52 protein-coding genes, 1 tRNA gene, 1 other RNA gene and 1 riboswitch are annotated in these 56,636 nt (G+C 62.8%); of the genes, 31 read left to right on the top strand and 23 right to left on the bottom strand.

The features are described 5' to 3' along the window. Window positions 1-109: 109 nt before the first annotated feature. From HV670_RS00785 to HV670_RS00770, 4 genes are read left to right on the top strand one after another with little or no spacing between them, the layout of a single operon-like run. Window positions 110-1,060: a branched-chain amino acid ABC transporter permease gene (locus HV670_RS00785; protein WP_175102721.1), complete on the top strand. Its 951-nt coding sequence runs from the start codon at window positions 110-112 to the stop codon at window positions 1,058-1,060. A 25-nt stretch (window positions 1,061-1,085) separates the two neighbouring features. After that, window positions 1,086-2,249: an ABC transporter permease subunit gene (locus HV670_RS00780; RefSeq protein WP_175102720.1), complete on the top strand. Its 1,164-nt coding sequence runs from the start codon at window positions 1,086-1,088 to the stop codon at window positions 2,247-2,249. A 21-nt stretch (window positions 2,250-2,270) separates the two neighbouring features. Continuing rightward, window positions 2,271-3,044 carry an ABC transporter ATP-binding protein gene (locus HV670_RS00775; RefSeq protein WP_175102719.1) on the top strand — a complete coding sequence of 258 codons (774 nt, stop codon included), beginning with the start codon at window positions 2,271-2,273 and terminating at the stop codon, window positions 3,042-3,044. 20 nt (window positions 3,045-3,064) lie between these two features. After that, entirely contained in the window at window positions 3,065-3,769 is a 705-nt protein-coding gene (locus tag HV670_RS00770; RefSeq protein ID WP_175102980.1) for an ABC transporter ATP-binding protein, read from the top strand. A gap of 72 nt (window positions 3,770-3,841) precedes the next feature. Here HV670_RS00770 and HV670_RS00765 read toward each other — a convergent pair whose 3' ends face one another. Then, window positions 3,842-5,029, bottom strand: a complete 1,188-nt coding sequence (locus tag HV670_RS00765) for an acetylornithine transaminase (protein ID WP_175102718.1) — start codon at window positions 5,027-5,029, stop codon at window positions 3,842-3,844. Window positions 5,030-5,044: 15 nt separating this feature from the next. Continuing rightward, entirely contained in the window at window positions 5,045-6,076 is a 1,032-nt protein-coding gene (locus tag HV670_RS00760) for a CDP-6-deoxy-delta-3,4-glucoseen reductase (RefSeq protein ID WP_175102717.1), read from the bottom strand. A gap of 82 nt (window positions 6,077-6,158) precedes the next feature. Here HV670_RS00760 and HV670_RS00755 point away from each other — a divergent pair, with 82 nt between their 5' ends. Continuing rightward, the gene (locus tag HV670_RS00755) at window positions 6,159-7,079 is read left to right on the top strand and encodes an NAD-dependent epimerase/dehydratase family protein (protein WP_175102716.1); all 921 of its coding nucleotides are present in this window, start codon (window positions 6,159-6,161) and stop codon (window positions 7,077-7,079) included. A gap of 6 nt (window positions 7,080-7,085) precedes the next feature. Here the strand turns inward: HV670_RS00755 and HV670_RS00750 are convergent, their stop codons facing one another. Next, window positions 7,086-7,814, bottom strand: coding sequence for a 16S rRNA pseudouridine(516) synthase (locus tag HV670_RS00750; RefSeq protein WP_175102979.1), 729 nt, complete (start codon window positions 7,812-7,814; stop codon window positions 7,086-7,088). A 275-nt stretch (window positions 7,815-8,089) separates the two neighbouring features. Between HV670_RS00750 and HV670_RS00745 the strand changes: the two genes are divergently transcribed. Continuing rightward, on the top strand, window positions 8,090-9,301 hold the full coding sequence (locus HV670_RS00745; RefSeq protein WP_175102715.1) for an arabinose transporter: 1,212 nt from the start codon (window positions 8,090-8,092) through the stop codon (window positions 9,299-9,301). A 27-nt stretch (window positions 9,302-9,328) separates the two neighbouring features. Here HV670_RS00745 and HV670_RS00740 read toward each other — a convergent pair whose 3' ends face one another. The 4 genes from HV670_RS00740 to HV670_RS00725 all read right to left on the bottom strand — a co-directional run bounded on the left by HV670_RS00740 (window position 9,329) and on the right by HV670_RS00725 (window position 13,859). Then, entirely contained in the window at window positions 9,329-9,766 is a 438-nt protein-coding gene (locus HV670_RS00740; RefSeq protein ID WP_217478347.1) for a DUF3331 domain-containing protein, read from the bottom strand. 233 nt (window positions 9,767-9,999) lie between these two features. Then, window positions 10,000-11,304, bottom strand: coding sequence for an ABC transporter permease (locus tag HV670_RS00735; protein ID WP_175102713.1), 1,305 nt, complete (start codon window positions 11,302-11,304; stop codon window positions 10,000-10,002). Between the two features lie 44 nt (window positions 11,305-11,348). Then, window positions 11,349-12,893 (bottom strand): sugar ABC transporter ATP-binding protein, encoded by a 1,545-nt coding sequence (locus HV670_RS00730; protein ID WP_175102712.1) that lies wholly within the window; start codon window positions 12,891-12,893, stop codon window positions 11,349-11,351. 3 nt (window positions 12,894-12,896) lie between these two features. Further along, window positions 12,897-13,859 carry a substrate-binding domain-containing protein gene (locus HV670_RS00725; protein WP_175102711.1) on the bottom strand — a complete coding sequence of 321 codons (963 nt, stop codon included), beginning with the start codon at window positions 13,857-13,859 and terminating at the stop codon, window positions 12,897-12,899. Window positions 13,860-14,293: 434 nt separating this feature from the next. Here HV670_RS00725 and HV670_RS00720 point away from each other — a divergent pair, with 434 nt between their 5' ends. After that, on the top strand, window positions 14,294-15,337 hold the full coding sequence (locus tag HV670_RS00720) for a PDDEXK nuclease domain-containing protein (RefSeq protein WP_175102710.1): 1,044 nt from the start codon (window positions 14,294-14,296) through the stop codon (window positions 15,335-15,337). Between the two features lie 136 nt (window positions 15,338-15,473). Here the strand turns inward: HV670_RS00720 and HV670_RS00715 are convergent, their stop codons facing one another. The 5 genes from HV670_RS00715 to HV670_RS00695 all read right to left on the bottom strand — a co-directional run bounded on the left by HV670_RS00715 (window position 15,474) and on the right by HV670_RS00695 (window position 22,261). After that, window positions 15,474-16,928, bottom strand: coding sequence for a cytochrome-c peroxidase (locus HV670_RS00715; RefSeq protein WP_175102709.1), 1,455 nt, complete (start codon window positions 16,926-16,928; stop codon window positions 15,474-15,476). A gap of 170 nt (window positions 16,929-17,098) precedes the next feature. Continuing rightward, on the bottom strand, window positions 17,099-18,955 hold the full coding sequence (locus HV670_RS00710) for a phospholipase C (RefSeq protein ID WP_175102708.1): 1,857 nt from the start codon (window positions 18,953-18,955) through the stop codon (window positions 17,099-17,101). 667 nt (window positions 18,956-19,622) lie between these two features. After that, window positions 19,623-19,707, bottom strand: a tRNA-Leu gene (locus HV670_RS00705). 289 nt (window positions 19,708-19,996) lie between these two features. After that, on the bottom strand, window positions 19,997-21,112 hold the full coding sequence (locus HV670_RS00700; protein WP_175102978.1) for an ABC transporter substrate-binding protein: 1,116 nt from the start codon (window positions 21,110-21,112) through the stop codon (window positions 19,997-19,999). A gap of 207 nt (window positions 21,113-21,319) precedes the next feature. Then, window positions 21,320-22,261 carry a CysB family HTH-type transcriptional regulator gene (locus tag HV670_RS00695; protein WP_175102707.1) on the bottom strand — a complete coding sequence of 314 codons (942 nt, stop codon included), beginning with the start codon at window positions 22,259-22,261 and terminating at the stop codon, window positions 21,320-21,322. Between the two features lie 241 nt (window positions 22,262-22,502). Here HV670_RS00695 and HV670_RS00690 point away from each other — a divergent pair, with 241 nt between their 5' ends. From HV670_RS00690 to cobA, 6 genes are all read left to right on the top strand, one after another. Beyond that, complete coding sequence (locus HV670_RS00690) at window positions 22,503-24,170, top strand: nitrite/sulfite reductase (protein ID WP_175102706.1); 1,668 nt, start codon at window positions 22,503-22,505, stop codon at window positions 24,168-24,170. A 159-nt stretch (window positions 24,171-24,329) separates the two neighbouring features. Then, entirely contained in the window at window positions 24,330-24,863 is a 534-nt protein-coding gene (locus HV670_RS00685) for a DUF934 domain-containing protein (protein ID WP_175102705.1), read from the top strand. Further along, on the top strand, window positions 24,860-25,702 hold the full coding sequence (locus HV670_RS00680) for a phosphoadenylyl-sulfate reductase (protein ID WP_175102704.1): 843 nt from the start codon (window positions 24,860-24,862) through the stop codon (window positions 25,700-25,702). Before HV670_RS00685 ends, HV670_RS00680 begins: the two co-directional genes overlap by 4 nt. Before the next feature lie 184 nt (window positions 25,703-25,886). Next, on the top strand, window positions 25,887-26,849 hold the full coding sequence (gene cysD, locus HV670_RS00675; protein ID WP_175102703.1) for a sulfate adenylyltransferase subunit CysD: 963 nt from the start codon (window positions 25,887-25,889) through the stop codon (window positions 26,847-26,849). Between the two features lie 20 nt (window positions 26,850-26,869). Continuing rightward, window positions 26,870-28,183, top strand: coding sequence for a sulfate adenylyltransferase subunit 1 (locus HV670_RS00670; protein WP_175102702.1), 1,314 nt, complete (start codon window positions 26,870-26,872; stop codon window positions 28,181-28,183). A 45-nt stretch (window positions 28,184-28,228) separates the two neighbouring features. Further along, window positions 28,229-29,041: a uroporphyrinogen-III C-methyltransferase gene (cobA, locus tag HV670_RS00665; RefSeq protein WP_175102701.1), complete on the top strand. Its 813-nt coding sequence runs from the start codon at window positions 28,229-28,231 to the stop codon at window positions 29,039-29,041. Window positions 29,042-29,129: 88 nt separating this feature from the next. On the opposite strand, the gene HV670_RS00660 is transcribed toward cobA, so the two are convergent. The 3 genes from HV670_RS00660 to lptF all read right to left on the bottom strand — a co-directional run bounded on the left by HV670_RS00660 (window position 29,130) and on the right by lptF (window position 31,865). Then, window positions 29,130-29,498: a sirohydrochlorin chelatase gene (locus HV670_RS00660; RefSeq protein ID WP_175102700.1), complete on the bottom strand. Its 369-nt coding sequence runs from the start codon at window positions 29,496-29,498 to the stop codon at window positions 29,130-29,132. Window positions 29,499-29,616: 118 nt separating this feature from the next. Then, window positions 29,617-30,765 carry an LPS export ABC transporter permease LptG gene (gene lptG / locus HV670_RS00655; RefSeq protein WP_175102699.1) on the bottom strand — a complete coding sequence of 383 codons (1,149 nt, stop codon included), beginning with the start codon at window positions 30,763-30,765 and terminating at the stop codon, window positions 29,617-29,619. Further along, window positions 30,762-31,865 (bottom strand): LPS export ABC transporter permease LptF, encoded by a 1,104-nt coding sequence (lptF, locus tag HV670_RS00650; protein ID WP_175102698.1) that lies wholly within the window; start codon window positions 31,863-31,865, stop codon window positions 30,762-30,764. The genes lptG and lptF overlap by 4 nt, the downstream gene beginning before the upstream one ends. A gap of 112 nt (window positions 31,866-31,977) precedes the next feature. Between lptF and HV670_RS00645 the strand changes: the two genes are divergently transcribed. From HV670_RS00645 to HV670_RS00635, 3 genes are all read left to right on the top strand, one after another. Continuing rightward, window positions 31,978-33,486 carry a leucyl aminopeptidase gene (locus HV670_RS00645; RefSeq protein ID WP_175102697.1) on the top strand — a complete coding sequence of 503 codons (1,509 nt, stop codon included), beginning with the start codon at window positions 31,978-31,980 and terminating at the stop codon, window positions 33,484-33,486. Window positions 33,487-33,493: 7 nt separating this feature from the next. After that, window positions 33,494-33,910 carry a DNA polymerase III subunit chi gene (locus HV670_RS00640; RefSeq protein WP_175102696.1) on the top strand — a complete coding sequence of 139 codons (417 nt, stop codon included), beginning with the start codon at window positions 33,494-33,496 and terminating at the stop codon, window positions 33,908-33,910. 128 nt (window positions 33,911-34,038) lie between these two features. Further along, entirely contained in the window at window positions 34,039-35,427 is a 1,389-nt protein-coding gene (locus tag HV670_RS00635) for a DUF2486 family protein (RefSeq protein WP_175102695.1), read from the top strand. Between the two features lie 7 nt (window positions 35,428-35,434). Here the strand turns inward: HV670_RS00635 and HV670_RS00630 are convergent, their stop codons facing one another. After that, window positions 35,435-35,797: a c-type cytochrome gene (locus HV670_RS00630; RefSeq protein WP_246256854.1), complete on the bottom strand. Its 363-nt coding sequence runs from the start codon at window positions 35,795-35,797 to the stop codon at window positions 35,435-35,437. Between the two features lie 329 nt (window positions 35,798-36,126). Then, a complete protein-coding gene (gene ilvD / locus HV670_RS00625; protein WP_175102694.1) occupies window positions 36,127-37,800 on the bottom strand; it encodes a dihydroxy-acid dehydratase in 1,674 nt (557 codons plus the stop codon). A gap of 174 nt (window positions 37,801-37,974) precedes the next feature. On the opposite strand from ilvD, the gene HV670_RS00620 reads away from it, so the two are divergent. Continuing rightward, window positions 37,975-38,904 (top strand): LysR family transcriptional regulator, encoded by a 930-nt coding sequence (locus HV670_RS00620; RefSeq protein ID WP_175102693.1) that lies wholly within the window; start codon window positions 37,975-37,977, stop codon window positions 38,902-38,904. Between the two features lie 29 nt (window positions 38,905-38,933). Further along, the gene (lgt, locus tag HV670_RS00615) at window positions 38,934-39,851 is read left to right on the top strand and encodes a prolipoprotein diacylglyceryl transferase (RefSeq protein ID WP_175102692.1); all 918 of its coding nucleotides are present in this window, start codon (window positions 38,934-38,936) and stop codon (window positions 39,849-39,851) included. Window positions 39,852-39,888: 37 nt separating this feature from the next. Here lgt and HV670_RS00610 read toward each other — a convergent pair whose 3' ends face one another. The 6 genes from HV670_RS00610 to HV670_RS00585 form a co-directional block, all read right to left on the bottom strand. Beyond that, a complete protein-coding gene (locus tag HV670_RS00610; RefSeq protein WP_175102691.1) occupies window positions 39,889-40,599 on the bottom strand; it encodes an SIMPL domain-containing protein in 711 nt (236 codons plus the stop codon). A gap of 49 nt (window positions 40,600-40,648) precedes the next feature. Then, entirely contained in the window at window positions 40,649-41,113 is a 465-nt protein-coding gene (locus HV670_RS00605) for an EVE domain-containing protein (protein ID WP_175102690.1), read from the bottom strand. A 52-nt stretch (window positions 41,114-41,165) separates the two neighbouring features. Further along, window positions 41,166-41,345: non-coding RNA, 6S RNA (gene ssrS / locus HV670_RS00600), on the bottom strand. Between the two features lie 60 nt (window positions 41,346-41,405). Then, complete coding sequence (locus tag HV670_RS00595) at window positions 41,406-41,723, bottom strand: cell division protein ZapA (RefSeq protein WP_175102689.1); 318 nt, start codon at window positions 41,721-41,723, stop codon at window positions 41,406-41,408. Next, entirely contained in the window at window positions 41,720-42,049 is a 330-nt protein-coding gene (locus HV670_RS00590; protein WP_175102688.1) for an ATPase, read from the bottom strand. Before HV670_RS00590 ends, HV670_RS00595 begins: the two co-directional genes overlap by 4 nt. A gap of 182 nt (window positions 42,050-42,231) precedes the next feature. Beyond that, entirely contained in the window at window positions 42,232-42,396 is a 165-nt protein-coding gene (locus HV670_RS00585) for a hypothetical protein (RefSeq protein WP_175102687.1), read from the bottom strand. Here HV670_RS00585 and HV670_RS30775 point away from each other — a divergent pair. From HV670_RS30775 to HV670_RS00520, 13 genes are all read left to right on the top strand, one after another. Next, a complete protein-coding gene (locus tag HV670_RS30775) occupies window positions 42,395-44,860 on the top strand; it encodes a glycoside hydrolase family 18 protein (protein ID WP_246256852.1) in 2,466 nt (821 codons plus the stop codon). The two genes, HV670_RS00585 and HV670_RS30775, sit on opposite strands and share 2 nt — an antisense overlap. Window positions 44,861-45,001: 141 nt before the next feature. After that, on the top strand, window positions 45,002-45,442 hold the full coding sequence (gspG, locus tag HV670_RS00575) for a type II secretion system major pseudopilin GspG (RefSeq protein WP_175102686.1): 441 nt from the start codon (window positions 45,002-45,004) through the stop codon (window positions 45,440-45,442). An 11-nt stretch (window positions 45,443-45,453) separates the two neighbouring features. After that, window positions 45,454-46,626 carry a type II secretion system F family protein gene (locus tag HV670_RS00570; RefSeq protein ID WP_175102685.1) on the top strand — a complete coding sequence of 391 codons (1,173 nt, stop codon included), beginning with the start codon at window positions 45,454-45,456 and terminating at the stop codon, window positions 46,624-46,626. Next, window positions 46,623-48,299 (top strand): GspE/PulE family protein, encoded by a 1,677-nt coding sequence (locus tag HV670_RS00565; RefSeq protein ID WP_175102684.1) that lies wholly within the window; start codon window positions 46,623-46,625, stop codon window positions 48,297-48,299. Before HV670_RS00570 ends, HV670_RS00565 begins: the two co-directional genes overlap by 4 nt. Further along, a complete protein-coding gene (locus tag HV670_RS00560; protein WP_175102683.1) occupies window positions 48,280-49,035 on the top strand; it encodes a hypothetical protein in 756 nt (251 codons plus the stop codon). Before HV670_RS00565 ends, HV670_RS00560 begins: the two co-directional genes overlap by 20 nt. After that, window positions 49,032-49,535, top strand: a complete 504-nt coding sequence (locus HV670_RS00555) for a hypothetical protein (protein ID WP_175102682.1) — start codon at window positions 49,032-49,034, stop codon at window positions 49,533-49,535. The genes HV670_RS00560 and HV670_RS00555 overlap by 4 nt, the downstream gene beginning before the upstream one ends. Beyond that, complete coding sequence (locus tag HV670_RS00550) at window positions 49,532-50,068, top strand: hypothetical protein (RefSeq protein WP_175102681.1); 537 nt, start codon at window positions 49,532-49,534, stop codon at window positions 50,066-50,068. Before HV670_RS00555 ends, HV670_RS00550 begins: the two co-directional genes overlap by 4 nt. Beyond that, a complete protein-coding gene (locus HV670_RS00545) occupies window positions 50,065-50,673 on the top strand; it encodes a hypothetical protein (RefSeq protein ID WP_175102680.1) in 609 nt (202 codons plus the stop codon). The genes HV670_RS00550 and HV670_RS00545 overlap by 4 nt, the downstream gene beginning before the upstream one ends. 100 nt (window positions 50,674-50,773) lie before the next feature. Further along, complete coding sequence (locus tag HV670_RS00540) at window positions 50,774-52,765, top strand: secretin N-terminal domain-containing protein (protein WP_175102679.1); 1,992 nt, start codon at window positions 50,774-50,776, stop codon at window positions 52,763-52,765. A gap of 9 nt (window positions 52,766-52,774) precedes the next feature. Next, the gene (locus tag HV670_RS00535; protein WP_175102678.1) at window positions 52,775-53,257 is read left to right on the top strand and encodes a type II secretion system protein; all 483 of its coding nucleotides are present in this window, start codon (window positions 52,775-52,777) and stop codon (window positions 53,255-53,257) included. Between the two features lie 10 nt (window positions 53,258-53,267). Beyond that, entirely contained in the window at window positions 53,268-53,705 is a 438-nt protein-coding gene (locus HV670_RS00530) for a type II secretion system protein (RefSeq protein ID WP_425511363.1), read from the top strand. Further along, entirely contained in the window at window positions 53,677-54,165 is a 489-nt protein-coding gene (locus tag HV670_RS00525) for a type II secretion system protein (protein WP_175102677.1), read from the top strand. The genes HV670_RS00530 and HV670_RS00525 overlap by 29 nt, the downstream gene beginning before the upstream one ends. A 109-nt stretch (window positions 54,166-54,274) precedes the next feature. Continuing rightward, window positions 54,275-54,537, top strand: a riboswitch (cobalamin riboswitch). 107 nt (window positions 54,538-54,644) lie between these two features. Next, window positions 54,645-56,528: a TonB-dependent receptor plug domain-containing protein gene (locus HV670_RS00520; protein WP_175102974.1), complete on the top strand. Its 1,884-nt coding sequence runs from the start codon at window positions 54,645-54,647 to the stop codon at window positions 56,526-56,528. The last annotated feature ends 108 nt before the right edge of the window (window positions 56,529-56,636 follow it).

Below are 56,636 nucleotides of genomic sequence, written 5' to 3'. Positions count from 1 at the left end.
CCCTACCGGTTATTTTTTTCTACCAGCAGTTCCGTCGCACACTGTCGAAGTCCGGGTGCATCCGCCCGGTTCTCCAGACAAACCGGATGCACGGGCAAAGGAGTATCAAATGGATATTTTTATCCAGCAGCTCATCAATGGGCTGGTCCTCGGAAGCGTGTACGCGATCATCGCGCTCGGCTATACGATGGTTTACGGGATCTTGGGGATCATCAACTTCGCCCACGGCGATATCCTCATGATCGGTGCGATGGTCGCCCTCTCGGCCATCAATGTATTGCAGGCGCATTTCCCCGGCCTCGGCATGGTGCCCACGCTGGTCATCGCCCTGATCGTCGCCGCGATCATCTGTTCCCTGGTCGGCTATACGATCGAGCGGGTTGCCTACCGGCCCTTGCGCAATGCGCCGCGCCTCGCACCGCTGATCACCGCGATCGGCATATCGATTCTGCTGCAGACCGTCGCGATGATGATCTGGGGCCGCAGCCCGCTGAGTTTCCCGCAGTTGCTGCCAACCGCGCCGCTCGAAGTGATCGTGCCGAGGGGCCACCACCCCGGTGCGGTGATCTCGGTCACTGAACTGATCATCATCGTCGTCGCATTCCTGACGATGGGCGGCCTCCTGTTGCTCGTGCACAAGACCCGGCTGGGCCGCGCAATGCGCGCGACTGCCGAGAACCGTGCGGTCGCGGGTCTCATGGGCGTGAACCCGAACTTCGTGATCTCGGCGACATTCATGATTGGCTCGGCGCTCGCCGCGCTTGCCGGCGTGATGATCGCGTCCGAATACGGCAACGCCCACTTCTACATGGGCTTTATCCCCGGCCTGAAGGCCTTTACCGCAGCCGTGCTCGGGGGGATCGGCAATCTCGGCGGCGCGATGGTCGGCGGCGTGCTGCTCGGCATCATCGAACAGCTGGGTGCGGGCTACATCGGAGACTTCACGGGCGGGGTGTTCGGCTCGAACTACCAGGATGTGTTCGCCTTCATCGTGCTGATCACCGTGCTGGTGTTCCGCCCGTCCGGGCTGCTCGGCGAACGTGTGGCCGATCGCGCCTAACGCCCAACATAGCGGGGATATCGATATGACTTCCATTCAACCGATCGAGCCGTCCACGTCGATCATCGAACAGAAAAAGACCCCGAAGCAGTATGCGGGCATGATCCTGCTCGCTGCGGGTGTGATCCTCGCGCCGATGGTCATCGGCGCGGCCGGCGGCAACTACTGGGTCCGCGTGCTCGACTTCGCGATGCTTTATGTGATGCTCGCGCTCGGGCTCAACGTCGTGGTCGGTTTCGCCGGGCTGCTCGATCTCGGCTATATCGCGTTCTACGCGGTCGGCGCCTATATCGCGGCCTTGCTGTCCTCACCGCACCTGACCAATCAGTTCGCGTGGATCGCCGCGATGTTCCCCAACGGACTGCACTTGACGATCTGGCTGATCGCGCCGCTCGCCATGGCGGTCGCCGCGCTGTTCGGGGTCCTCCTCGGCGCGCCGACGCTGCGGCTGCGCGGCGACTATCTCGCGATCGTCACGCTCGGTTTTGGGGAAATCGTGCGCCTGTTCATGAACAACCTCGACCGGCCGGTGAACATCACCAATGGCCCGAAGGGGATCACGGGCGTCGATCCAGTCACGATCGGTGGTTACAACTTCGCGCAGACCCACAGCATCTTCGGTATGTCGCTGCCTTCGGTCTACATGTATTACTACCTGTTCGTGCTCTGCGCGCTGTTCGTGATCTTCGTCACGGTGCGCCTGCAGCACTCGCGGATCGGCCGCGCCTGGGCCGCGATTCGCGAAGACGAAATCGCCGCGAAGGCGATGGGCATCAACACCCGCAACGTCAAGCTGCTCGCGTTCGCGATGGGCGCGTCGTTCGGCGGCCTGTCGGGTGCGATGTTCGGCGCGTTCCAGGGCTTCGTGTCGCCTGAGTCGTTCACGTTCTGGGAATCGGTCGTGGTGCTCGCGTGCGTGGTGCTCGGCGGCATGGGCCATATCCCCGGTGTGATCCTCGGTGCGGTCATGCTGTCGGTGTTTCCTGAATTCCTGCGCTCGACGATGGGTCCGCTGCAGAACATGCTGTTCGGGCACCAGATCCTCGACACCGAAGTGATCCGCCAGTTGCTCTACGGCCTCGCCATGGTCGTCATCATGCTGTATCGCCCCGCGGGCCTGTGGCCGACGCCCAGTCACGAGGACAAGACCTTGAAGGCCAGTCGCCGCAACAAGACGGTTCGCGCCTGAACGTACGGGGAACGAGAAAACATGAGCAAGAACATCCGACTGTCCGTCAAAGGCGTCAACAAGCGGTTCGGCGGCCTGCAGGCCCTGAGCGACGTGGGGCTGGAGATCGAGGAAGGACAGATCTACGGCCTGATCGGCCCCAATGGTGCGGGCAAGACCACCTTTTTCAACGTGATTACGGGGCTCTACGAACCCGACTCGGGCGAGTTCATCCTCGACGGCGCAGCCTACAAGCCGACGGCCGTGCATGAGGTGGCCAAGACGGGCATCGCGCGCACGTTCCAGAACATTCGCCTGTTCGGCGGCATGACCGCGCTCGAGAACGTGATGGTCGGGCGCTATGTGCGCACGAAGCACGGCCTGATCGGCGCGGTACTACGCACGCCGGCCGAGCGTCGCGAGGAGCGCGAGATCAAGGAACGCTCGCTCGACCTGCTCGAATATGTGGGTGTCACGAAGTACGCCGACTACACGGCGCGCAATCTGTCGTACGGCCATCAGCGACGGCTCGAGATCGCACGTGCGCTGGCGACCGATCCGAAGCTGCTCGCGCTCGACGAACCGGCCGCGGGCATGAACGCGACGGAGAAGGTCGAGCTCACGCATCTGCTCGACAAGATCCGCTCGGATGGCAAGACGATCCTGCTCATCGAGCACGATGTGAAACTGGTGATGGGCTTGTGCAACCGGATGACGGTGCTCGACTACGGCAAGGTGATCGCCGAAGGTCTGCCGCAGGACGTGCAGAAAGACAAGAAGGTGATTGAAGCCTACCTTGGCGCTGGAGGCCACTGATGACGACGAACGGTTCAGCAATGCTGACAATCTCCGGACTGAAGGTCGCATACGGCGGCATTCAAGCGGTCAAGGGTGTGGACCTCGAGGTTCGCGAGGGCGAACTGGTCACGCTGATCGGCGCGAACGGCGCGGGCAAGACGACCACGATGAAGGCGATCACCGGTCTGAAGGCGATCAGCGCCGGCGATATCCTCTATCGAGGCGTATCGATCAAGGGTGTGCCGCCGCACGAGCTGCTCAAGCGGGGTCTTGCAATGGTGCCGGAAGGTCGCGGCATTTTCGCGCGCATGACGATCCTCGAGAATATGCAGATGGGTGCCTATCTGCGTAACGATACGGACGGCATTCAGAAGGACGTCGAGCGGATGTTCGGCTTCTTCCCGCGGCTCAAGGAACGTGCGTCGCAACTCGCCGGCACCTTGTCGGGCGGTGAGCAGCAGATGCTCGCGATGGCGCGTGCGATCATCAGCCGGCCCAAGCTGTTGTTGCTCGACGAGCCGTCGATGGGGCTCTCGCCGATCATGGTCGAGAAGATCTTCGAAGTGGTCCGTGAGATTTCGAAAGAGGGCCTCACGGTGCTGCTGGTCGAGCAGAACGCGCGGCTCGCGCTGCAGGCTGCGACACGCGGCTATGTGATGGACTCGGGCCTCGTGACGATGTCGGGTGACGCGAAGCAGATGCTCGACGACCCGAAGGTGCGCGCAGCGTATTTGGGCGAGTGAGTTTGGGGAGTAGGCCGGGGCAGCGCAGGTGAAGAAGAGAAGGGAGTGCGCAGTCAGCCCCGGCCGTACGGGTCAGGCAAGCTCGTCCAGGATCGTGCGTAGCGCAGTCAACGCGTGGTCGATCTCGCCGTGCGAGACGTTGAGCGCCGGCATGAAGCGCAGCAGGTTCGGACGCGCCGCATTGAGCAGCACGCCGTCGGGCTGGAGTTCACGGGCCCGCTCGACGATCTCGTTGCCGTTGTCCTTGTCGAGTAGCAGAGCGCGCAGCAGCCCTTCACCGCGTTCGCCCTTCATCCCATAGTCGGCCGAAATTTGTAGCAACCCCGTCTTCAGATAGTCGCCGCGTTCGCGCACGCCTTCGAGAAAGCCGGGCGCGGTCAGCTGCTCGATCACCGAAAGGCCGACTGCCGTCATCAAGGGATTGCCGTTGTACGTGCCGCCCTGATCGCCCGCTTCGAATACCGCGATGTTTTCACGCGCAAGCAGGGCGGCGAGCGGCACGCCGCCGCCGATGCCCTTGCCGAGCGTCATGATATCGGGCTCGACACCCGAGAGTTCGTAGGCGAACAGGGTGCCGGCGCGGCCGCAGCCGGTCTGCACTTCATCGACGATCAGCAGCAGGTTGTGCTTGCGGGTCAGTTCGCGCAGTGCCTTCATGAACTCGCGCGTCGCGGGGATCACCCCCCCTTCGCCCTGGATCGGTTCGAGCATGACCGCGACGGTATTCGCGTTGATCAACGCCTCGACCGACGCGATGTCGTTGAGATCGGCCTTCGGAAAACCCGGCACCTGCGGCGCGTAGATCGTGTCCCAGCCCGGCTTGCCGCTTGCCGACATCGTCGCGAGCGTACGGCCGTGGAAGCTGTGATCGAAGGTGATGATCTCGTAGGCGCCGCCCTTGTTCTTGCGGCCCCATTTGCGCGCGAGTTTGATCGCGCCTTCATTGGCTTCGGCGCCGCTGTTCGCGAAGAACACCTTCTGGAAGCAGCTGTTCGCGGTCAGCAGGTTGGCGAGCCGCGCCATCGGCTCGTTATAGAACGCCGGGCTCGGATTGATCAGCTTGCGCGCCTGTTGCTCGAGCGCGGCGATCATGCCCGGGTTGCAGTGGCCAAGACAGTTGACCGCCCAGCCCTGGATGAAATCCAGATAGCGTTTGCCGGTATTGTCGAAGAGCCACGACCCTTCCCCCTGCGTGAAAACGATATCGGGACGGTTCGTGATGTACATCAGCGAATCGATCGGGTAGTCGTTGAACTTCATGTTCGGCACACTCCTTCAAACTGCGTTGACCAGATCCGCCGCGCTGGTGAACGAATCCGCAAAAAATTCCTCGGCCGGCAGGCCGTGATGCGCGCTGAAATCCCGGTGCGCCGACTCGACCATGACGGGCGCGCCGCACGCGTACACCTGATGGTTCGACAAGTCTGGCAGGTCCTCGATGACGGCGCGATGAACAAAGCCGGTTCGGCCGGACCAGGCATCCGCTTCAGTCGGTTCGGACAGAACCGGAACGAAGCGGAAGTTTGGCAGATCGGCGACCCATTTTTCTGCCAACGAGGCCAAGTAAATATCTTTCTTGCTGCGTGCGCCCCAGTAGAGCGTCATCGGCCGCGTGATGCCCGTGTGGATCGCATGTTCGATGATCGCCTTGATCGGCGCGAAGCCGGTGCCCGAGGCGAGCAGCACGATCGGCTTGTCCGAATCCTCGCGCAGGAAAAAGGTGCCGAGCGGCCCTTCAAAGCGCAGGATGTCGCGCTCCTTCATCGCACCGAACACATGGTCGGTAAACACGCCGCCCGGCATATGGCGGATATGCAGCTCGAGCGGTCCTTCGTGATGCGGCGGGCTCGCCATCGAATAGCTGCGACGCTTGCCGTCCTTGAGCAGGAATTCGATGTACTGGCCCGCGAGGTACTGGAGACGTTCGCTCGCCGGCAACTGGAGCTTCAGGACCACGACGTCGTCGGCCACGCGCTCGAGGGCGTTGACCCGGCACGGCAGCTTCCTGACCGCCATGTCGCCCACTCCCGAGACTTCGCGGACGTCGATCTCGAGGTCCGATTTCGCTGTCGCGCAGCAGAACAGCGCCATGCCGCGCGTTTTTTCATCGTTCGCGAGGGCGGACGACGAGTGCGTGCGCTGCTCGATTTCGCCCGATATCACCGAGCCCTTGCATGAGCCGCAGGCGCCGTTCTTGCAGCCGTACGGCAGGCCGATGCCCTGGCGGATCGCCGCGGTCAGCACGGGCTCGTCGGCCTCGACCTGGAATTGCCGGCCGCTCTGCCGGATCGTCACATTGAATGCCATAACGCGTCAGTCGGATACGTCGTAAAGGTGGAAAGTCATTCGAAACCGGCTTCGCGAAACGCCGCAGCTACAATATCGGACCATGATTCGAACTCGAAAACTGCGCCGTCCGCGCATCCTCGTCGTCGGCGCCGGCAATGTCGGCCTGCGCTGCATCGCTTTGTTGCGCGCACGCTATCGCGTGTTCGCATTGACCCGCGACACCGATCCCGCCCGGCTCGATGAACTGCGCCGCGCGGGCGCGGTGCCGGTTCGCGGCGACCTCGATGCGCGCGCGAGCCTGCATCGTATCGGCGCGCTCGCTCCCGCGGTGCTGGACCTCGCACCGCCCCCTTCGGGCGGGGACGAAGACCCGCGTTCGCGCGCGCTGATTGCGGCGTTGACGCGGTCCCGCGGACGGGGGCTCATTGTACCCGAGCGCGCGCGGCCGACCGTTGTCTATGCGAGCACCACCGGGGTCTATGGCGATTGCGGCGGCGCATTGGTCGACGAGACACGGCCGGTGCGTCCGGCCAATCCGCGCGCGGTGCGCCGGGTCGCCGCCGAGCGCGCGTGGCGGGCGGCGGGTGCCCGCGCCTCGCTGAACGTGCGGATCGTGCGGATTCCGGGCATCTATGCGGGCGACCGGCTACCCGTCGAACGGCTGCGCAAGGGTACGCCCGCGCTCGCGGCCGGCGACGACGTATTTACGAGCCATATCCATGCCGACGATCTGGCGGCCGTCATGATCCGCGCACTCGCCGCGGGTCGCCCGCAACGGCTGTACCTCGCGGCCGACGAGACGCGCCTGAAAATGGCCGACTATTTCGATCTCGTCGCCGATCGCAAGGGCTTGCCACGGCCGGTCCGCATTGCGCGGGACGAGGCTGAACGCACGCTCGATCCGAACTTGCTGAGCTTCATGCGTGAATCGAGGCAGATCGATAACCGCAGACTGAAGACCGAGCTCGGATATCGGCTGCGCTATCCGAGCGTCGTGGATTTCCTCGATCGGCAGGAATGAAGAAGATTACGGGCGGTGATCAGGGTGGCTCATGGGTGTCCGAAGCGCAGCGAAGTCGGCCTCGTCGAGCCACTGCCACTGCCCGGGCCCGAGCGAGGCGGGTAGCGTCAGGTTCCCGATCGCGTCGCGATGCAGCGCCTCGACGTGATTGCCCGCGGCCGCCACCATGCGCTTGACCTGGTGATACTTGCCTTCCTGAATAGTCAACAGCAGCGTCGTCGCGTTTTCCCGTTCGGCGGCCCAGGCGGCCAGTGGCTGCGATTCGTCGCGCAGCAGCACGCCCGCGCGAAGCGCGTCGAGTTGCGCATCCTCGATGGGCCGTGCCGTGCTCACGCGGTAGCGCTTGGGGACCTTGCGTTTGGGCGAGGTGTTCTGGTGAACAAAGGCGCCGTCGTCGGACAAGAGCAGCAAGCCTGTGGTGTCCTGGTCGAGCCGCCCGACGCACTGGACATTGCGCTCGACGAGCGGGCGCGGCAGTAGTGCGAACACGCTCGCATGATGCTGGGGATCGCGCGAGCATTCGAAGCCGGCAGGCTTGTGCAGCATCAGATAGGCATGTTCGCGATAGTCCCAGCGCACGCTGTCGACGGTGAACGAGAGGCCGCGCGGATCGAGTTCCGCGTCGGGGTCGTCGAGCACCGCTTCGCCGACCGCGACCGCGCCGCTTTCGATCAGCGCGCGGCATTGGCGGCGGCTGCCGAAACCCTGGGAGTGGAGAAGGCGTTCGAAGATCATCGGCGGCGACTTTAGCATGCGAGCGGCGCTTCGGATGCGTTGACAGGGCGTCGCGCGCGCCGCTATAGTCCTGCTGCAAATCACCGTTCGAAAGCAGGTATTCCGGGCTGTAGGGCGGTCGTAAGCGTTTACGTTAACCAACGCATCTATGATTCGCCACGGCCCAATCGACCGGAGCCTGGTGAGACAGGTGCGTTCGGCCATCGATCGAAAAGCACGCACTTGTCTTGCCGCGAGTCCCGATTGCGTCCGCAATCCCCGACTTTGGAGCGTGCATGGCCCAACCTACTGTTTCTCCTACCTCGCCCGCGACAAGCGGCGCGGCGCAGGATCGCATTCTCGCGCGCCTGGCGCTCGTGATGTTCATTGGCTTTCTGTGTATCGGCTTGCCTCTGCCGGTAATCCCTCTGTTTGTCAAACATTCGCTCGGCTTCAGCGATGTCGCAGTGGGCGTCTCAGTGGGCATCCAGTTCCTCGCGACCGTGCTCACGCGCGGCTATGCCGGGCGGCTAGCCGACCACCGCGGCGGCAAGCGCTCGATGATGCAGGGGGCGATGACCTGCGCGTGCGCGGGCGTCGTCTATGTGCTCGCCGCCTTGCTTCCCCTTTCGGATGGACCGAAGCTCGCGGTGCTGATCGCCGGTCGCCTCGTGCTCGGCCTGGGTGAGAGCCAGTTCGTTACCGGCATCATCACCTGGGGCATCGCGTCGGTCGGTCAGCAGCGCGCGGGGAAGGCCATTTCATGGAGCGGCATGGCCATGTACGGTTCACTCGCGGCAGGGGCCCCGATCGGCATGGCGTTGTATCAGGCGGGCGGCTTCCTGCTGGTCGCCGTTGCCGCGTTGGTGGCGCCGCTTTTGGCGGCGCTCGTCGCCTTCGGCGCACCGGCCGCGGAAGCGCTGCACGGCGATCGCGTACCGCTGTTTCGAGTGCTCAAGCTGATCTGGCGTAGCGGCCTGAGTCTTGCGTTGCAGGGCGTCGGCTTTGCGACGATCGGCGCGTTTGCCTCGCTGTATTTCGCATCGCGCGGCTGGGTTCATGTGGGGCTTGGCATGACCTGCTTCGGCGGCGCGTTTGCACTCGTGCGGCTGTTGTTCGGCCATCTGCCCGATCGGGTCGGCGGCTTCAAGATCGCGATGGGCGCCATGGCGATCGAATGCGTGGGTCAGGCGCTGCTCTGGCTCGCGCCCAATGAGGCGACAGCGCTGGCGGGTGCACTCGTCACCGGCCTCGGCTGTTCGCTCGTGTTTCCCGGTCTTGGCATCGAAGCGCTCAAAATGGTACCCCCCCATAGCCGGGGTACGGCGATGGGGGGCTTCGTTGCGTTCCAGGATGTCGCGTATGGCGTAACGGGGCCGATCACCGGCGTGCTTGCGGCCGGATACGGCTATCCCGCGGTGTTTCTGGTCGGCGCGATCGCGGCGGTATTCGGCGTCGTGATGGCGATCCTCGCGCGTGCACAGGCGAGAAGAGTACTCGTGGCGTAGCCGCTTCTCAAACGACGGATCGTAGATTCAAACTTCGGCCTGTACCCGGGATATCGCGCTTGCCAGAATCATCGCCTGCGCGTTCACCGGTGCGGGCAAGGTCGGGATCGGCCGGTAGATCGCTTCGCCGGGCTGGATCCGTACGCCTGTCACCGCGCAGCGGCCGGGTTGGCGTGCGATGCCGACGCGCCAGATCTGATCGTTGTAGTGACACGAAGTCGAGTCTCGCCACGAGACCGCGACCGTGCGTTCACTCAGACGGTCGAGCACATTGACCACACATGCCGAACGGCGCGTGCCGTCGTGCACGTCGCGCGAATGGCGCTGGCGGTCGTTGGCTGCCTCGCGCACGGTCAGACGGTGTGAAGCGTTCAGCGACGCGCTGCATTCCGACGCGGATGTGCTTGTCAACAAGCGCTTCAAAATGCATGGCCACGGGTCGCTGGCGGATACCTTGCCGTTCATCGGTGACGCTCCTTGAAGTGCGCTCAGCATCCCTGAGCCGGAAGAGCCGTGCTGCCCGATCCTGTCCGAGGCACAATCATTTTCGCCTCCCGCTGCAAAAGTGTGACCGGCATGCCGACAAAGGGCAGGCAGCATTCCAAGTATGAAGACAGCGACTTTCGAGGTCTTTCCAGTTCGCACGACGCTTTCGAAATTGCGCGGGGGCAGGGGACGGGTACAGCGGCGGGGAGCCCTCAGTGCGCGCGCCCGCGCCTTAGCCATTCAAGCATCGCGCGCGGACGCACTCGCGTTTGCTGGACGAACACCGCGACGACGATGATCAAGCCCTTGAGCACGAGTTGTGTATTGCTGTCGATATTGTTGAGCAGCAGGATATTGCCGAGAAAGCCAAAGATCAGCACACCGGCGACCGTTCCCGCGATACGGCCGACTCCGCCCATCAGACTGGTCCCGCCGATCACGACGGCTGCGATCGCGTCGAGTTCCCAGCCCATGCCCGCGTCGGCTTTCCCCTGCCGATACTGCGCGGCGTAAAGCACGCCGACGAGCGCCGACAACATGCCCGAGACCGCATAGGCGGCGATCTTGTTGCGGTCGACCTTGAGCCCCGAGACCCGCGCGCATTTCTCGTTGCCGCCGATCGCATAGAGATACTTGCCGAACACGGTCCGGTTGAGCACGAAGTCCGCGATCAGTGCGATTACGAGGAAAAACAGCGCCGGCACCGGTAGCACGCCCCATAGCAGCGCGCGCAGCGATTCGATGTCGGTCGTCGCGTTGGTGCCGCTATAGATCGAGTAGACCGCGGTGTCCTGCCCTGCGATCAGCCGCGCGACTCCCATCACGCCGACCATCGAGGCAAGCGTGACGATAAACGGCTGCATGCGGCCACGCGTGATGATCACACCGTTCAGCGCGCCGATCGCGAGACCCGCGAGCGGCACCATCCAGAGCACGTTCAGCAGCGAGACCTTGGTCGGCAACTGGTGCGCCGCATAGGCACACGCAAGCACCGCGACCAATACCGCGAGCGTGACCCGCAAGGGGCGGCCCGTCGAAGTCACGAGCCGGAGGTGGCTGGCGCCGGCAATGCCTGAGGTGGGCACGCCATGGCCCGAACGTGCTCGCCCCCAGAGCCCGAGCCCCGCGAAAACGAGCACGAACACGCTGATCGCATCGAGTCCGAGCGTCGCATAAGCGGCTGGACTGGTTCCGGCCGTCGTCAACAGGATCGCCGTCAGTACGCTGCCGAATCCCATGATCGAGCCGACCGACAGGTCGATACCCGCCGTGATGATGACGAGCGTCATGCCGATCGACATCACGCCGACATTGGCGACCTGCCGGAGCACGTCGGAGAAGTTCGCACTCGACAGGAAGATATTGCTGCCGTCGCCCGCATGCGGAGAGGTGAGTGCCCCGACCACGATCAGGGCGAGCAGGCCCAGGTAGTATTTGAGGTTCGTGAGCCATGTGCGCATCCGCCGCTTGCGGCTGTCGGTCGCTTCGTCGTATGAGGAATTGCTTGCGTGCAGCATGGGAATTCTCCGGTTCAGGACAGATGCCGTCGCGCCGAAACCGCTCAGGGCGCCGCGAGTTCGACGAGCTTCTCGACGCTGAATGCGTCACGCGCGACCAGCCCCGTCATGCGGCCTTCGCAAAGTACAAGGATGCGGTCGCACAACAACATGAGTTCCTCGATTTCGGAACTTGCGACCACGACCGTCAAGCCTTCGCGCGCGGCATCGAGTATCTGCTTGTAGATCTCGGCCTTCGCTGCGATATCGACGCCGCGTGTCGGCTCGTCCAGAAGCAGCACGTCGGGATGCGTGAGCAGCCATTTGGCGATGATCAACTTCTGCTGGTTGCCGCCCGACAGGGTACTCACGATCTGTTCGCCGTCATGGTGTTTGACGTTCGACGCCTGCGCCTGCGCGCGTGCGCGTGCCTGCATGCGGCGCAGGCGGATGAACGGAAACCCCTCGGCGCGCCGCAGGCTCGGCAATAGCAGATTGGCCTCGACGGACTGCTCGAGCAGCAGGCCGTCTTTCTTGCGGTCTTCGGTCACGAGTGCGACGCCCGCCGCGACGGCCTCGGCGGGCGAGGCGAACCCGCGCGGGCGGCCGTTGACGTGGGCCCGTCCTTCGAGCTGAAATGGCGAGACGCCGAACAGGGCCTCGAGAATCTCGGTCTTGCCTGCTCCGAGCAATCCCGACAGGCCGAACACTTCACCGCGGCGTACGCTGAACGATACGCCCTCGACGACCGGCCGCTGTTCGCCGCGCAAGGTCAGGCCCGCGACGTCGACGGCGATTTCCGCTTGGTTCAGCACGGTCGACCCGGTGCGCCGCTCGGTGACAAACTCGCGGCCGATCATCATCGAGACCAGCACCTCCGGCGAGCCGACACGGTCGATCGGCAAGGTCGCAATATGGCGGCCGTCGCGCAGCACCGTGACACGGTCGGCCACCGCGAAGATCTCCGACAGGCGGTGACTGATCAGGACCAGCCCCATGCCTTGCGTGCGCAACGAGCGCGCGAGCGCGAGCAGCGTCTGCGTCTCCGTATCGGAGAGCGCCGAGGTTGGCTCGTCCATGATCAGCACGCGCGCGTTCGCGAGCAGTGCCTTGGCGATTTCGATCAGTTGTTTCTCGCCGACCCTGAGCGTGCCGACGAGCACATCCGGCGCAGGCTTGAAGCCGAGTTCGCGCAGCACGCCGCGCGCCTTCACATACATTGCGCGCTGATCGGGAAAGCCCCAGCGCGTCGTGATCTCCTTGCCCAGGAAGAGGTTGTCGACCACGCTCAGGCTGTCGACCAGGTTCAATTCCTGGTGGATCACGGCGACACCCGCCGCGATCGCGTCGGCCGCGCCGTGGAGATGCACGATTTCGCCGGCAATCGAAATCGATCCGGAGTCGGGGGGGTAGAGACCCCCGAGCATTTTCATGAGGCTCGATTTGCCCGCCCCGTTTTCGCCGACGAGGGCGTGAATCTCGCCAGCCACGACGTCGAAATCGACTTCGCTCAGCGCAGGGCTGCCGCTGAACGAGATCGACAGTTTCGAAGCGGCGATCAGCGGGACCTTGCCGACCGCCTCGTCGACCTGGTGTGCCACGCCTTGCATCGCTCAGCTCGCCACAAACTGCTTGGCATTGCTGGCGAAGATGCCTTGCGTCGGCAGCAGGATCTTCTTCTCGATCTTTTCACCGCCGAGCAGCTTGAGCGCCTGCCGGATCCCTTCGGCACCTGGCGTCGGATAGACGAACGTCGCGGTCAGCGCACCCTGTTGGACCCAGACCGCGCCTTCATTGGGCAAGCCGTCGGCTCCGACGAACTTGATCTTCTTTTCCAGGCCCGCGTCCTTGGCAGCGAGATAGGAGCCATAGGCCATCGGATCGTTGTGCGCGAACACGAAGTCGATCTGCGGGTTCACGCGCAGCACGGTCTTCATGTAGTCATAGGCCTTGTCCTGCTTCCAGTCGCAGTCGACACGCTGACCGAGCACCTTGATGCCTGGTTCCTTGCCGATCGACTCGAACGCGCCATCATGCCGGTCGTGCGACGCCTGCGTGCCGAAGCCGCCCCAGACCTCGACGAAATTGCCCTTTGCGTTGCCCGTGCCGCCGAGTTCCTTGACGATGAACTTGCCGGCTTCGCGCCCGATCACGACATTGTCGCCGCCGATGAATTGCGTGTAGGCATCGCCGTTGACGGGGCGGTCGAGCACGAACACGGGAATGCCCGCCTTGAACGCCTTTTCGGTCACGCCCGTGAGGCCGGCCGACTCCTTCGGCGAGATGAAGATCGCGTCCATCTTCTGCGTAATGAAGTTCTCCATGTCGGCGTTTTGCTTGTCCGTGCGGTCGCCGCCGTCGGCGATCACGAGGTCGACATTCGGATGCTTGGCGGCTTCGGCCTTCATGTCCTTGTTGAACTGGACGCGCCACGGTTCGAGCGTGGTGACCTGCGAGAAGCCGAACCGGTATTTTTTCGCAGCGCCTTGCGCCCATGCCTTGTTGAGATCGAGTGCGAGGCCCGCGAACGGGGTAGCCAGCAGGGCGCTGGTGATCAGACGTCGATTGCGGTTCATCCGTCTCTCCTTTTATGCGCACCGGCGATGCGCTCGAGTGAACAACCGTTCGTTCGGCGTGCATTGCGCCACGCCTGGCGAAGCGACATTGCAATGTCGCTGCCGCGTTGGGGGGAATGAAGTGGGACTTACCCGCACGGGGGGCGAGTGCGCGGCCGCAGGCTGAGGGACGATCCAACTGAAAGAGGCTGCGCGGTGACGCCGAACACCCTTTTGATTGCCGTCGGGCACCCCGGTGTACTTCCGACTGATCTCGGCACGTTGTCCGATGCGGTTGGGTATTCGAGTGCAATCCTTTTCCGGCAAAAATATAAGTTGCATCGAACTACGCATGCGCTGCGGTACGCGACGCCGCCCATCTCGCCGCGGTCGGGCTGTTCCGCCGAGGACGGCCCGCTCGTTGGTCTCGGCGGTAGAACAAAGGATGTCATGTCATGAGCGGGCGAAAAATATCGGGGGTCTCGACGCTGTTAGGCGATATCCGAGAATTGATCGAAGCCTCACGTCAGCGCGTCACGGCGGTGGTCAACAGCGAATTGACGATGCTGTTCTGGCGTGTCGGCCAGCGCATCCATACACGGATTCTGTCAGGCCAACGCGCGGGGTATGGTGACGAAGTTCTGCCGATGCTGGCAGCGCAACTGGTAAAAGAGTATGGCAAGGGTTTCGCGGAAAAGAACCTGCGTCGAATGGTGCAGTTCGCCAGCACCTTTTCGGACGAAGCAATTGTCGCGACACTGTCACGACAATTGAGTTGGTCCCATTTCGTCGCACTGCTGCCACTGGAGGGGCCCTTCCAACGGGAATATTACGCCCAGATGTCCAGCCTAGAGGGCTGGAGCGTACGTACCCTGCGTGAGCGGATTGGTTCGATGCTCTACGAACGGACCTCGTTTTCTCAGCAGCCCGAGGCTCTGATTTCCGAAGAACTAGCGTCTTTGCGCGATGCTCAGCGCGTGTCGCCCGGTTTGGTTATGCGCGACCCTTACATTCTCGACTTCCTGGGCCTGCGAGACACATGGCAGGAGGACGATCTCGAGGCCGCCATTATCTGGGAAATGGAAGGCTTCCTCCTGGAGTTGGGAACTGGCTTCACTTTTGTCGCCCGGCAAAAGCGCATCCAACTAGACGGGGAAGATTTCCATCTCGATTTGCTGTTCTACAACCGCAAGCTCCAGCGACTGGTTGCCATCGAGCTAAAAATGGGCGAATTCAAGGCGGCTTACAAGGGGCAAATGGAACTCTATCTGCGCTGGCTCGACAAGTTCGAACGTGAACCTGATGAAGCGTCGCCGTTAGGCATCATTCTCTGCACTGGCAAGAAATCCGAGCAGATTGAGTTGCTGGAGTTAGACAAGTCTGGCATCCATGTCGCGGAATACCTGACGACCTTGCCTCCGCGTGAGTTGCTTGCTGAAAGGCTGAAGCAGGCCGCTGCTCGCGCCCAGCTACAAATTGAACGACGTACCAGGGACTGACTCGTTGGCGTCCGACTTATGCGTGTGCGACCTTGCGACATCCTTGACACTAAAATAGAGCACACTCAACGATCCAACAAAAAGGGCTGCGCTGTTCCATCGCGCAGCCCTTCGTGCTTCCAGCCGGACAGACTCCTCAGGACCCGCTGACGCGATACCCGTCGTCGAGCGTCTTCATGAACGCGATGATGTCGTTGATTTCATCCTCGGTCATCGCGGGCTTGTCACCGAACTTGCGGTCGAATGGCGCATCTGCGACATCGATGTTCGCGTGATACTGGGCCGGCAGATCGTCATACTTCTCAACCTTGCCCGACGCATCCCTCGGATAGATTTTTTCCGGGTTCGTGTTGCGCAGATTGTAGAAATCCATGACCTGTTTGAGGTCATGGTAGACACCGTTGTGGAAGAACACGTGCCGGGTCGCCGCGTTACGCAGTGTCGGTGTCAGGAACATGCCGCAAAATTGCGTCTGGTCCTTGATGTCGTCCCGGAATGGGCCGCATACCCCCATGTCGTAGAACTTCGGGTCCTTGTTTTGCGGGAGATTCATGTTGCGCGGCACGCCGAGCGCTTCGTACTGCGTGTCGGTGAACAGGGGGGGCAGATGGTCGGAAGACGGTTTGCTCAGATGGCAACCTGCGCAGTTCGCTTTGTCGGGGTCGTTGAACAACTGCAGGCCATGGAGTTCGGCCCGTGTCAGATGAGCCTTGCCCTCGAGCCAGTAGTCGTATTTGCTCGTGAACTGATGGAACGAGGGGTCTTCAATCTGGTAGCGGCCGACCGCGAACATCGCCTCGGCGAGCAGGAGAGCGGGCTCGTTCAGGATGGACTGGCCGAACAATTTCACGAACTGGCCCAGATATTTCGTTTGCAGCAATTTGCGCGCGACATCTTCATTTGTCGCGTTCGCCATTTCGACGGGATTGGTCAGGGGACTGATGGCCTGGTCCTGAAGCGTGCTCGCGCGACCGTCCCAGAACAGGCCGCCCTGCGGCACGATCGCGGGCGCGGCCGGCACAACACCCGCCGTCTTCACGGCGCGCTGCACCCCTTTCGCCGCCGAGGCGAGCTGATCGAGTGAGACGGGTGCCGCGCCATCCGCGTCGCCGGCGTCCGGGCCTATGCTGAACGGTGCCTGGCGATACAGGTAGGTGAGAGAGGGCACGGGCCGATAGCCCACGGACGCCATATGCGGGCCGCCGATCTGGACCGACAGGTCGTTGGGTGGTCCGTACGCGTGCGCCGCACTGTGGCACGAGGCGCAAGACTGCTTGCCCGACGCCGACAGCGACGGGTCATTGAAAATCTGCTGGCCGAGCAATGCCATCGCGCTGAGCGGTCGAACCGGCGGCCGTCGCAGTTCGACCGGCGCCGGATTGGCGCCCGTGATGTTCTCGACGACGTTACCGATCACCTCGGGTGTGCGCTCCGGGTGGACAAGCGCAAATGCGGCATACGCGATCAGCGCAAGCACAGCAAAGGATGCGACCCATTTGAGCGGGCGAAGCGACGAGCTTTTGGCCGCGCCGGGACCGGATTTGCCACCGGATGGCAGGGGGGGCGTGGCAGCGTTCGAGCGAAGGTTCATGGCGGCGATGGCAGTGATGCAATGAAGATCGATAAATGCAAATCGAGCCGGTACGTTTGGCGTACCGGCTCGAAACCCACACTACAGCGTGCTTGCTCGGTGTTCCGGGTCACATGAACGCGAGTTCATGCGATCCGGAACTACGTCGAAGCGAGGATCTACAGCGTCGATCAGTTCGCCGGGGCAGCCGACAGGACCGTGCCTTGCGCCTCGTCGAGGAACAGCGTCGGGTTCGAGCCAGCCTTGGTGAAGTCGAACAGGCCGCTGATGTCGCCGGCCGTCTTATCGAACGAGCCGTTACCGATCCGTGTGCCACCAAGCCAGTTGTCCTCGATGAACTTCACGACAGATGCTTGCGTGACCTGCGTGTGGTCAACGTAGTTGGCCTTCGCATACGGCGAGATGACGATGAACGGCGTACGCGTACCCGGACCGCAGCGACCGTTGACCTGCGCGCCGGCAAGACCGACGGGTCGTGTCGCGACAGACATACCGCACGAACCGGCGCTGTCGTACTGGTCAGCGCCCGCGAAGGTCACACCGCCGGCGCTGATGGCCGTGGAGTTGTCGTTCGAAGCGCTCGTGAGCGTCGGTGCCTGATGGTCGTACCAGCCATCCGAATCGTCGTAGGCGATGATCACGGCCGTGTTCTTCCAGTCAGGCTGTTGCATCAGGAAGTTGACCACTTTCGTGACAAACCCTTGTTCGTCGATCGGGTCCGAGTTGCCGGGGTGACCATCGCCAACAGACGGTGCCTTGAGAAAGCTGACGGACGGGTAGTTCCCTGCCGACACGGCCGTGAAGAAGTCGTTGCTGTCGTACTGATGGTGAACCGGCGACGTGCCGGTGGTGTCCTTCGGATCCGTATAGCCGATCAACGCGGTCGACGTCGGACGTTCGTGGTGCGGGTTCGCCGTCGAGTTGTAGTACTGGAACCACGCATGGTGCTGAACGTAGTCGCTCGAGTTCGCGTTGAGGATGTCGGAGAACGTCGAACGCTTGCAGCCTGTGGTGTTATTGGGGTTCGTGATCGTCAGGTCGAAGCCGCCCATGAAGCCGCCCCAGGTCAGGCCCTTCGTGTTCAGCAGGTCGCCGATGTTCTTGCCCTTCATCATCGCGGTCGGGTTGGTGGTATTGCCACCTCCGGCTACCTGGGCTTGGATCGAGCAGTCGTCGGTCGTCGGATCCAGATCGCCGGTCATGCTGTTGTCACCGTTGCCATCGCTGATCGCGTTGGTCGACGTCGTAATGGCCGGATTAAAGAGGTTGGCGGCGAGGGTCAGGCCATTGTTCTGACCTGACACCACTTCAATCGCACCGGGAGTCGACGGGCCGAACGTATCCGTCCACGCGTTGTCGCTCATGGCGAAATGCTGCGCGTAGTTCCAGTAAGCCGTCACGGTGTTGCCGTCGAAGTAGCCGAGCACCTGACCTTGGGAACCGAAGGCACCCGTGGAGCCCACCATGGTGGTGCTAGCAGCCGTGAACATCGGGAACGCGTCCATCAAGCCGTTGTGGTCACCGAGCTGTTCAGGCGTGTAGCTGTGGTTCTGGCTCTTCGTATTGGCTTGCGAGCGGTCGAGACGGAACGGGGTCGCGTCGGCCACCGTCAGCGGAGCGGCGGGTGTGCCGGTCAGGAGCGCAGGGACTTGAACGCCGTTGATCGTCACAGCAGCCGTTGCGAGGTTCGGCGAGCCAGGCAGTGCGTTCGGGTTCGTCGCACCGAGAATGCCCTTGGACGCCAGGGTGTTGATGTCCGTCTGCGTGTTCGCCAGAGGCGTGAACGTCGGATCACCCGAGAAGTTCTTGGCGTTCGGGTAGCTCGCGAAGTAGTGATCGAACGAAATGTTTTCGCCAAAGATCACGACCAGATGCTTGATCGGCGTCGCCGTAGCCACGGAGTCCTGTGGCGATACGGTGGCGCTCGGGGTCGTCGCGGCCGGCGGGTTGTTATTGCTGCTTCCGCATGCTGCGAGCACGAGCAGTGCGGCAGCAAACGGGATGGGCAAAAGGGCTTTACGGGACATGTAACGGGCTCCAGATTCGCTTCTCAGCGTTTCCAAATGTGGTGGAGGGTGCTGGGATGTTGTTAGAGATGGTTCTGGCACGACATTGAAACTGGGGGCATTGAGCCATCGCGATATTACGATTTAGGGGCGGATATCTTTCGGCAATATTATTTATCCATTCATTTGCATTTCAAACGATCGAGGCGACGTAGAACAAAAGCGTAAGCAATTGATATGGAAGGGAAAGGCTGGGGGGCAAAAAAATGAAAGCAGGTGGGGAAAAAAGCGTGTCTTTAGCTGAACTTATTTCAAGGTGTCCGTCGTATCAGCGATATCGTGAATCGGCCATACAGCGCGCTTTTTTCGGACGAAGCTATGTCGCGACATGGTCACGACAATTGAGCGTGACCCATTTCGTCGCGCTGCTGCCCCTTCAGGGCCCCTGCAGCGACATTACGCTCAGATGTACATCCTGGAGCGCTGGAGCGTACGTACCCTGAGTGAGTGGATGGGTTCGGTGCCCTATGAACGGACCTCCTTGACCTGCTGAGGGAAGTCCGGATGGCGTGACCGCGCTTTGAGGGAGGTACCGTTTTGCTGCTGCTCGGATCGGCATGCTACTGCAAGGCTCTAGCATCTTCGCAGACAAAAAAATAGGCCCTTCCATCACTGGAAGGGCCTGCACTGGTGCCCGGGGCCGGAATCGAACCGGCACGCCTCGCGGCGGGGGATTTTGAGTCCCCTGCGTCTACCAATTTCACCACCCGGGCTATGAACCCCTCGGCTTGCGCCCAAGGGTTCCGTTCAAACTGGTTTGGAGCATTCTTCAAATGCGCCGAACGATCTATAACCTGGTCACTGCACCCACCGGCCCGACACGCTGATGTGCCAGCGGCGGCGCGGGAAGAGCGAGATTATGGCGGAAAGGCATCCGCCCGGCAAGCGCCCTGCAGGGTGCGCTCACCGACCCACATCTTTTTTCTCATCAACCCTAGCTGGACGAAGCCGCCAATTTGGACCCGCGGTGCGCGCAACGGATCCGATCAGCAAGCAAACGCACTAGTTGCTCAAATAGACAAACCGCCCGTCCTTGACCTCACCCATCACGCTCGCGCGCTGGTCGAGGCCGACGTGATCCTGCGGGCTCATATTGACGATCCCGTTGGGCACCACAAGCTCATGCGTCTGCTCGAGCTCATTGCGCAGCGCGGCCCGGAAGGCCCCGGTGCCCGGTGAGGTGATCTTCGCCGCGCGCCCGACCGCGTTGTTCAGCAAAGGCCACACCCCAGCCGCGTCCCCCGCGAACTGGGTCACGCTGCCAGCGCCAAAGGTGGTCTCGTATTGCGAAACGAAGGTGCTCGCAACTTTCTTGACGGGATGATCCGCAGGCAATGACTTCGCCACGACGACCGGCTGTGTCGGAAACAACGTGCCTTCGACGTCTTTCCCGCCGAGTTTCAGGAATTCCGGGGTCGCGATGCCGTGGGTCTGGTAGATCGGCCCCTGATAACCCCGCTGCTTGAGTTCAAGCTGGGGCAGCACGGATGGCGTGCCCGCGCCAGCGACCAGCACCGCGTCGGGATGGGTGGACATCACCTTCAGGACCTGGCCGGTCACGCTCGTATCGGTCCGATTGAAGCGCTCTGCATCGACGATCTTGATCTTGCGCAGCTCGGCGAACTTGCTGAATTCCTTGAACCAGCTGTCCCCATAGCCATCCGCAAAGCCGATGAAACCGACGGTCTTTACGCCATGGCTGCTCATATAGCGGGTCATCACGTCGGCCATCGCGCCGTCGTTCTGGGCCATCTTGAATACCCAGGTCCGCGAGCCGGCCTGAGGCTCGACGACCGAGGCCGAGCCGACGAGCGTGATCATCGGCGTTCCCGCGGTCGCGACGGGATCGAGCACCGCGAGCGCCGCCGAGGTCACATTCGGGCCGACGATCACGTCGACCTTGTCCTCGCTCAGGAAGCGATGGATATTGCGCACCGCCTGACCCGGATCGCTCGCATCGTCGAGCACGATGTACTTGACGCCCCAGCCGCCAAGCTTCTTCGGCCACATCTGGATCGCCTTCTGGCTCGAAAGGCCAATCGAAGCGGCCGGCCCGGTCGTCGACAGATCGATGCCGACGGTCACCACTTGCGCATGGACGGCCCCGGATCCACACATCGCCCCAACCAGTGCGGCCGTGCCGGCGAGCGTGCGGAGCCTTCCCGCCGTCGCTTTCGCCCCGAGCCTGGACCCCGACGGGGAGGGCGCCGCATGCCCCCTCTCAGACCCGCATTCTTTGTCCTGCCTCTTTCCCGCCATCCCGCCCCATCGCTTCCCGATACTCATCCAACACTCCAGAAAAGACCTCGACGCCCTGTCTCTGTATCAGAGCTCATAGTTTTCATGGTCCCCTTTCAGCGCCTGCTCGACGAGCTTGCGCGTGAGGGTCGGAGACAACAACTCGACCAGCGTATACACATAGGAGCGCAGATACGCCCCCTGCTTGAGCGCGATGCGCGTCACATTGCTGCCGAACAGATGCCCGACCGGGATCGACCGCAAATGCCGGTCCCGTTCGGGATTGAACGCGACGTCGGCCATCAGCCCGACCCCCAGGCCCAGTTCGACATAGGTCTTGATCACATCCGCATCGATCGCCTCGAGCACGATATCCGGCGTCAGGTTGCGCAGCGCGAACGCATGATTGATCTTCGAACGCCCCGCAAACGCGGGGTCATAGGTGATCAGGGGATAGTGCGCGAGATCATCGAGCGTCACATTGACCCGTTCGAGCAGCGGGTGATCAGGCTGGACAACCGCGACGTGATACCACTGGAAGCACGGCAGTGACACGAGATCCTTGTAGCCCGACAGGGCCTCGGTCGCAATGCCGACATCGGCCTGATCGTGCAGCACCATCTCGGCGACCTGGGTCGGACTGCCCTGCAGAATGGACAGCCGCACCTTCGGAAATCGTCGTTTGAACTCGGCGATCGCGAGGGGCAGAGAGTAGCGCGCCTGGGTATGCGTGGCCGCGATGGTCAGGTTCCCCTGATCCTGGGCCGCGAAATCTTTTCCAACACGCTTTAAACTCTCAACTTCCTGAAGGATCTTCTCTACCGAGACCAGAATGATCCTGCCGGGCTCGGTCAGCGACCGGACCCGTTTGCCGTGCCGGGTGAAGATTTCGACGCCAAGCTCGTCCTCGAGCTCGATGATCGCCTTCGATACCCCAGGCTGCGAGGTGTACAGCGCCTTGGCAGCCTCCGTCAGGTTGTAGTTCTGCCGGACGGCTTCGCGAACGAAGCGGAACTGGTGCAGATTCATAATAACCTCGCGGCATATCAACAGAAAAATTCAGTCGTTTGAAATATAAAGCGAGTTTATTACGATCAACGCACTTTTTCCAATATCGATAGCTGCAATCGTCATTTGCAAATGAGCATTTCGTCCGAACGCGGGCAGCAGACGCAGGTCTCTCCTTGCTCCCGGACTGAATTGAGATGATCCCAGCCGTTGTGCGATACGGGTTGCACGCGGCGGACGAACAAAAACTGAGGTTGCCCACATGTATCAATACGATCGGTTCGACCAGACCATCGTCGACGAACGGGTCGAGCAGTACCGCGACCAAGTGCGCCGGCGCTTGTCGGGCGAGCTGTCGGAGGAAGAGTTCCGGCCGCTGCGTCTGCAAAACGGCTTGTATTTGCAACGCCACGCCTACATGTTGCGCGTGGCGATTCCCTACGGGCATCTGCGCAGCGACCAGATGCGCACGCTTGCCGAGATCGCGCGCGACTACGACCGCGATTACGGCCACTTCTCGACGCGGACGAACATCCAGTACAACTGGATCGAGCTCGAAAAGACACCGGACATCCTGCGCAAGCTCGCGGATGTCCAGATGCACGCCATCCAGACGTCGGGCAACTGCATCCGCAATATCACTTCCGACCAGTTCGCGGGCGTGGCGCCCGACGAGATCGTCGATCCGCGGCCTTACGCGGAGATCATGCGGCAATGGTCGACATTCCACCCTGAATTCGCCTGGCTGCCGCGCAAGTTCAAGATCGCGGTCTCGGGCACGGCACAGGATCGTGCCGCCGTGCTGATCCACGATCTGGGCGTCTATCTGAGCCGCGACGCGAACGGCCAGGTCGTCGCGCGGGTGCTCGCGGGCGGCGGCCTCGGCCGCACCCCGATCATCGGTTCGGTGATCAAGGAAAACCTGCCCTGGCAACACCTGCTGACGTATGCCGAGGCGGTGCTGCGCGTCTACAACCGCTACGGCCGGCGCGACAATATCTACAAGGCGCGGATCAAGATCCTCGTGAAGGCGCTCGGTCCGGAGAAGTTCGCCGAACAAGTCGAAGCCGAATGGGCGCACCTGAAGGATGGCCCTGCGACGATCACCCAGGAAGAGCTCGAACGTGTGTCAGCGGGTTTTGCGCCGCCGGCCTACGAAAAGCTCACCGACACCGATCCGGTCTACGAAAAGCATCTGCTCGAGAATCGCCAGTTCGCCCGCTGGGTCGAGCGCAATGTGCGCCCGCACCGTGTGCGTGGCTATGCGAGCGTGACGCTTTCGCTCAAGCCGGGCATCGCCCCACCGGGCGATGCGACCTCCGCGCAGATGTTCGCGGTGGCCGACTGGGCGGATCAGTACAGCTTTGGCGAGATTCGCGTAACGCATGAACAGAACCTCGTGCTCGCCGACGTCAGGAAGCGCGATCTGTATGCGGTCTGGGAACTCGCGAAGTCGCAGAATTTCGCGACCGCGAATATCGGCCTGCTGACCGACATCATCGCGTGCCCGGGTGGCGACTTCTGCTCGCTCGCGAATGCGAAGTCGATTCCGATCGCACTGGCGATCCAGGAGCGTTTCTCCGATCTCGACTATGTCTACGACCTCGGTGAACTGTCGCTGAATATCTCGGGCTGCATGAATTCGTGCGGTCACCACCACGTCGGCAATATCGGCGTGCTCGGCGTCGACAAGGATGGCGCCGAGTGGTACCAGGTGTCGCTTGGCGGCGAGCAAGGCGAGGGTGCCAAGCTCGCACGTGTGATCGGCCCGTCGTTCAAGGCCGAGCAGATGCCGGATGTGGTGTCGAAGGTGATCGAGACGTTTGTCGCGCATCGCAACGGCGACGAGCTGTTCATCGATACCTATCAGCGCATCGGGATCGCGCCGTTCAAGGAACGGGTCTACGCACGGGATACTGAAAACGCCTGAGCGAAAACGCCTGAGAGAGGCCGCTTGCGGCAGGGTGCCCGAGTCAAGGCGTCTGGCCAAGCACTTGACTCGAAGCACCTGAAGCAAGGCGTCCGAGCGGGAATGCAAGACTTTGGCGGGCAGCCCGACGGGCGCCCGCCGCATTGGAAAAGAATAGCTATGCCCCAGATCATCAAGAACCAGGCGATTGTCGACGACGACTGGCTTGTCGTGCGCGCTGCCGAAGACGGCAGCTTGCCGCCCCCGCACGCGCTGCCGGCCGGCAAGGTACTGGTGCCATTCAGTTACTGGAAGGCCTCGCGCGACACGCTGCCCGGCGTTCGCACAAAGCAGCAGATCGGCGTCTGGCTCGCCCCGGATGACGAACCGGCCGACCTCGTCGTCGACTTCGACGAGATCGCGCTGATCGCGATCGACTTTCCCGTGTTTCGCGACGGCCGTGGCTACAGCATCGCGCGCCTGCTGCGCGAACGGTACGGCTACAAGGGCGAGATCCGTGCGATCGGCGACGTGCTGCACGACCAGCTCGCGTATCTGAGCCGTTGCGGTTTCGATGCATTTGCCTTGCGTGCGGACAAGGACATTCAATACGCGCTGCGCGCGTTCGGCGAGCTGACGGTCCACTATCAGACCGCGAACGACGAGAAGCTGCCGCTGTTCCGCCGTCGCGGAGCAGCCGGGGCGGCCGCATGAGCACGCGCGCCGGCAGCGAGCTCAGCGAACTGTCCGCACCGAGTTCGGCGCTGCGTGCGCCGACAGCGAGTACGGCTGCCGGTCAGTCGGCCAAGGTCGACGCAGGCGCGCCGCTGAGCGCTGAACTGCTCGCAAAGATCGAACGCCTCGACGCACGCCTCGATGCGATCGCGGGCCGTCACAAGCGTGTGAAGCTCGCGAGCAGCCTCGCCGCGGAAGACATGTTGCTGACTCACGCGATCCTCTCCCGCAAGCTCGGCATCGGCATCTTTTCGCTGAACACGGGCCGCCTGCACGCCGAGACGCTCGGCATGCTCGACCGGGTCCGCGAGCGCTATGGCTACGAAATCGAGCAGTGGCTGCCTGACCCCGCGGCGGTCGAGGCCTATGTGAAGAATCACGGCCTCAATGCGTTTTACGACAGTGTCGAGTTGCGCAAATCATGCTGCGGTATTCGCAAGGTCGAGCCGCTCAATCGCGCGCTCTCAGGTCTCGAAGCCTGGGTCACGGGGCAGCGCCGCGAGCAGTCGGTCACGCGCACCGAGCTGCATGAGCAAGAGCACGACGAGGCACGCGGCATCGAGAAATACAATCCGCTCGCCGAATGGACCGAGGCCGATGTCTGGGCTTATCTCGGGCACTTCGATGTACCGGTGAACCCGCTGCATGCACGGGGCTATCCGAGCATCGGCTGCGAGCCGTGTACGCGCGCGATCCGTCCCGGCGAAGACAGCCGTGCGGGCCGCTGGTGGTGGGAGTCACGCGATACGAAGGAATGCGGGCTGCACATCACGATCGTGCCTGCTGAATCACAGTCGTCGGTTTTGCCGGCGAGCTGAGTACCGCGGCGCAGGCGAGGCATCTAGCGCAAGCAGATGACAAGCGGACAAGCGGGCCCCCGATTGAAACCCGGAAGGCACGCCGCCATATGATCCCAGCGACGGAGCCGCGCTCCGTCGCCGTAATGAGCAAACGAGCCCAGCCGCCTCCGCGGCGCTGCTCACGCAAACGAAGGACCGAATTATGAGCACCGAGCTCAACGCACCGGCAAAGACCGAATCGAATATCGCTGCGCAGAAGATGGACCATCTCGACTGGCTCGAAGCGGAATCGATCCACATTCTGCGCGAACTCGTCGCGGAGTGCCGCAATCCGGCGCTGCTGTTCTCGGGCGGCAAGGATTCGGTGGTCGTGCTGCACCTCGCCTTGAAGGCCTTCGGCCTCGGCGGCGGCCGCAAGACCACACTGCCGTTCCCGCTCGTGCACATCGATACCGGCCACAACTATCCGGAAGTGATCGAGTTCCGCGACCACCGCGTCGCCGAGATCGGTGCGCGCCTCGTGATCGGTCATGTCGAGGATTCGATCAAGCGGGGCACCGTGCGCCTGCGCCGCGAAACCGATTCGCGCAATGCCGTACAGGCTGTCACGCTGCTCGAAACCATCGCCGAACATCACTTCGACGCGATGATCGGCGGCGCGCGCCGCGATGAAGAGAAGGCTCGCGCGAAGGAGCGCATCTTCTCGTTCCGCGACGAATTCGGCCAATGGGACCCGAAGGCCCAGCGCCCCGAGCTCTGGAGCATCTTCAATGCACGCCTCCATCAGGGCGAGCACCTGCGTGTGTTCCCGATCTCGAACTGGACCGAACTCGACATCTGGCAATACATCGCCCGCGAACGGCTCGAACTGCCACAGATCTACTATGCGCACCAGCGCGAGATCGTGCGCCGTGACGGCCTGCTGGTGCCCGTGACGAATCTCACGCCGATGCGCGAGGGTGAAACGAGCGAAGTCGCGACGGTCCGCTTCCGCACGGTCGGCGACATCAGCTGCACCTGCCCCGTCGAGAGCGATGCCGACAATCTCGACGCGATCATCGCCGAGACTGCGGTCACCGATATCACCGAGCGTGGCGCGACACGGATGGACGACCAGACCTCCGAAGCCGCGATGGAACAACGCAAGAAACAAGGCTATTTCTAAGCCGCGCAGGGAAAAAGATCATGAGTATCCAGAATCAGACTGAAGACCTCGGCGTGCTGCGTTTCATTACCGCCGGCAGCGTCGACGATGGCAAGAGCACGTTGATCGGGCGCCTGCTCTACGACAGCAAGGCGGTATTGTCCGACCAGCTTTCGGCGCTCTCGCGTGCGAAGAACAAGCGCACGCTCGGTGACGAAATCGATCTGTCGCTGCTGACCGACGGCCTCGAGGCCGAGCGCGAGCAGGGCATCACGATCGACGTCGCCTACCGGTATTTCCAGACGGTGCGCCGCAAGTTCATCATCGCCGACACGCCGGGCCATGAGCAGTACACGCGCAATATGGTGACCGGTGCGTCGACAGCCGATGCGGCGATCATCCTGATCGACCCGACGCGCGTGACGACGGTCGACGGCAAGACCGAACTGCTCGCGCAGACCAAGCGCCATAGCGCGATCGTCAAGCTGCTGGGCTTGCAGCACGTGATCGTCGCAATCAACAAGATGGACCTCATCGACTATAGCGAGCAGCGTTTCGACGAGATCCGCGACGCCTATGTCGAACTCGCCGCGCACCTCAAGCTGGCCGATGTGCGCTTCGTGCCGGTCTCGGCGCTCAAGGGCGACAATGTCGTGCAGGCGAGCGAACGGATGCCGTGGTACGCGGGGGAGCCGCTGTTGCAATTGCTCGAGGCGCTGCCGGTTCGCCGCGCGCAACATGCGCTGCGTTTCCCGGTGCAATGGGTCGCACGCCAGGACGGTCATCAGGCCGATGACTTCCGCGGCTATATGGGCCGGGTCGAGAGCGGCGAAGTCAGCGTCGGCGACACGATTGTCGTATTGCCCGCCAATCGGGAAGCGACGGTCGCCGAGATCGTCGCACCGGTCACGGGCGGTACGGCATCGGTGGACCGCGCATTTGCGGGCCAGTGCGTGACGCTGCGCCTGAGCGAGGACGTCGACGTCTCGCGCGGCGACACCTTCGTCGCGCCGGGCGACGCGCCGCAGCCCGCGCGCAAGCTCGATGCTGATCTCTGCTGGTTCGACGAGGAACCGCTGTCGATGCAGCGTAAGTACCTGCTCAAGCAGACCAGCAACACGGTGTTCGCGCGCGTCTCGGCGGTTCGCGAAGTGTTTGACGTGAAAACGCTCCTGCAGGCGAGCGACCGGCAGTCGCTGTCGATGAACGATATCGGGGCGGTCTCGCTGACCTTGCAGAAGCCGGTGGTTGCCGATGTCTATGAGACACAGCCCGCGACCGGTGCCTTCGTGCTGATCGACGAAGCGACCAACCATACGGTGGCGGCCGGCATGATTCGTGCGTTTTCAGCCTGAGAGCCGCACAGGCTCGAACTAGAGACGCATCGACAGGACAGGAATATGGGCAAGGTGTATTTGATTGGCGCGGGCCCTGGTGCAGCGGACCTCATCACGGTGCGTGGTGCACGGCTTTTGGGCCAGGCCGACGTGGTGTTGCACGACGCCTTGATCGAAGACGACATGCTCGCACTCGCCCCGCTCGCGAAGAAGATTGCAGTCGGCAAGCGGTGCGGTCAACGTTCGACCGCCCAGCATTTCATCAACAAGCAATTGGTCGATGCGGCGCGCGAGCACGCGGTGGTGGTGCGGCTCAAGGGCGGCGACCCGATGTTGTTCGGGCGTGCCGATGAAGAGATGCGCGCGCTCGAGGCGGCGGGGATCGAATACGAGATCGTGCCGGGCATTACCGCGGCGCTTGCCGGCGCGGCGACGCTACGGCGGTCGCTGACCTTGCGCGGCGTCGCGCGCAGCGTCGCGTTCGCGACCCACAGCCGGGCGCCGGATAGCGACGAGATTCGCGAAAGCGCCTCGGCCGACTCGCTGGTGTTCTATATGGGACGCGACAGCGCTCCAGCCATTGCGCAGGAGCTGATCGATGCGGGCCGTGCCGGTTCTACGCCCGTTGCCCTGGTCGAAGCCTGCAGCACGAAGCGGGAGCGGACGCTGACGCTGACGCTCGCCGAGCTTGCCGGCGGCGCGGCGCAGATCTGGCTCGATCCGACACAGCCAAGCCTCGTGATGATCGGTACGGCCTTCGCGGCGCGTGCGTCGCAGGTCGGAAACGAGCAGGGCGATGGTGCCGTGCCGGAGGCGGATGCGCCCGATAGCGCCGGGCCAACACCGGCTGGCGAAGCGGGACAGCGCGCCGCTTGAGCGAGACACACGCACGCAAAGCCGCGCGCACCCTGCGTGCGTCGCTACGCTTTACTTGCGTGCCTGAGTTCGCCGACTGCCCGAAGGGCTAGTCGCGCGTCTGGTCGAGACAGAAATCGATGATGGCCGCGAGTACGCCTTCATCCTCGCCAGCCGCGCCGGTGCAGCGGATATCCACCTGAGGGTGGCTTGAGCGGCATTGCTCGACGATCTCGGGCAAATCACGCCTCAGATGACCGCCCTGGCCGAAAAAAACCGGAATCACGGTAATCCGCTCGCACCCCTGCGCGACCTGTGAGTCGACGGCGGCCGGCAAATCGGGATCCATCAGTTCAAGAAACGCGAGCGACACCGGCCCCGGATGCGCATGCTTGAGCAGCGCTTCGAGCCTTTCAAACGGTGCCTTCCAGCGCGCGTCGCGCGCCCCATGGCCGAACAAAATGATGCCGTGCGCCATAGCGTGTTTCCAGTGCGTCCTCAGATTCAAATGCGGATTGGCTGAGCGGCCTCGGCGGACCGCCCAGTGCAGGGTCAGTATCGATTCAGAGCAGGATCAGCGCTGACTCAGTGCCTGCTCAGTTTCTATTTACCCAGAGCAAGCCGATCAGCCCCACCACAAGATAAAGCAGGCTCGGGACCGCTGCGGTCGCCACGGGTGGCCAGGTATTCAAGGTACCGACGTGCGAGAACAGTGTGTTGACGAGCTGGAAGCTCATGCCGAGCATGATCCCCCCGAACACCTTGATGCCGACCACGCCCGCGCGCGTATGCAGGTAGGCGAACGGCAGCGAGAGCACCAGCATCACGAGGATCGCGAACGGATAGAGCAACTTGTTCCAGAGGGCGACCTCATAGCGCTGCGTGTCCTGATGGTTCTCCTGCAAATGCTGGATATACGAGTACAGATTGACGATCGACATCCGGTCCGGCGACACGAGCAGCACTGACAGGATCTGCGGCGTGAGCTGCGAACGCATCAGGTAGTGCGGCAGATGGATGAGCGTCGAGCGGTAGACCGGATTGAGCGCGTCTTTCGGATCGGACGGATTCGGTACGACGTTCTGGAACTTGGTCTCGGTGACATCGTCGAGCGCCCAGTGATCGGGCCCCCGGAAACGCCCACGCTCGGCGGTTCGAACATCGGAGAGCCGGAACTGCGAGTCGAATTCGTAGATCCGCACCTTGGTAATGGTCGTATCGGGCAGCAGTTCGCCGACATTGACGAAACGCGTGACCGGGCGCCCCTCGCCGTCATTGGTCAGCGTGTCCTTGACCCAGACGCCGGACTCGAAGTTCGACGACACGGAGGAGCCGAGCGCCTCGAGCCGCACACGCTCCGACAACTGGTCGGCATAGGGGCCGACCACCTCACCGATCAGATAGGTCACGAACAGCATCGGAATGCCGATCTTCATCAGCGAACCGAGCGCCCGTCCTGTCGAGAGGCCCGAGACGCGGAAGATCGTGAACTCCGAATTCGCGGCCATCGTCGCGAACACATAGATCGCGCTGATCAGCGCGGCGACCGGAATGATTTCGTAAAAGCGCGAGGGGGTCAGCAGTGCGACGCGGATCACCGCAAAGCCGAATCCATACGACCCCTTGCCGACCGCGTCGAGTTCGCTGATCAGGTCGAAGAAGAAAAACAAGCCCGAAAACGCGAACAGGACGAACAGGAAGGTCAGGTAGATCTGCCGCGCGAAGTAACGCTCGTAGATCCTCATTGCGCGGCCCGGGGCGTGAACTTGGCGCGCAGGCGGGGGAACAGCGGCCGGTTGCGTGCACGGATCTTGAACAGCACGACAACGATGACCGACACGACGACATGCAACGCCACGAGGCCGACCACGAATGGAACGCGGCCCTGCTCGATCCACGATTGCACGAGGTTCAGAAAGTTCGAATAGGTCAGGTAGATGAGGACAGCCATCACGAGATTGGTCGTCCGGCTGCGGCGCGGCGACTGGTGTGCGAGCGGGATCGCGAGCAGCATCAGGTTGATCGCGAGCAGGGGCAGGCCGATGCGCCAGGCGAGTTCCGCGAGGTTCGCGGGGGTCGGCGAGGCGATCAGCTCCCCTGTGTAAAGGTCGCGCGAACTTGGCGTATCGATGATGTCATGGCTTTCGATGCGCACGCCGTAGCGCTTGAATTCCATAATCCGGTAATCGGGCTGGCCGGGCACGCCGTCGTAGCGGCGCCCGTTCTCGAGCACGACGAAGCGGTCGCCGTTGGGCTGGGTCTCGATCTGTCCCTCGGCCGACACCACGACATTGATCTTGCCGTTCTCGGTGCCGGTCACGAACACGTTCCTGACACGGCGCGAATCGGGCGACATCTTCTCGATGAAAAACACCCGATGGCTCGTGGGCGACTCGCGGAACTGGCCGGGTGCGAGCAGCGAAACCTCGTCGCGCTGCGCAAAACGCTCGCGCACGAGCTTGCTCTGCTCGTTCGACCAAGGCCAGCCGACAAAGGCGAAGAAGACGATCAGTACGATCAGCGGGGCCGAGAACTTCGCGATCGGCTTGATCAGGCGCGTATGGCTGACGCCCGACGCGAACCAGACGACCATTTCCGAGTCGCGGTACCAGCGCGTGAGCACGAACAGGATCGACACGAACATCGTGACGACGAGCATCACCGCCAGGTAGCCGACCACGGTCAGGCCGATCAAGACGAGCACATCGCGCGGGTCGATCTCGCCTGAGGCGGCGAAGCCCACGATGCGGATCAACATCGTCGACAGCATGATGGTCAGCAAAACGAGGAATACTGCGCCAGCGGTGTACGCGAGTTCTCGTTGTAGAGATCGTTCGAAAATCATGTCCGGGAGGATTCGGGCGTCCGGCAGAGGGCGCCGCCGGAATAAAAATAGCGGATAATCGGCGCTTGCCCGAAGAGGAAACGGGCTGTGAATATATCCAAGGACAAGAGCGATGGACTTTAGCATAAAAGCTTTCGACTGGAGCAAGGCGGGCGTGCCGTCCTTGCTGGCTGCCAAATCCGATTGCGTCGTCATCGGGATATTCGAAGGCCAGACCCTGTCGGGAGCCGGGCGCCAGCTCGACGTGCTGAGCAAGGGTCTCGTGGCCCGGCTCATCAAGAGCGGCGACATGACGGGCAAGAGCGGCAGCACGTTCCTCCTGCACGAGGTCGAGGGCATCGGCGCCGCGCGCGTGCTGCTCGTCGGCCTGGGCAAGCAGGACAAGTTCGAGGCGAAAAGCTTCACCGACGCCACACGCGCCGCCTGGCGCGCGCTCGCGACGACCCGTGCAGCCCAGGTGACGTGGCTGCTCGCGCAGACGCCGGTCAAGGGCTACGGCGCCGACTGGGCGACGCGCGTCACCGTGACGGTTGCGCGCGATCTCGCCTACCGCTTCACCGAGACGAAGAGCAAGCCCGAACCGGATGAACGCACGCTGAAGAAGGTCACGCTGGTGGTCGATCCGGCCGACGAGAAGGCCGCCAAGGTCGCGCTCAGGCAGGCCATCGCGATCGCCAACGGCAGCGACCTCACGCGCGATCTCGGCAACCTGCCGCCGAACATCTGCACGCCGACCTACCTGGGCCATGCCGCGAAGAAGCTGGCAAAAGAGTACAAGCTCAAGGTCGAAGTGCTCGGTCAGAAACAGATCGAAGCGCTCAAGATGGGCTCGTTCCTGTCCGTTGCGAAAGGTTCGTCCGAGCCGCCCCAATTTATCGTGCTTCATTACCAGGGCGCCGCCGCGAAGCAGGCACCCGTCGTGCTGGTCGGCAAGGGCATCACGTTCGACACGGGCGGCATCTCGCTCAAGCCCGGCGCGGCCATGGACGAGATGAAGTACGACATGTGCGGCGCCGGTTCGGTGCTCGGCACGATGTCGGCGGTCGCCGAGATGGGGCTCAAGCTCAATGTGGTGGCGGTGATTCCGACCTGCGAGAACATGCCGGCCGGCAATGCGGTGAAACCGGGCGATATCGTCACGAGCATGTCGGGGCAGACCATCGAAGTGCTGAACACCGACGCCGAAGGCCGCCTGATCCTCTGCGACGCGCTGACTTATGCGGAACGCTTCAAGCCCGCGGCCGTGGTCGACGTGGCCACGCTGACCGGTGCCTGCATCGTCGCGCTGGGGCATCACAACAGCGGACTCTTCTCGAAGGACGACGCGCTCGCCGACGAACTACTCGCGGCTGCGAAGAAGGCCGGCGACCCCGCATGGCGCTTGCCGCTCGACGATGAGTATCAGGAACAGCTGAAGTCGAACTTCGCCGACGTCGCCAATATCGGCACGCCGGGCGCGGGCTCGGTGACGGCCGCCTGCTTCCTGTCGCGCTTTACCGAGGCCTATCCGTGGGCTCACCTCGATATCGCGGGGACGGCCTGGAAAAGTGGTTCGGCCAAGGGCGCGACCGGCCGGCCGGTGCCGCTGCTCTCGCAGTTCCTGATCGATCGCGCAGGTTGAGCGAGCGGTGACGCGCGTCGATTTCCACACCAACGTGGCCGACAAGCTCGGCTACGCCTGCCGGCTCGCGCGCAAGGCCTATCTGGCGGGGCAGCCGCTCGTCGTGCTCGGTGAGCCGGCGGTCCTGAAGGCGTTCGACGAACGCCTGTGGACCTTCGCGGCGCTCGAGTTCGTGCCGCACTGCATGGCCGATAGCGCGCTCGCCGCGCAGACGCCAGTCGTGTTGTGTGCATCGCTCGACGGCGCACCTCACCATCAGGTGTTGATGAACCTCGGGCAGGCATTGCCTGCCAGTTTTGCGAGCTTCGAACGCCTGCTGGAGCTCGTCGGGACTGACGCGCAAGAACTACAGGCCGGCCGCGAGCGCTATCGCTTTTATCGCGATCGGGGTTATCCTCTCGCCAACCATAAACAGGACGCATAGGCCGGGCCTCATGGACTGTCACCCATGTGTGGGGCCGCTGTGAACCGCACGATGCGCGATAACCGATTGTCCCTGCCGGAGAATTTCTGGATCGGGCGGATGGGCCGACGTCTGACGGAGTGCCTCAATTGAGAGACGACGATCTATCGATTCCCGTGCTGGCCGACATACTCGAGCCAGGCGATCCGGCCAAGGCCGATCCCGCGGTTCCGCGCCGGCCCATGGATCATGCGTGGACCGATGCGCTGGCGCGCGAAGTCCATGGCGAGCCGCTTGCCGCCATACCGATGCTCAACGACGTGCTCGTGCCGGGCGACTCGGCACGCGCGCAGCACTCGCCGCCACCGGCCGATTCGGGTTTGACAATTCCCTTGCTCACGGAAGTGCTCAGCGATCACAACCCGGTCACCGGTCTCTCGTATGACGAGACTCGTGGCGCGCCGATCCCGATGCTGACTGATGTGATCGCGGATTTTGACGAAGCGGTCGTGGAGGACGAGGCCCAGGCAGGTGCTCGGGCGGAAGCCCAAGCGACAAATCTGTCGGCCAAGCCGTTCGCATTCGAACTGGATGACGTGCCGCCGCTGCCGGATGTCTCGGTCGATGAGGCCGCGCCCGTCGAACGGCACGCCCCGCCGGAGTGGCATGAGGCAAGGACCGAGCCGCCGGTTTCGACCCACTCGCCGATCGACCTCAGCGCGTTGGCCTCGTCGATCGAAGCGAATCTGTTGGACTCGGAGTTACCATTCCGCGCTTACGGTGAGTTTCCCGGCGAACCGGCGCCGACTCCGATCGACGTCGGCGACTCCGCGCTGCCGCCGTCCTGGCCGATGGACAAGGTGCCGCTGCCGTTCGGCTCGGGCGAGCCCGAAGTGCCGGTGCAGGAAAGCCCCGAGACCGAGGCGTTCGCCCATGATCCGACACCCTTGCGCGCCGTGATCGCGCCCGAGTCGTCGGATGCCGACACCGTCTCCGCTTACCCCGTGCCATTCGAGCCGATTGCCACGGAGCCGTTGCCCGAGGCTGCACAAGCCGAAGTCACACAGGCTGAAGTCGCTGAGCCGGAAGCGGTTCAACCGGAAGCCGTTGATCCCGAAGTCGCTCAACCGGAAGCCCTTCAACCGGAAGCCCTTCAAGCGGAAGTCGTGCAGCCCGAGGCGGAGTTCAGCGCACCGGCGATGAGCGCGGAGGACGCGGATCACCTGGCGGCGATGCTGTCGCAGCCGGAACCGGTTGCGGCGGAACTCAATCAACCGCAACCCGAATACCTGTCGCCGCTTGCCATCGTGCCGGCTCAGACGGAGATCGACCATGTCGCCGCTGACGTACGCGCGCGCGCGTTGCGCTACCTGGCCAGTGAGGGACATGCGCTGATCGAATCGCGGTGCCAGGAGCAGGCTGTCTGGCTCGCGCACAGGATTACGCGCGAGATCGCCGCGACACTCGAGCGCGAAATCGGCCAGTGGGTTCAGGACGCCTTGAACGAGGCGCTGCAAAAGCGACTGCCGCCGCGCTGAACGCCCCTTAGTGTTTCGTTTGCAGGATCCAGTCGACCAGCAGATAGGCCTGTTGCGTGTCCACTTGTGTGTTGGCGGGCATCGGCGCCGATCCCCACACACCGACTCCGCCTGCGCGGATCTTCTGCTCCAGGTAGTCGCGCGCCTCGGGGTTGCCGTTGTAGCGGCCGGCGATGTCGGCGAATGAGGGGCCGAGCAGGGGCCGGTCGATCGCGTGGCAACTCATGCAGTTGAGCTTGCGCGCCAGCATCTGCGCATCGTTCGACTGGGCGAGCACGCCGCCCACGGGCAGGGCCAGCATGGTCCAGGCAACTGCCAGCCTCAGCCTGGATCGTCTGCGCAACGGCAACGTAGGTATGGCGGCTTGCATGGGTATCCCTTGAGCGCGCTTTCTTCGCCGATGTGCGCCTTCTCGATGCGAAGCGAACTTCCGATGCGTTTCCGGCGGTCTGACCGGATCACGCGGACACGGCGCACGATGTATCCGCAAGCATTATAGGGCCCGGCAATTGCCGTTCGCCGTCGTTCTCATGGGCAGGCCCGCATGCAGATTCGTACGCAGGCACATGCGGACGACGCCGAAGCAAAAAGGCCGGTGACGGAACTTGTCCGCCACCGGCCTTCCTGATTTTTTCGAGCCTGACCAGCCTGACCAGCCCAACTAGCCTGCTCAGGCTTAAGCAAGCTCAACCACCGACCTTAGCCGCTCACCGCGCCACGATTGGCCGGCAAGGCCAATGCCGCGAACTTCGCGAGCACGCCGCGCGTATATCGCGGGGCCGGCTGCTTCCATGCAGCACGGCGGCGCTCGAGCTCGGCCGCGTCGACGTTGAGTTCGAGTTTGAGCTCATGCGCGTCGATCGTGATCGAATCGCCTTCTTGAACCAGCCCGATCAAACCGCCCACATAGGCTTCGGGCGCCACGTGCCCGACCACCATGCCCCAGGTGCCGCCGGAGAACCGGCCGTCCGTGATCAGGCCGACCGATTCGCCGAGCCCCTTGCCGATCAGCGCACCCGTCGGCGCAAGCATTTCGGGCATGCCGGGGCCGCCCTTCGGACCGAGGTAGCGCAGCACCAGCACATCGCCCGGATTGATCTTGTCACCGAGGATCGCAGTCATGGCGCTTTGCTCGTCTTCGAACACGCGCGCGGGGCCCGTGATCACCGGGTTCTTGAGGCCGGTGATCTTCGCGACCGCGCCGTCCGGTGCGAGGTTGCCCTTGAGGATCGCGAGGTGGCCTTCCTTGTAGAGCGCCTTCTCGATCGGGAAAATGACCTGCTGGTCGGCGCGCGGCACGTCGGGCACGCTGGCGAGTTCCTCGGCGATCGTCTTGCCGGTGATCGTGATGCAGTCGCCATGGAGCAGGCCCGCGTTGAGCAGGAGCTTCAACACCTGCGGGATGCCGCCGGCCTTGTGAAGATCGGTCGCGACATACTGGCCCGACGGCTTTAGATTGCAGATCACCGGCACGCGCCGACGCATGCGTTCGAAATCGTCGATGGTCCAGTCGACTTCGGCCGCATGCGCAATCGCGAGATAGTGGAGCACCGCATTGGTCGAGCCGCCGGTCGCCATGATCAGCGCGACCGCGTTTTCGATCGACTTCCTCGTGATGATGTCGCGGGGCTTGAGGTCCCGCTTGACGGCTTCGACCAGGACGCGGGCCGACTCGGCCGCCGAATCGACCTTCTCGTCGTCGGGGTTCGCCATGGTCGAGGAGTACAGCAGCGACATGCCGAGTGCCTCGAACGAGGAGCTCATCGTGTTGGCCGTGTACATCCCGCCGCACGAGCCCGTCGACGGGCAGGCGTTGCGCTCGACGCCGTCGAAATCTTCCTGGCTCATCCGGCCGGCCGTGAATTCACCGACTGCCTCGAACGACGAGACGATCGTCAGGTCCTTGCCCTTCCAGTTGCCCGGGCGGATCGTGCCGCCGTAAACATAAATGGCCGGCACGTTGGTGCGCGCGATGGCCATCATGCCGCCCGGCATATTCTTGTCGCAGCCGCCGATCACGACGACGCCGTCCATCCATTGGCCTTGTACCGCGGTTTCGATACAGTCGGCGATCACTTCGCGCGAGACGAGCGAATACTTCATGCCCTCGGTGCCCATCGACATGCCGTCCGAAATCGTCGGCGTGCCGAAGGTCTGCGGGTTCGCCTTCGATTCCTTGATCGCGTTGACGGCTGCGTCGGTCAGCCGCTGCAGGCCCGCGTTGCACGGCGTGATCGTCGAATGACCGTTGGCGATACCGATCATCGGATTATCGAAATCGTCTTTCTTATAGCCGAGCGCGTAGTACATCGAGCGGTTGGGCGCGCGCGCGACACCCTGGGTGATATTGCTCGAGCGGCGATTGAACGGCATGGGGAACTCTCCGGTGATCTCGGGTGAGGGGTGCCCGCCTCGACTGGAAACCGGGCGGGTCACGGTGATTCGTACTGGGTTCGTGAGTGCGCAGGATGGCCTTTCACGAATTGAGTGTCAAATATATTATTCTGCATGTATTAGGTCGTGAAACATCTCAATAGGAACGCACCGATGGGACTTGATTTGCGCCAGCTTCGCTATTTCGTCGCCGTCGCCGAGGAACGCCATTTCGGGCGGGCGGCGAGCCGGCTGGCCATGACGCAGCCGCCCCTCTCGCAGCAGATCATGGCGCTCGAAGAGACGCTCGGCGCAGCGCTCTTTGCGCGCACGCGACGCAGTGTCGAGCTCACACCGGTCGGACGCGATCTGCTCCCCGAAGTGCGTCGCCTGCTCACATTGGCCGACAGTCTGCCTGCCCTGGCGCAGTCCCTGGCGCGTGGCGAGGCCGGCGAGCTGTCGCTGGCCTTTGTGTCGACCGCCGACTATGGCCTGCTGCCTCAGCTGATGCGTGCGTTCACCGAGCGCTATCCGGGCGTACGACTCCAACTGGTCGAATCGACGAGCGATATCCAGGTCGAGGAGCTCATCGCGGGGCGCATCGACGCGGGCTTGATGATTCCGCCCGTGCCGCCGCGCTATGCGGGGCAGCTCAGCTACCTGCCGCTCATGCGTGAACCCCTGATCGTCGCGATGTCGGACGACACGGCGCGGCAGCTCGGCGGCGAGGTCCCGCTCGCGGCGCTCGCCGATTTGCCGCTCGTGGTGTTTCCTCGGCGTCTGGCGCCCGCCTTTTATGACATCATTATGGATTGCTATGCGCGGGCCGGGCTCACGCCCAGGATCGGCCAGGAAGCGATCCAGATGCAGACAATCGTAAGCCTCGTCTCGGCGGGCATGGGTGTCGCACTGGTGCCGCGCTCCTTGTGTAACCTGCGCCGCACAGGGGTTGTCTACCGGCCGCTGCGTGATGCGGAGCCGCTCGTCGAAACCGGTCTGCTCTGGCGCAGCGACGACGTGAGCCCTGTGCTGGGTGGCTTTGTCGAAGTCGCACGCGGCTGGCAGCCGCCGGACGATCGCGTGCCGGCCCCTTTGTTAATCTGATTGATCCTGATCCCGGACCTCGCCTAACGATGCTGATTCATCCCCAATTCGATCCCGTCGCGATTCATCTGGGTCCGCTTGCGATCCGCTGGTACGGGCTCATGTACCTGCTCGCCTTCATTCTTGCGATCGTCGTCGGCCGGCTGCGTTTGCGCCTGCCGCATGTCGCCGCGCAGGGGTGGACCAGCAAGGACATCGACGACCTGCTGTTCTTCGGGGTGATCGGCGTGATCCTGGGCGGCCGGCTCGGCTATGTGCTGTTCTATAAGGCCGACTGGTATTTCGCGCATCCGCTCGACGTGTTCAAGGTCTGGGAAGGCGGCATGTCGTTTCATGGCGGCTTTCTCGGCGTGATTCTCGCGATGATGCTGTTCGCGCGGCAGCGCGGGCGGACCTGGATGCAGGTGACCGACTTCATCGCCCCGATGGTGCCGGCGGGCCTCGCGTGCGGGCGCTTCGGCAACTTCATCAACGGCGAACTCTGGGGCCGGGTCACGCGCCCCGACGCGCCCTGGGCAATGCTGTTCCCGGGCGCGGCTCGGGACGACCGGGCATGGCTGCTCGCGCATCCCGCCGAGGTGAACGCATGGCATCTGCAGGACGTGTTCCTGCGTTATCAGTTGCTGCCGCGCCATCCTTCCGAACTCTATGAGATTGCGCTCGAGGGGATCGCCCTGTTTTTCGTGTTGTGGTTCTTCGCGAAGAAGCCGCGGCCGGTCGCCGCGATATCGGCCGTCTTCCTGATCGGCTATGGTCTCGCGCGCTTCATCGTCGAATTCGCCCGCGAGCCCGATGACTTTCTGGGCCTGCTCACGTTTGGCCTGTCGATGGGGCAGTGGCTCTCGTTGCCGATGATCATCGCCGGGATCTGGCTGCTGATCCATTCATACCGGCGAGCTGCGCGCTCGCCACTCGCTGCGACGTCATCGTCCGCACCGAACCGCTGATGTGACGCCGGGCCGCTGGCCCGGCCGTCTCATTGCGTCAATGCGTCATCTGCACCGAGCCGTTGACGTGGACCGTGACGGTCGAGTCGCCGGCTTCGAGGGGCACGTCGGCCATCTTCGGGGCGCCCTGGGCGGACATGCGCGCCATCATCATCGGACGCGGCGGGCTGCTTTCGCCGGCCGATACGCTGACTTCGCGAATCGTGAAGCCACCGAAGCCGAAGGCGGCCGATGCGTCCGCGGCTTTCTGGCGGAACTCGGCAATCGCTTCGCCGCTCAACTTCTTCTGCGCCGCATCACGCGATTCGGGTGACAGCGAGAACGTCACGTTCGAGATCTGCATCTGCGATGACAGGCTGCCCGCGAGCTTCGAGACCGCCGCGAAATCGTGCGAGTCGAGCCGGACTTCGCTGCGTCCGCGCCATCCGCTGATATGCCCGTCGCGGTCGGTCGAAGGATAGACGGACAAGGCCCCTGTCTGCGCCGTCACACCGCTCTGGCGTTTTGCCGCGAGCAGCACCTTTTCGGTCCGCTCGTTCAGTGCGCCGGCGAGCGTCGCCGGATCATCCGCCTGTTGTTCATACGAGAGGGTGACATGGACGACATCCTGCGGAACGTCGAGACTCGCGCTGGCGTCGAGATTCAGCACGCCGGCGGGTGGTGGGACGGTCTGCGCCGAAGCGTGACAGGCGCCGAACGCGAACACCGTGCCCACGACAAGTCCTGCAAGCGATTGATGAAGGGTCATGCTCAAGCTCCGGGAGACAGGAACAGGATTGGAGGTGACGTGTCCGACGTCAGCCTTTCGCGAGGTCTTTCGTAATCACGCGCCACTCGTCCGCGGTAACGGGCGTAATCGACAATCGATTCCCCTTCGCGAGCACGCGCATGTCGGCAAGCCGTGGTTCGTCACGTAGCATCGGCAATGTGATCAGCGGTGTCTTGCGTACGAAACTGACGTCGACGAGCATCCAGCGCGGCTCTTCTTCGCGCGCTTTCGGATCGTAGTAAACGCTCTGTACGTCGAACTGCGTCGGATCCGGATAGGGCGTCGACGCGACGCGCGCAATACCGGCGATGCCAGGCACCGCGCAACTCGAGTGATAGAAGAGCACGCCGTCGCCGACCTTCATCAGGTCGCGCATGAAATTGCGCGCCTGATAGTTGCGCACGCCGGTCCACGGCAGGGTTTGTCCCGGAGCCCCGGCAAGGTCGTCGATGCTGGCCTCGTCGGGTTCGGATTTCATCAGCCAGTAATGCATGTCCGATCGCCCAAAGAAAAACGGCGCTGGCCAGAAGCCAACGCCGTTCGAGTAGGTCCCCACCTTGGCCGCTAGGCCGGCATCCTGAACCGGGAGTTCAAGACGGTCGTAGTCAGAAGCACGTTGGGCTCATCAGACAGAGTGACGCGCACGCCCGCGCTCCAATTTCCACAACCTTGCACATGGCATTGGTTCAAGGAATTTATGGCCTTGGCGAACCAGGCAGGGAAGCTTTGAAACTTGTGAAACCTACATCGAGAAGCGAAGCGGTCGGCGAGCCCGCGCAACCTAACTACGGCTGCACGTTCAACTGACCAATCGCTGCATCTAGCTGCTGGTTCATGTGGCTCATTGTACGCCGTATTTCCTCGACCGGAAATGCTTCTCCGTGCCGCACACTCTTTTGCAGCTTAAGCAATTCCGACGCCAACGAGAGTGCCGCAAGCACAGCAACGCGGTCGGTCCCGCGCACCGCACTGCTGTCGCGCGCCTTGGTCATCTCGGCATCGACGCGGGCGACCGCCTCGCGCAGCGAAGCCTCGGCTTCGGGTGCGCAGGAAAGACGATAGGCCTGGCCGAGAATCTGCACTTCAATTTGTTTTGCGCTCATCCGGCATTTCCTTGGGCGGGGGCCGCAGGCGTCGACGGCGCAAGCAGGTCGAGCTGACTTTCGTCGGCGCGGCTATGCGGCAACTTTTCGAGAATCGCGTTCAGGCGCACCTGTGCGTCGTCGATCTTCGACGACAAGGCATCACGTTCGCTGCGCAATGCATCGCGCTCGCCACGCAGCGCTTCGACCTCGGCACGCAGCGTGTCGCGTTCGTCGTGGGCGTGCGCGAGCTGCGTCTCGAGATCGAGCAAGCGTTGTTGATGCTGACCACTGATCGCAATCAGGCGGCCGATATTCTGTGACAAAAGGTCGAGTTCGTTAAGCATGTCTGCTGCGTCCTCATAAGGCTTGTCATTCTAACTCCAATCTTTGCGTTGTCAGAGTTCCGATACGCGTGGTTACGAATTCTGCGCACAGACCGCGATGTTCCGGCGCGGAAACCTGATGTGCCAAGTGCCTCCGTTCAGCGGGGTGATGTCGTTCATGGAATGAGAACAATCCTAGTTTTTCAGTTCCCACCAACCTTCACATACTGGCGCTGCTCGTTCGCCACTCGCAAGGTGCGACGGGCCAGCCAGTTTTCATGAATCTGCAACAGGGAATGGAACGTGAAAAGAATCAAGATGAAGCCGTTGCCGATCGTTATATCCGGTGTGGTTTTCGGGATGGCCATGAGTGCCTCATCCGCCGCGCAAGCCGATGCCTATCCGAACGTTGCAGCTTGCCCATCGATTTCGGTCTGGGAGTCGAAGTTCAGCTATCCGGGCACTCCGCCGGTCTGCGTCACTCACGATGCGCACACCTGGTCGAACAAGTGGTGGGCCAACCCTGGCGAAGAGCCGGGTGTCAATGAAGTATGGGCTGATCTGGGTGCGATGCCGCAACCTGTTGAGGCGGACGTGACGGTGAAGTTCAACAGCGAGTCGCAAAGCTCAAGTGTGGTGCCGTTGCCGAGCTATACCGATACGTCGACGTATTTCCTCGTGCCCAAATCGCAGGCGTCCCTGGGGCCGACCACGCCAGTCTGGTCCGGCTCCGGGCAGCCTGCCATGCTCACCGTTTATGCGCTAGGCAGCGACAACACCCGTCAGCCCGTCTATCTGCGTGCCGTGAGGAATGCCACGAGCGACGGCAGGAGCGGCTATCTCTACGCCATGAACGACGGCGTGACGGTAGGCGGCTACGGCATGGGAAAAAGCGCGCTGATTCTCAGTTTTGAGCGCGGCGACAACATGCATCTGAAGGCCGGGGTCCGTTACGTCACGAGTCAAGCCTCGGATCTGGTGACGGTCAACGCGCACGCATGGCACTACGCCAACGATCCGGTTACGGGGCTCGATCCTGTGTTGAAGACCGTGCGGGTCGGGGTTGAAGTCACGCCAAGCGATACCCACGCGGTGGACCTGACCGTGACCAAACCGGGTTCGCGTGTCATTGTACCGATCAATGAAACGAGCACGGCGTTCGGATCGTACTTCACACCGTATGACCCGGCAGTTGGGCCCACAGTCGGAACCTGGTCGTGCGGGTCGGTCGCTACCTGGCATGTCCCCGCGTTTGACGAGGCAGGCCGGCCGGCAACGGTCAAGTTGCGTGCGTACCGGGATCCCGGCACGCTCGATGGTTCAGGCCGCCTGTGGGCAGCCGAGTGCGGATACAACGAAGGTGTGCATCCGAGTTCGCTCGTTGTGGAGTTCAATAAAGCTGACAATCCTGGCCTGACGGGCGCGCACTACTACACGAAGGAACCGGTCATGATCGCCGCCCGTGCGTGGCATGGGACGCAGAACCCGGGTGACAGTGGCGTAGTCAAGGACATTCGCCTCAAGCTCGACCTCCAGCTTGCCGAAATGCCGGACACGCTGGCACCCACGGCCAAGCAGGTCGGCGGCTACTTCGCGGCATGGAGTATCTATGACCGCAACTATTACCTGAAGGATGTCGATACGACAGGGCAGGCCAAAAACCTGACGTTCATCAACTACGGTTTTGGAAATGTCTATAAGGACGGCGACGGACTGTACCGCTGCAAGAGCGGCATCGTGAAGGCCGAAACAGGCAAGGGCGATGGGGGTGATGCCTATGCCGACTACGGCAAGACGATGGATGCCCAGCATTCGGTCGACGGTGTTGCAGACATATACAACATGCCGATGAAGGGCAACTTCAATCAGCTCAAGGAGTTGAAGGCGAAGTATCCCAACATCAGGACGTTGATTTCGTTGGGTGGCTGGACCTGGTCCAAGCATTTCGCCGACGCGGCCAATACGCATGCGAAGCGTAAGGAACTGGCGCGCACCTGTATCGATACCTACATCAAGGGCAACCTCACAGCCACAGGGGATGCCGGAGGGGGGCAGGGCGTCGCGAAGGGCGTGTTCGACGGCATCGACGTCGACTGGGAATTCCCGGGGGGCGGTGGTCTCGAGGGCAACTTGGTGGATCCCAACGACAAGCAGAATTACACGCTGCTGTTGAAGGAATTCCGCCAGCAGCTCGACGAACTCAGCCGCACGACGGGCACGCCGTATCTGCTCACGGTCGCGTTGGGTGCGGGTGTTGACAAGATCGACATGACAGAACCGGCCGAGTATTCAAAGTACCTCAACTGGGCGAATCTCATGTCGTACGACTTCCACGGCGCCTGGGACGAGAAGAGTAACCATCAGGCTGCGATTCACGCCGACTCCAAGGGGCCGAACGCATCGAATCCGACTCTCAAGCAATACAACGCGAGTGACGCCGTCAAACGCCTGAAAGAACTGGGCATGCCCATGAACAAGTTGACCTTGGGTGTACCGTTTTACGGTCGAGGCTGGAACGTATCGGCTGGCGCGAACTACGGCCTGTATCAGACGCGGACCTCGATTCCGATGGGCAAGTACGAATCGGGTATCGAAGACTACAAGCTCGTGAAAAACCGCGGCACGTACCACCGCGATGCAAACGTCAAGGCGGGCTGGGGCTATGACGGCACGACGATGTGGACCTACGACGACGCTACCGTCGCTCAATGGAAGGTCGACTTCGCGAAGCAGGAAGGCTTGGCCGGCGTGTTCGGCTGGGAACTCGACGGGGACGACAAGGGGGAGCTGACGAAGGTGCTCGGCACGTTCCGTGGTTCGGCCGGCAAGTAGCTTGCTGCCGGGAAGCAAGGATATTCCTAACAAGCAGTGTGGCGATCCTGTGGAATAAGGGTTGTCGTCACTTGAGCCCAGCGGCGTCTCGCTGGGTTTTTTTGCTTACTGTTGAAAACAGCTCGTCAGAGCCATTTCCCTATGTGTCATTCACTGAATCGACCGGTTGGCGCCCGCAAGCAGCGCGGCTTCACCTTGCTGGAACTGCTTGTGGTGCTGCTGATCATTGCAATGCTGGCCGGCTATGTGGGGCCCAGACTATTTGTCGAGGTCGACAAGGCCAAGATCAAGACCGCGAGCAGCCAGATGAAGTCGCTCGCCGACGCCCTTGACCATTACCGTCTGGATGTCGGGCAGTATCCAAGCGCCGAGCACGGCCTCGAAGCGCTCACGAACCGCCCGGCCGATGCCGATGCACAGTGGCAAGGCCCGTACCTGAACAAGGCCGTGCCCGACGATCCCTGGGGACGTGACTACGTCTACCAGGTTCCCGGCACGCAGGAGCGTGAATTCGATCTGATGTCGCATGGTGCCGATGGCAAACCGGGCGGCTCGGGCATGAACGCAGACATCGTCTGGTAGGGAATCCGGACATGCTATTCAAGGTCACTGTTTTTGACGCCGGTCAGTTCCAGACAGTCAGCGTGGATGCGCGTGATGAACCGGAAGTGCATCGCCTCATGAAGGCGAAAGGCTCGCGCGTGCTCGCCTGCAGGAAAGTGCCGCGCACGCGCCGTCGCCGGCACGCGTTTTCGCTCGCGCTGTTCACGCAGGAACTGATCGCCCTGTTGCAGGCCGGGCTGTCGCTTGTCGAATCGGTCGAAACCCTGAGGGAGAAGTCGCCCGATGGCGAGTCGAGAGAAGTCCTCACGCAAATGATCGACGGTCTGTACCAAGGCCTGCCGCTGTCGCGCGTGCTCGGGCAGATGCCGCTGTACTTTCCGGCGTTGTATGCCGCGACAGTGAGTTCATCGGAACGGACCGGCCATCTGGCCGAGGCGCTTGGCCGTTACCACCACTACGAAACGCGGCTGTCGGCGGTTCGCAAGAAGGTCGTATCCGCGCTGATCTATCCGGCGGTGGTCATCGCGATCGGCGGCGGCATCATGGTGTTCCTTTTGTTCTTCGTGATTCCGCGTTTCAGCGAGATCTACGCTTCCATGCGCGAGCTGCCCGCCGCCGCGCGGGTACTGCTCTGGTGGGGCATCGCGGTCAAGCATCATGGCGGATGGATCGCGCTGGGAATTGCCGCCGCGTTCGCGGCGGTCGTTTCCATTTTCCTGCACCCCGCCTGCAGGGCATGGATGGCCCGGCAGCTCTGGCGAATCCCGCAGTTGCGCGCCTACCAACATCTGTTCTCGCTGACCCGCTTTTACCGGACCACCGGTCTGCTGCTCGCGGGCGGACTGCCGGTCGTGACGGCCATGTCGATGGCCGCGCAGCTGCTACCGGCGCCCATGCGAAAAAGGCTTGGCAACGCAATCGAGGATGTCCGCGCAGGTCAGTCGCTATCGTCGACCTTGCCGCGTTACGGACTCACGACGCCGGTGGCGGAGCGCCTTTTGCGCGTGGGCGAGCAAAGCGGCGAACTCGCGACCATGTGCGAACGTGCGGCGCTGTTCTGCGACGACGAACTCGACAAGGCGATCGACATGGTCACCAAACTCGTCGAGCCGGTGCTCATGCTTGTCGTGGGCATCCTGGTCGGAGGCATCGTGTTTCTGCTCTATATGCCGATCTTCCAGCTTGCGGGAAATATGCAATGAAGCCGTTTGAGACATCGCCGCGGTCATTGGATGTCGACGGGCTCAACGATCTGCGTCGACGCTTTGCCGATGAGCCGCTGCCCGTTGTGATTCAGCGTGAGCTTGCGCTCGACGATGGTGGCTATCTGGTCGTCGTCTCGGGTTTGCTCGATTTGCCGGCGCTCGATGCTGCAGCGCTCGAAAACGCCGAGCCCCGGTTCGACCTGCTCAGCTACGCTGACTGCCTCGCGCACGAATGCCTGCTGCTCGATGTCGCCGAGGGTCGGTACAAGCTCGCACTTGGCAACCCCTTCGATCTGCGAACGCGCAACGCGATTGCGCGATGCCTGAGCGTGCCGTTCGAGCGCTTCGTTGCGCATCCGTCGATCGTGGCGGATCGTCTCGAGTACTATGAATCGAGCCAGCGCGCGATGAGTCAACTCGACTTCGGCGCGCTGGTCGCCGGTGCGCTCGACCGATCGAGCGAGATATCGCTCGCGAGCATTGCGCTCGATAGCAATCCGGTGATCAAGCTCATCAATTCGACGCTGTACGATGCGCTCAAGGCCAAGGCGTCGGATATCCATCTCGAGACCTCGGCAAGCGGCATGACCGTCAAGTACCGGATCGACGGCGTCCTGCTGCACGCGGGAGCGGCCAGCGGAATCGAGGTGGCCGAACAGGTGATCTCGCGGGTCAAGGTGCTCGCCGAACTCGATATTTCCGAGCGGCGCACGCCCCAGGACGGCCGATTCAAGGTGAATGCGAATGGACGTGACGTCGACTTCCGCGTCTCGATCATGCCGTCGATCCACGGTGAAGATGCCGTGCTGCGCGTACTCGACAGGCGCAACGACAACGGCACCGAGCCGCTGCGGCTCGATTCGCTCGGGCACGACGCAACGACGATGGCAGGCATTCGCAGCCTGTCGGCCGAGCCATACGGGCTGTTGCTCGTCACGGGACCGACCGGCTCGGGCAAGTCGACCACGCTGTACGCGGCGCTGTCCGAAATCAACACGGGTCAGGAAAAGATCATCACGATCGAGGATCCCGTCGAGTACGAACTGCATGGCGTGCTACAGATCCCGGTCAACGACAGGAAGGGGCTGACGTTTGCGCGCGGACTGCGCTCGATTCTCCGGCACGACCCTGACAAAATCCTCGTCGGCGAAATCCGCGACGGCGAAACCGCGGCGATCGCGGTGCAGGCTGCCTTGACCGGCCACCTGGTATTGACCAGCGTACACGCGAACGGCGTGTTCTCGGTGCTCGACCGTTTCCTGCATATGGGTGTCGAACCGCATGGCCTGATCGATGCGCTGGTCGGCATCGTCGCGCAGCGGCTGATCCGGAAGATCTGCCCTCATTGCGCCGACGACGCGCGGCCCGACGACGCGTTGTTGCATCAGTCAGCTCTGTCGGACACCGAGGTCGCGGCATGGCGTTTCCGCGCCGGCCGCGGCTGCGCGGCGTGCCGGCATACCGGGTATCTCGGCCGCATCGCGGTCGCGGAAGTGTTGCGCTTCAACGATCCACTCAAGGAGTTGTTCCTCGCCCGCGCACCGATCTCCGAACAGAAGGCGCTGGCGCGCCAACATGGCTTCGCGTCGGTCCGCGAGACCGCTTTGCGACGCGTTGCGCAAGGCAGCACGACATTGCAGGAGGTCAATCGTGTCACCGTTGTTGAATAGTCATCAACTGTGGTTGTTTCGCGGTCACGTCGCGCTCGAGACGACCTCATGGTTCTGCCGCGGGCCGCGCACTTCCAGCAGCGCGATCACCGAGATCGGGAACGACGCGCTGGCGGCCGTCGACGCATTGCTCGCCGCGGCCCCTCGCAGCCGGTTCCCCTATGAACCGCTGGCGATTCATGCGAGCAGTCCATGGCTGCAACAGACCATCGTGCCCTGGCAGCCCGCATTGATTCTCGAAGCCGATTGGCTTGCGTGGGCGGCGCTGCTCGCCGAGGACCAGGGTCTGTGCTTCACGGATCCCCTGCTCGCGCTCGAGACGGCACATTTTGCGGCGCCACGGCTATGTGTACTGATGGAGCGCACCGTGGTCCATGATCTCCGGCGACGGGCTGCGGCAAGAAAGTTGCGCGTATGGCGGATCGACTCGAGCCTGGTCCACCACACGAACGAACATCGCTGCACGATTGTCGAGCCCGGCGCGGCGGTGTGCCTCGTCGAACCCGATACATTGAGCATCGGGTTGCGGCTCGCGCATGACTGGCACGGCATTCTGTCTTTTCCGGGGCGCTGCGAGGAACTGACGCCAGCCTTGGTGCAGGCGCGCCTGAGGGAGACTGCGATTCTCACGGGATCGCCCATGCCCGAGAACTACTACCGTATCGAAAAGACCGTCGGTGTTGCCGACAGCAGCGTTGCCTTCCACGCTTTGGCCCCGCAGGACGCCATGGCATGAAGTATCTGAGTATCAATCTGTGCGCAACGCCCTATCGTCCCGCGCCTTTCGGCATGCTGTTTGCCGGCCTTGGCATGCTCGCGCTCGCCTGGGCCTTGATGGCCGAGGCACGCGTGAGCGCGCTCGAGATCCAGATCGAACAACAGCAGCGTGCGCGCCGTACGCAGCAGCGACGGCAGGATACGTCGATACGCAAGCCTGCAGCACCGGGCAAGGAGGGTATCGTGATTGCTGCGCAGGGCCACGCGTTGATGCCGAGCTTGTTGTGGCTCGAGCGCACCTGGAACAAGAACGTGATCTATGAGCGCATCGAGGTCGATAACACAAGCCGCACGCAAAGAATCGAAATCGTCGCGCACGACTCGGAAACCCTATACGGGTTGATGGATAGCTTGTTGAAGCTGCCGCAGATATCGCAGGTGACGCTGCTGCGGCAGCAGTCGGCAAATGATGCGGTGCAGCCGACATTGCAACTGCAATGGCGGGCGGGGGGGCGATGAACGGCGCGCGTTGTCGCTGGTTATTGCGCCGCTGGCGCCAGCAGATCGGATGGGTCGGCGTAGCCGGCCTGGTCGTCACCGTGATCGCGACGGTGAGCGTCGTCTTCGGAATCGCGCCGCGCGAGGTGGCGCTCGAGGACACTTTGCGCACCCTCATGCGCGAACCGCGCCAAGCCGCCGCGGGGGGCGCGTCGTCTGCTTCGGGCGCGGCCTCAGCCATCGCGGCAGATGTACCGGGGCCGACCACATTCACGGTCTTGATGCGCCGGAATACGGCGCTCGCGGCAAAACACGACATTGCGCTGAGGGCCATCGACTTCAGCACGCGCGCCGAAGCAGGCGGCAAGCTGATGCGCTACAGCCTTCAGTACACGCTCGAAGGCGGGTACGCGCCGATCCGCGACTACCTCGTGGAACTTGAGCAGCTTCCCGGCGTGCGGATCGAGACGCTATCGCTGGTACGCAATCCGTCCGACCGGCGAAGTACGACGGTGCAGGTCCGGCTGAGTTATTTGCAGAGGGCCGGCGAATGAGGATTTCACGTCCCTTGCGGGTTGGCCTGCTCGCGGCGATCGGCATCACGGGTTACGTCGCATGGAACGAGCATCGCACGGATCCGGCGGCACTCCGGCCGATTGCGCAGCGCCCGAAGACCCCGGCCAGTGTGTCCGACGCACCCGGCTCACCCACCGGTAAACGTGGCCAGTACGGGCGGCCCGGTTCGGTGGCCCCGTCCGGCGCATCGGTGCCGCAGGCAGTCGACTTGTTCGCTGCCGAAGACTGGCGTACCGGCAGGACGGCGATCGAGGCGGCGTTCGAACCGCAGGAACGGGCTACGTCGCCGGGCACGCCCGAGGCAGGCTCGGGCCGGTCCGCGACCCCTGGCGACACCTTCGTGCCCGTCTCTGTTGCCGGCACCTGGCGGGACCTCGAGGGGCTCGCAGTCGTGTTGGATATCAAGGGTGTGCGCCGCATTGCGTGCAACCGCTGCAATGTTCCCGATGCGCTGTTGCCCGGCAAGCTCGTTGAACACAAGTGGCGACTGGAGCGTATCGATGACGATGCGCTGATCTTCACCTATCTGCCAGCCAGGAAAAAGCAGCGTGTCGCGTTACCCGTTCTGCCTGGCACACCGTAGGTCTGTACGAGTATGAAGCGGTCCGCGGTGTGTCGTGCCAGCGTCCTTGAATGTTGAAGTGTCCCGGTGCATGACCGGCCGGGTAGCAGGAATGGTCATTGTGAAAGCGAAATTGAAGAATGGGGTACTCGTGGTAGCGGGCGCGTTTGCCCTGGCGGGATGTGCGGTTGACGATGCACCGCGTAGCGGAGCATCGCGGACCGGCGAGGTCGCGACCACGACGGGCGACCGCCTCGTGGCGCCGGCCACGTCGCCAGCCGGCTCTGCAGCGAAAGCCCCTCCGGATGGCATGTCGGCGTTCGAGCAATCCGAGCGTGCGCGCCGGGTCCAGGTGCTGCTGACGCAGGCCGACCAGGCTCTGGAGCGTGGCGATTCGCAGACTGCTGCGCTTCGCTATCAGGAAGTACTGACCCTTGATGCCGCCAACCCACGTGCAGCCGAGGGATTGCGGCGCGCCGAACTTGGCAGGCAACTCGGCACGCAACTCGTGGAGGTGAGGCAACTAAGCCTGACGCAACCGGACAAGGCACTCGCGCTGCTCGACGATATCCAGGCCGTCGATCCCGCACACGCGGGGGCCATGCAACTGCGCGCGAGCATCGATGCCGACCAGGCGCGCCGGGCTCAGGCCGCTGAGCGAGGCCTCGCGGACGCACTCAAGACCCCGGTCTCGATGCAGTTCGTCGACCAGCCGATCTCGAGCATTTTCTCGACCATTTCAACGATGGCGAAGATGAACTTCGTGATGGATCGCGACGTGCCTGCCGGCCTGCGTGCAACGGTCTTTGCACAAGACACCTCTGTCGAGGAGGTCGTGAACCTGATACTGGCCAGCAACAGACTCGACAAGAAGATCCTCAATGACCATACCTTGCTCGTCTATCCGAAGACGCCGGAGAAGTCACGCGAGTACAAGGATCTCATAACTCGCACCTTCTACCTGAGCAACGCCGACCCCAAAGCCATTCTGACCATGCTCAAGCAGATCGTCAAAAGCAAGGACATGTATGTCGATGAGCGATTGCATTCGGTCATGATCCGCGATACACCCGAAGCGATAGCCGTTGCCGAACGCCTGATCGCCACGCAGGACCTGCCGGAACCCGAAGTCATGTTCGACGTGCAAGTGCTCGAGGTCAACAATTCGAACCTGCTCAATCTCGGCATTCGTTATCCGTCGAGCGTGTCGGCAACAGTCACGGGCACGGGCGCGACGCCGGGCAGCCTGACGCTGGATCGGTTGAAGAACCTCAACAAGAGCAATGTCTTGCTCAATCTCGGCGATCCGACGATCACCGCGAATTTCACGCGCGACACGACCGAGGGTCTCGTGCTCGCGAATCCGAGCATTCGCGTCAAGAATCGCGACAAGGCCAAGATCGTGATCGGCGACCGGCTGCCGGTCGTCACGACGACCAATTCGAACGGCGTCGTCAGCGAGTCCATTGCGTACCAGGACGTCGGCCTCACCCTCAACGTCGAGCCGACGCTATCGCTCGAGGGCGAGATCGGCGTCAAGGTCAGCATGGAAGTCTCGTCGGTGGTCGATACCATCGAAACGAACACGGGCCTGATTGCCTACCAGATCGGCACACGCAAGGCGGAGACCAATATGAGCGCGCACGATGGAGAAACCCAGGTGCTTGCCGGTCTGTTATCGCGCAGCGAACAGACGTCGGGCAACGCCATCCCCGGTCTCGGCGACATCCCGATCCTCGATCGCATCTTCGGCAGCAAGCAGACCAACAAGATTAAGACCGAGCTGGTGCTGCTGATCACCCCCCATGTGATTCGCAATCTGGCCGTGCCGGCGCGGCATATCACGCGCTTCAACAGCGGTCCGGAGGGAGCGATCACGACAACGCCGCTGTTCCTTCACAACGGTAGTAGCGCGGCGAGCGGCATCCGCCAGAATAACGGCCGGGCTACGGTGATCGATACGACACCCGCTTCAGTGGCCATCCCAGCGACGATGCCATTGCCTCAAGCCTCAGGTGTGCACGCCGCGCCTGCGCCCAACTACCCGGTGCCCGCGAACGTACCGCTCCCTGCGGATATCGAGCCGAACAACTCCACCCACCTCACGGAGTGAGGACGCGCCATGATGGAACCACGCAGGCATGGCGGATTCACGCTGATCGAACTGATGGTCACGCTGACCATTCTCGCACTGCTGGCGAGTGTCGCCGTGCCGATCACGCGCATCACCGCGACACGCAGCCGCGAGGCTGAATTGCAACGTAGTCTCGCACAGATCCGATCGGCCCTCGATCAGTACAAGGTCGCCGCTGATGCAGGGCATATCAGCAAGTCGATCGATGACAGCGGCTACCCGGCCTCGCTGTTCGTGCTTGCCGAAGGCGTCGTCGATGCGAAGGACCCGGCTGGCGAACGGCTTTATTTCCTGCGCCGCGTGCCGCGCGATCCGATGTGCGCGTGCCCGGAACTCAGGAACGAGGAAACATGGGGGGTACGCTCGTACGCGAGCAGCGCTGACGATCCCCAGGAAGGGCGTGATGTATTCGATGTCTATTCCCGGTCGCCGTCCGCCGGTCTGGATAGCCGGCCCTACCGTGACTGGTGAGGAGGATTCGATGACACGAATGATCACGCGCGACGCGCCAAGGCGGCGACGCAGCCGCGGCTTCACATTGATCGAGCTGCTTGTCGTGCTGGCGATCATGGCCACGCTCCTGACGCTGGTCGTGCCGCGCTATCTCAAGCAGACGGACAAGGCCGCCGAAACGGTGCTCAAGCACAATCTCATGACGATGCGCGACGCGATCGACAAGTTTCATGCCGATCACGCACGCTTTCCGGCATCGCTCGATGAGCTCGTCGGGAAGGCGTACCTGCGGCAGATTCCGCTCGATCCGATCACGGCCCGTGCGGACACGTGGCAGATCGTCGCGCCGTCGGCCGATGAGTCGCGTGCCATGAACGATGCCGCAGCCGATGAACAAAGTGTGTTCGATGTGCGCAGCGGCGCCGGGGGAGAGGGACATGATGGCACGCCGTTCGCGGACTATTAGACGCCAGCGCGGATTTGCGCTGTTGTGGTCGATGCTCGCGGTGATGGTGATCGGGATCTATCTCATGCAATTGGCCACGATCTGGAAAACCCAACAGCAGCGGCAACGCGAGGAAGCGTTGCTGCAGATTGGTACCCAGATCCGGACCGCCATCGAGCTGTACGTAACACGCGGCACAGGCGAGTATCCCCGCTCGCTCGAGGACCTGGTCGAGGACCGGCGCAGTTTGCCCGCGCGCCATTTTCTGCGGCAGGCGTGGATGGATCCGATGACAGGTAAAGACTGGAGCTATATTTCAGCACCAGGAGGGGGATTCCTCGGCGTGCATAGCAAATCGGACGTCAAGCCGCTCAAGCAGCAGAACTTCAGCGATGCGTCACGCGCTTTCGCGCAGTCCGAACACTATAGCGACTGGCAGTTCGCGTGGTGGCCGCAGCGCATGGGTGGACGGCGCCAGTAGTACACGATCTGTGCATCGGCAACTCATCACTGGCGTGCCCGCGACCACCCGGTCGCGCCGCCTGTTCGTATTTGCGCCTCGACATTCTTGACGCACCTCATGCCCCTGCCTACACTGGCGGCACTTTGGTGCCCCGCGCGTCTCTCGCGCCGGGTTAAACGGGAAACAGGGAGCCGCGTCCGCCCGGACATCGGCCAACCTGTGCTGCCCCCGCAACGGTAAGCGAATGCATCGTCGTCGATGCAAGCCGGTCCAGCGCTTCGTGTGTCCAGTCGGACGCGCGAAGTCGATAGCCACTGCGCAGCGGTTCGCGTGGGAAGGCGGCCCGGTTCGATCGCCAGCCCGGATACCGGCCAGAGCAGCGGGGAGGCCCGTATATGTTGAACGATCTTGCGGGATCGTTCAACGCGGCGAGCCTTGCCATTCGATGCGTGGACCGCGAGGGGCGGACCGGCATCTGCCATTTCGACCGATTTCAAATGAAGTATTCTTCGATCACGCGCGCGGCCTGGCTCGCGTGTGCTGGCTTGGCCGTGCGTGCTCACGCACAGGTATCCGCCGACACCACCACGGGCATCGTGCCACTCGAACCCGTGGTCGTGACGGCCACGCGCAGCGTGCAGCCCCTCGACGACACACTGCCGGCGAGCACGGTGTTCGACGCGCAGGACATTGCCGACAGCGGCGCATCCGACCTCGCCGGTTTGCTGGCCCTCGCTCCCGGCGTGCAGATCACGCGCAACGGCGGCCCCGGCTCGTCGGCCGCGATGTTCATGCGCGGGGCCGACACCACGCAGTCGCTCGTGATCATCGACGGCATGCGCGTCGACAATGTGGGGCTCGGCTATGCGCAGCTCTCGCAGTTGACGCTCGATCAGGTCGACCGCGTCGAAGTCGTCAGCGGCAATGTGTCCGCGCTATACGGTTCGAGTGCGATCGGCGGCGTCGTGCAGGTGTTCACCCGGGACGGCGGCAATCATCCTGCACAAGTCTCGTTCTCGGCGGGCTACGGCAGTTATCACACGCAAACGCAGTCGTTCGACGTCAACGGTGCGCTCGACAAGTCCGGTGACACGACCTTCGATCTTTCGCTCTCGCGCTACAAGACCGATGGCTTTTCGGCGCTCGATCCGAACCTCGCCTATCGCTACCCGGATGGATCCTATAGCGTGAACCCCGGCCCGAACGGCTATCTGAACACCTCGGAATCATTCTCGCTCAAGCACAGATTCGGCGCCGACTGGGATGCGGGCATCCGCTTCTACAATTCGACGGGCGATGTGAGTTTCGACCAGGCCTATGGCTTGCCGACCGACAATCATCTCGAGCAAAGCCAGGTGCGGCTTGCAACCGTCTTCGTCGACGGCCGGCTGACCGACCAGTGGACCACGCACCTGACGCTCGGCCAGAGCACCGATCACGAGACCAATACCCTGAACGGCGCGTTCGACAGCCGCTTCGACACTCGCACGCAGCAGTTGACCTGGCAGAACGAGTACCAGCTCGCCGAGCATCACAGGCTGATGTTCGGCTATGAATACATGGGCGAGCAGCTCGACAGCGACGAGCTCAGCGCACCCGAACGGCATGTGAATTCGGTCTTCGCGGGCTATGACGGTACGCTGGGCCGCAACCAGTTCCAGGCCAATGTCCGCCACGACCAGTATTCGGATTTCGGCGGGGCGAACAGCTACTACCTCGGATACGGTTACCGGATCACCACGGCGCTCAAGGTGATTGCGAGCCTGTCCGACGCGTTTCGCGCGCCGAGCTTTGACGACCTCTATTACCCGGGCTACGGCGACGCGGCGCTGCAGCCCGAACGTAGCCATTCGGCCGAGTTGGCGTTGCAGTACACGTCCGATACGCTCGGGGTCATTCGAGGGAATCTGTTTCAGACACGGTATTCGAACCTGATCGAGGCGGTGGCCGGGCCGGACTATCTCTACTACGCGGCAAATGTCGGGCAGGCCAAGGTTCAGGGGTTCGAACTGTCGTGGCGGGGGCAGCTCGGCGGTACGGATATCCGGATGTCGGGGACGCTGCAAAATCCGGTCGACACGAGCAATGACGAGGATCTGGCGCGGCGTGCGCGGCGCTTCGCGACGGTCTCGGCATCGCGTAGTATCGCCGGATGGCGCATCGGCGGCGACTGGATCGTCAGCGGTGCGCGCACGGATACCGATGGCACGACGCTCGGCGGATATGGTGTGCTCGGGGTGTTCGGGCGTTACGACATGACCCGTCACTGGTATGTGTCGGTCCGGCTCGAGAATCTGCTCGACAAACGCTATGAGCTTGCTTCGGGCTACAACACGCCGGGTCGCGGTGCGTATGTGACGCTCGGATATCAGCCGCAGTGAGCGGACGCGAAGTGGAGTAAAAACGGCCCCGGGGCGGGTCGCGGCGCGCAGGCTCGAAGTGCGTTCAGAGCAGGTCGAGCGGGTATCGAGCAGGGTGTAGAAGGGGGG

This window comes from Pararobbsia alpina (assembly GCF_902859895.1).
GTDB lineage: Bacteria > Pseudomonadota > Gammaproteobacteria > Burkholderiales > Burkholderiaceae > Pararobbsia > Pararobbsia alpina.
Note: the sequence above shows the minus strand (reverse complement) of the source record. Positions and strands in the feature narration are given on the sequence as shown.

What these genes read in the sequence shown, in the direction of transcription:
- HV670_RS00700 (WP_175102978.1), bottom strand. Translation starts at nt 21,112, where the DNA reads ATGTGTGGATCCGGGGCCGTCCATGCGCAAGTGGTGACCGTCGGCATC.
- HV670_RS00745 (WP_175102715.1), top strand. Translation starts at nt 8,090, where the DNA reads ATGGCCCAACCTACTGTTTCTCCTACCTCGCCCGCGACAAGCGGCGCG.
- HV670_RS00695 (WP_175102707.1), bottom strand. Translation starts at nt 22,261, where the DNA reads ATGAATCTGCACCAGTTCCGCTTCGTTCGCGAAGCCGTCCGGCAGAAC.
- cobA (WP_175102701.1), top strand. Translation starts at nt 28,229, where the DNA reads ATGGGCAAGGTGTATTTGATTGGCGCGGGCCCTGGTGCAGCGGACCTC.
- HV670_RS30775 (WP_246256852.1), top strand. Translation starts at nt 42,395, where the DNA reads ATGAGTGCCTCATCCGCCGCGCAAGCCGATGCCTATCCGAACGTTGCA.
- HV670_RS00735 (WP_175102713.1), bottom strand. Translation starts at nt 11,304, where the DNA reads ATGCTGCACGCAAGCAATTCCTCATACGACGAAGCGACCGACAGCCGC.
- HV670_RS00590 (WP_175102688.1), bottom strand. Translation starts at nt 42,049, where the DNA reads ATGCTTAACGAACTCGACCTTTTGTCACAGAATATCGGCCGCCTGATT.
- HV670_RS00565 (WP_175102684.1), top strand. Translation starts at nt 46,623, where the DNA reads ATGAAGCCGTTTGAGACATCGCCGCGGTCATTGGATGTCGACGGGCTC.
- HV670_RS00645 (WP_175102697.1), top strand. Translation starts at nt 31,978, where the DNA reads ATGGACTTTAGCATAAAAGCTTTCGACTGGAGCAAGGCGGGCGTGCCG.
- HV670_RS00595 (WP_175102689.1), bottom strand. Translation starts at nt 41,723, where the DNA reads ATGAGCGCAAAACAAATTGAAGTGCAGATTCTCGGCCAGGCCTATCGT.
- HV670_RS00685 (WP_175102705.1), top strand. Translation starts at nt 24,330, where the DNA reads ATGCCCCAGATCATCAAGAACCAGGCGATTGTCGACGACGACTGGCTT.
- HV670_RS00760 (WP_175102717.1), bottom strand. Translation starts at nt 6,076, where the DNA reads ATGGCATTCAATGTGACGATCCGGCAGAGCGGCCGGCAATTCCAGGTC.
- HV670_RS00605 (WP_175102690.1), bottom strand. Translation starts at nt 41,113, where the DNA reads ATGCATTACTGGCTGATGAAATCCGAACCCGACGAGGCCAGCATCGAC.
- HV670_RS00670 (WP_175102702.1), top strand. Translation starts at nt 26,870, where the DNA reads ATGAGTATCCAGAATCAGACTGAAGACCTCGGCGTGCTGCGTTTCATT.
- HV670_RS00775 (WP_175102719.1), top strand. Translation starts at nt 2,271, where the DNA reads ATGAGCAAGAACATCCGACTGTCCGTCAAAGGCGTCAACAAGCGGTTC.
- HV670_RS00610 (WP_175102691.1), bottom strand. Translation starts at nt 40,599, where the DNA reads ATGACCCTTCATCAATCGCTTGCAGGACTTGTCGTGGGCACGGTGTTC.
- lgt (WP_175102692.1), top strand. Translation starts at nt 38,934, where the DNA reads ATGCTGATTCATCCCCAATTCGATCCCGTCGCGATTCATCTGGGTCCG.
- HV670_RS00620 (WP_175102693.1), top strand. Translation starts at nt 37,975, where the DNA reads ATGGGACTTGATTTGCGCCAGCTTCGCTATTTCGTCGCCGTCGCCGAG.
- HV670_RS00730 (WP_175102712.1), bottom strand. Translation starts at nt 12,893, where the DNA reads ATGCAAGGCGTGGCACACCAGGTCGACGAGGCGGTCGGCAAGGTCCCG.
- HV670_RS00690 (WP_175102706.1), top strand. Translation starts at nt 22,503, where the DNA reads ATGTATCAATACGATCGGTTCGACCAGACCATCGTCGACGAACGGGTC.
- HV670_RS00545 (WP_175102680.1), top strand. Translation starts at nt 50,065, where the DNA reads ATGAGGATTTCACGTCCCTTGCGGGTTGGCCTGCTCGCGGCGATCGGC.
- HV670_RS00585 (WP_175102687.1), bottom strand. Translation starts at nt 42,396, where the DNA reads ATGGCCATCCCGAAAACCACACCGGATATAACGATCGGCAACGGCTTC.
- ilvD (WP_175102694.1), bottom strand. Translation starts at nt 37,800, where the DNA reads ATGCCGTTCAATCGCCGCTCGAGCAATATCACCCAGGGTGTCGCGCGC.
- HV670_RS00770 (WP_175102980.1), top strand. Translation starts at nt 3,065, where the DNA reads ATGCTGACAATCTCCGGACTGAAGGTCGCATACGGCGGCATTCAAGCG.
- lptG (WP_175102699.1), bottom strand. Translation starts at nt 30,765, where the DNA reads ATGAGGATCTACGAGCGTTACTTCGCGCGGCAGATCTACCTGACCTTC.
- HV670_RS00780 (WP_175102720.1), top strand. Translation starts at nt 1,086, where the DNA reads ATGACTTCCATTCAACCGATCGAGCCGTCCACGTCGATCATCGAACAG.
- HV670_RS00755 (WP_175102716.1), top strand. Translation starts at nt 6,159, where the DNA reads ATGATTCGAACTCGAAAACTGCGCCGTCCGCGCATCCTCGTCGTCGGC.
- HV670_RS00720 (WP_175102710.1), top strand. Translation starts at nt 14,294, where the DNA reads ATGAGCGGGCGAAAAATATCGGGGGTCTCGACGCTGTTAGGCGATATC.
- HV670_RS00725 (WP_175102711.1), bottom strand. Translation starts at nt 13,859, where the DNA reads ATGAACCGCAATCGACGTCTGATCACCAGCGCCCTGCTGGCTACCCCG.
- gspG (WP_175102686.1), top strand. Translation starts at nt 45,002, where the DNA reads ATGTGTCATTCACTGAATCGACCGGTTGGCGCCCGCAAGCAGCGCGGC.
- HV670_RS00785 (WP_175102721.1), top strand. Translation starts at nt 110, where the DNA reads ATGGATATTTTTATCCAGCAGCTCATCAATGGGCTGGTCCTCGGAAGC.
- HV670_RS00710 (WP_175102708.1), bottom strand. Translation starts at nt 18,955, where the DNA reads ATGTCCCGTAAAGCCCTTTTGCCCATCCCGTTTGCTGCCGCACTGCTC.
- HV670_RS00765 (WP_175102718.1), bottom strand. Translation starts at nt 5,029, where the DNA reads ATGAAGTTCAACGACTACCCGATCGATTCGCTGATGTACATCACGAAC.
- HV670_RS00740 (WP_217478347.1), bottom strand. Translation starts at nt 9,766, where the DNA reads ATGAACGGCAAGGTATCCGCCAGCGACCCGTGGCCATGCATTTTGAAG.
- HV670_RS00550 (WP_175102681.1), top strand. Translation starts at nt 49,532, where the DNA reads ATGAACGGCGCGCGTTGTCGCTGGTTATTGCGCCGCTGGCGCCAGCAG.
- lptF (WP_175102698.1), bottom strand. Translation starts at nt 31,865, where the DNA reads ATGATTTTCGAACGATCTCTACAACGAGAACTCGCGTACACCGCTGGC.
- cysD (WP_175102703.1), top strand. Translation starts at nt 25,887, where the DNA reads ATGAGCACCGAGCTCAACGCACCGGCAAAGACCGAATCGAATATCGCT.
- HV670_RS00660 (WP_175102700.1), bottom strand. Translation starts at nt 29,498, where the DNA reads ATGGCGCACGGCATCATTTTGTTCGGCCATGGGGCGCGCGACGCGCGC.
- HV670_RS00570 (WP_175102685.1), top strand. Translation starts at nt 45,454, where the DNA reads ATGCTATTCAAGGTCACTGTTTTTGACGCCGGTCAGTTCCAGACAGTC.
- HV670_RS00715 (WP_175102709.1), bottom strand. Translation starts at nt 16,928, where the DNA reads ATGAACCTTCGCTCGAACGCTGCCACGCCCCCCCTGCCATCCGGTGGC.
- HV670_RS00750 (WP_175102979.1), bottom strand. Translation starts at nt 7,814, where the DNA reads ATGATCTTCGAACGCCTTCTCCACTCCCAGGGTTTCGGCAGCCGCCGC.
- HV670_RS00555 (WP_175102682.1), top strand. Translation starts at nt 49,032, where the DNA reads ATGAAGTATCTGAGTATCAATCTGTGCGCAACGCCCTATCGTCCCGCG.
- HV670_RS00525 (WP_175102677.1), top strand. Translation starts at nt 53,677, where the DNA reads ATGATGGCACGCCGTTCGCGGACTATTAGACGCCAGCGCGGATTTGCG.
- HV670_RS00630 (WP_246256854.1), bottom strand. Translation starts at nt 35,797, where the DNA reads ATGCAAGCCGCCATACCTACGTTGCCGTTGCGCAGACGATCCAGGCTG.
- HV670_RS00530 (WP_425511363.1), top strand. Translation starts at nt 53,268, where the DNA reads ATGACACGAATGATCACGCGCGACGCGCCAAGGCGGCGACGCAGCCGC.
- HV670_RS00520 (WP_175102974.1), top strand. Translation starts at nt 54,645, where the DNA reads ATGAAGTATTCTTCGATCACGCGCGCGGCCTGGCTCGCGTGTGCTGGC.
- HV670_RS00680 (WP_175102704.1), top strand. Translation starts at nt 24,860, where the DNA reads ATGAGCACGCGCGCCGGCAGCGAGCTCAGCGAACTGTCCGCACCGAGT.
- HV670_RS00535 (WP_175102678.1), top strand. Translation starts at nt 52,775, where the DNA reads ATGATGGAACCACGCAGGCATGGCGGATTCACGCTGATCGAACTGATG.